Raw genomic sequence first — 57,671 nt, 5'->3', positions numbered from 1 at the left:
AGAAGCCGGGCAGAAGATTAACCCCCTCTTCCAGCGCCAGGAAGTAACGCTGTACCGCCCCGCCCCACACTTCGCCAGGCACAACGCACAGCACGCCCGGTGGATAAGGCAACGCCCCTTCAGCAGCGATATGCCCTTCCGCTTCGCTAATACGCACCAGCTCCACGTCGCCGCGGATAAACGCCTGGTTAGCATCCTGCGGGTTCATCGCCACCTGCGGCAGGCTCTCCTGTCGGAACATCGCTTTTTGCAAATCTTTCACATCAAAGCTGACGTACAGATCGTGCATCTCCTGGCATAGCTGACGCAGGGTGTAGTCGCGGTAGCGCACCGGATACTTCTGCCAGATGGTGGGCAGCACGTCCGCCAGCGGCGTATCGTCTTCAATGTGCTGTTCGAACTGGCCGAGCATCGCCACCAGCTGCGCCATCTTGTCTGCGCTCTCCGCCGGGGTGAGCAGGAAGAGGATTGAGTTGAGGTCGCATTTCTCCGGCACAATCCCGTTTTCACGCAGATAGTGCGCCAGAATAGTCGCCGGAATACCGAAGTCGGTGTACTCCCCGGTTTGCGCGTCGATGCCGGGGGTGGTCAGCAGTAGCTTGCAGGGATCGACAAAATATTGCTCACTGGCGTAGCCCTCAAAGCCATGCCATTTTGCTCCCGGCTCAAAGCTAAAGAAGCGCAGTTCACTGGCAATCGCGTGGGTGGGATGGTCCTGCCAGGGTCGCCCGCCTACCTCCGGCGGAATAAACGGACGTATCATTTTGCAGTTAGCGATAATCGCTTTACGCGCTTCAATACCCAGCGCGACGCACTCCGCCCAGAGACGGCGTCCGCTCTCCCCTTCGTGCATCTTGGCGTTCACATCCAGCGCGGCAAACAGCGGATAGAACGGGCTGGTAGAGGCATGCAGCATAAAGGCATTATTCAGGCGCTTATGCGGGCAGAAGCGTGCCTGGCCGCGAATGTGGTTATCTTTTTTATGGATTTGCGAGGTTTGCGAGAACCCGGCCTGCTGTTTGTGCACCGACTGGGTGACAAAAATACCTGGATCGTTCTCGTTCAGTTCCAGTAACAGCGGTGAGCTGTCGGCCATCATCGGGATAAACTGCTCATAACCGACCCATGCCGAGTCAAACAGGATGTAGTCGCAGAGGTGACCAATTTTGTCGATGACCTGACGAGCATTGTAGATGGTGCCATCGTAGGTGCCGAGCTGGATCACCGCCAGGCGGAACGGACGTGCATCGTTCGCCTTCGCGGGTGCCACCTCGCGAATCAATTTACGCAGATAGTCATCGTTAAAGCAGTGTTCATCAATCCCGCCGATAAAGCCAAACGGGTTTCGCGCCGCCTCCAGATAGACCGGCGTCGCACCGGCCTGAATCAGCGCTCCATGATGGTTTGATTTATGGTTGTTGCGGTCAAACAGCACCAGGTCGCCACGGGTGAGCAGCGCATTGGTCACCACTTTGTTAGCGGCAGAGGTGCCGTTCAGCACGAAGTAGGTTTTGTCGGCGTTAAAGACCTTTGCCGCGAATTTCTGCGCATGCTTGGCCGAGCCTTCGTGGATCAGCAGATCGCCCAGTTTGACGTCGGCGTTGCACATATCGGCGCGAAAGAGATTCTCGCCAAAAAAGTCGAAGAACTGACGCCCGGCCGGGTGCTTTTTAAAGAAGGCACCGTGCTGATGGCCAGGGCAGGCAAAGGTGCTGTTCTCCATGGCAACGTACTGGGTCAGGGTATCGAAAAATGGCGGCAGCAGCGTCTCTTCGTAGTGGCAGGCGGCGTTTTCGAGCTCCAGCCACTCCTGCGCTTTACCCGCGATGACGGCGGCAACCCCGGCAGGCGCATCCAGCGGCTCTTGCGAGAACATAAAGACAGGTAGCTGGAACCCCGTGCGTTTCAGTAAGGCCAGGATACCGCTGTGACTATCAGCGAGGGTAATGACGACTGCCGCCACATCCGTAAAATCGGTGTTATCCAGCGTCACCACTTCCCGGTGCGTGGACAAGGCGGAAACCAGCTCGCGGCTGACGGCAATTTTCATTGTTTTCATAAGCGCAAATACCCGTTAAAGGCGAGAAAAAGCCCCGGACAGGGTGACAACCCTGCCCAACGAATGTGTCTGACCGGAGTTCAGCTCCGACCGCCAGACATCAGTAAAAGCAGAACATGTCTGATTTTACTGCTGTCCTGCAGCGAGCGTGCGATACCCTCACCGCATGGTGAGGATAGAGGAGAAAGCGGAGATACGGCCAGCCATTCGCAAAGCGACATACAGCATATTCATAGGCGGCCCCGTATCCTGAAGGAGAAAATTCGCGCAATAATGTCACCTTTCGCCAGGGGGCGCAAGGAAGAATCCTTATGCAGAAAAGCGGCTAAGAATTGGCGATTACTCTCTGAAAAGAGTAATAATAATGCAATATCAATGAGTAATTAACAGGAGTCCATTTTGGTTATCGGCCCCTTTATCAATGCAAGTGCCGTGCTGCTGGGCGGCGTGCTTGGCGCGGTTTTAAGCCAGCGTTTACCTGAGCGTATTCGCTCCTCCATGCCGTCGATTTTTGGTCTGGCCTCGCTGGGTATCGGCATTCTGCTGGTCATCAAGTGCGCCAACCTGCCGGTGATGGTGCTGGCGACCCTGCTCGGTGCGTTGATCGGCGAATTTTGCTATCTGGAAAAAGGTATTAACGGTGCCGTCGGCAAAGCCAAAAATCTGATCTCGCGCGGCAAGAACGCCGCCGGCGCGCACGATTCATTTATTCAGAGCTATGTGGCAATCATTATTCTCTTCTGCGCCAGCGGCACCGGTATTTTTGGCTCGATGCAGGAGGGGATGACCGGCGACCCGAGCATTCTTATCGCTAAGGCGTTTCTCGATTTCTTCACCGCCACCATCTTTGCCACCACGCTGGGTATCGCCGTGGCGGCGATTAGCGTGCCGATGTTGCTGATTCAGCTTGCTCTGGCGACCTGTGCCACGCTCATATTGCCGCTCACCACCCCGGCGATGATGGCCGATTTTACTGCCGTGGGCGGCCTGCTGCTGCTGGCAACCGGGTTGCGGATTTGCGGCATTAAGATGTTCGCCGTGGTGAATATGCTTCCCGCGTTGATCATCGCCATGCCGCTCTCGGCCCTGTGGACGGCCTTTTTTGCCTGAGTTCGCAGCAATCTGGCGAGAGAGTGTGCAGTCTGTAGCGAAAACAACAAATTTCGTTGACGCGAATGGGCGGATCGGGTTTAATGCGGCCCGTTGCCCGGATAGCTCAGTCGGTAGAGCAGGGGATTGAAAATCCCCGTGTCCTTGGTTCGATTCCGAGTCCGGGCACCACTATTCAGAAGAACCCGCCTATGGCGGGTTTTTTGCTTTCTGAAGCCGGACTCTCCATCGAACTTCGTTCGATTATTCGCCGCAGCACTTAAATCATTCAGCCTGCAAATCTAAAAAATAAACAATAACCTTTTATAATATTATTTATAGAAATGGCTCAGATTAATTATGAAACATATTAATCAGGACTACAAAAAAAATAAATATATTGCCGAGATGAATCTCAGCCGAATAAATTCCTAATCCACCCCTTTAAGGGAATAATAGCTTTCCGTTTATGAAAATCACTTCAGGTCAGGCTCAGGGCAAGGTAATATTATTTTTGCGAAAAAGCAGAACAGCAAATTCAGTTTGTATCACCAGGAAATTTCAGCGTGATCATTTCTATTTGCCTCAGGAATTTTCATTAAATTAAATATGGATTTTGTAAATGAATAAAAATATTCAAGCCGCTATTATTGCCGTAGCGACGGTGATGAGCGTCCCGGCTATGGCCGCAGGGAATACGGCTCAGGTTGTGATTGACGGCATTGTCATCGATGACACTGAATCCTGTAATATTACTCCGGGCGGCGCCATAACCAGCAATACCGTCAGGCTCGACGATATTAGAGCGAATGAACTTGAAAAACTGGCAGTCAACGCCCCTTCAATGACATTTGCGAAGGACGTGTTCTATACCATTCAGGACTGCAAAACCGGAGGACGTAATTTTACGGGGAATCTGACGGTAAGTATGTCAGGTAACTTCAATGCTGCGATGGATAATGTCCTGGTCAACGAAATTACCACTAACCCAGCCCGCAATGCGGCAATCACCCTCGTCAATTATGACAATAGCCGCATCAAACTTGACGGCTCAAGCACTAAAACGGTCGCGTTTACGCCGGGCGCTCCTACCCTGGTACGCTACAAAGCAACTTACGTGAAAACGGCAAACGGCGTCACTGCAGGTGATATTAAAGGCACCTCCGTCTTCACGATCTCCTACTAAAAGCCAACAAAGCCTGCCGCTGGCAGGCTTTGCTAAATACCCATCGGGTTTTATCGGTAAAGCATTCAGCCCAATGCGCGCTATTTCTCTGCCGCCTGCTCTCTTCCCACCAGCACCGTCGTGATGACAAACGACAGCACCAGCGCAATAGCCACACCCGATAGCGCAAACATAAAGTACGGGCCAATATAGGCGGGTAAACTAAAGATGCTCGACAGAATGTAGCCATACAGGCGCACTCCGAAGAAGGCGATAAACGCCGATGCCAGCGAGCTGGCTACCGTAGCCGCGATAAAGGCTTTTTTGTAGCGGGTCAGTACGCCAAATAGCGCCGGCTCGGTGATCCCCAACAGGGCCGAAATCGCGGCTGACAGCGTGACCGTTTTCTCCTGACGATCGCGGCTCAGGCGCCAGATTGCAAAGGTCGCACCGGCAATCGCCATGTTAGCCATAAACATCATTGGCATCAGCATGTCGTAGCCGCGGTCGCTGAAGTTTTGTAACGCGATGGGCGTCATGGCGTGGTGCATGCCGGTAAGAATGGCCACCGGACGTATCGCACCGACGATTAACCCGGCAAAGCTCGCCGACACGCCGAACAGCCCTTCAATAAAGTAGGCCAGCCCTTTACCCAGCCAGATCCCGATGGGGCCAATCACCACCAGCGCGGCCAGCGCGCCAATAAACAGCGTCAGCGTGGGCGTAAATACGGTTTTCAGCACATCCGGCATGATGCTATCCACCCAGCGATGGATATAGCTCAGCGCCAGCACCGAGAAGATGACCGGAATAACGCTTGAGGCGTAGTTAAACACCGATACCGGAATAGCATTAAGCAGCCAGAGCGCGCTTACCGCCCCTTCCTGATGCGCCGCCAGCGCTTTAGCCGCCTCAATCAGCGAAGGATACATCAGGCAGGCCGCAACGGCTGCCGCCAGGTATTCATTCGTTTTAAAGATCCTGGCCGCCGACACCGCCAGGAAGAAGGGCAGGAAGTAAAAGACGCCGCTGGCGATCAGATCGATAACCATCACGGTATCGCTCTTCGCAGAAACCACCTTCAGCGCAATGAGACCCGCCAGCAGCCCTTTGATCATCCCTGCGCCGGCAATGGCAGGTACGATGGGGCCAAATACGCCGGAAACGGTATCCATAAACATCGAGACCAGGCTCTTGCGCCCTTTTGTCTCCGCTGGTGCGCTGTCGGTGCTCTGTCCCAGCACCTTCAGCATTTGTTCATACCAGCTATTCACCTTTGGCCCGATAATGACCTGAAACTGGTCGCTCTGGAGCTGAGCCCCCAGCACGCCCGGGAGATTTTTAATGGCGGCCTGATCCACTTTATTGTCGTCGATTAAATCGAAGCGTAATCGCGTCATGCAGTGCCAGACTTTATTTATATTCCCCTGGCCACCGACCAGACGAATAATATTGTTGATGGCTTCTTGCGTCCCCATAAAGACTCCTGCCGGTGTTGTTGTTTTAATGTTGTCCAGAAGCATAATTAAACCCACCTTACAAAACAAACCAATAAAAGTTGACTAGCCTCACAGTTACTTACAAACAGAGGCCAAAAAACCACGCTTTAGCAAAATTGGTACGGTTTTTAATTCATTTATTCGCAAATAACTGACCAAAATAAATAATAAAAAAAACGGTTTACCTGCCAACATTTTTAGGGCGATGATAAACCTATCACCTATTCCCAAAGTCGCCGCAAAGGAGTTCTTCGTGACGCCTGTGATTATTAAAGATATTGCCTGCTTTATTACCCGTCCGGACAGACATAACCTGGTGACCGTGCGCGTTACCACTGAACAGGGGGTAATCGGGCACGGCTGCGCCACTTTCCAGCAGCGTCCGCTGGCGGTCAAAACGCTGGTCGATGAATATCTAAAGCCGCTGCTGATAGGCCGCGATGCCAGTAACATCGAAGACCTGTGGCAGATGATGAACGTGAACGCCTACTGGCGTAACGGCCCGGCAATGAACAACGCCATTTCTGGCGTGGACATGGCCCTGTGGGATATCAAAGGCCAGCTGGCGGGTATGCCGCTTTACCAGCTGCTGGGCGGCAAATCTCGCGATGCGATCCCCGCTTACAGTCATGCCAGCGGCGAGACGCTGGGTGCGCTGTTCGCCTCTGTGGATACGCTACTGGCGCAGGGCTATCGTCATATTCGCTGCCAGTTAGGGTTTTATGGCGGCACGCCGTCAGCCCTGCACGCGCCTGATAACCCTACCCCCGGGGCCTGGTTCGATCAACACGAGTACATGGCTAACACCGTGGAGATGTTCCGCGCCCTGCGGGAAAAATATGGCTGGAAGATCCAGTTCTTGCACGATGTACATGAGCGCCTCTTCCCTCAGCAGGCCGTTCAACTGGCGAAACAGCTGGAGCCTTATCAGCCTTACTTTATCGAAGATATTCTCCCGCCGCAGCAGAGCGGATGGCTGGAGCAGGTTCGCCAACAAAGCTGCGTCCCGCTGGCGATGGGCGAGCTCTTTAATAACCCGGCGGAATGGCATGACCTGATTGTGAATCGCCGTATCGACTTCATCCGCTGCCATGTTTCGCAAATTGGCGGCATCACCCCGGCTATCAAACTGGCGCATCTCTGTCAGGCCTTCGGGGTACGCCTGGCGTGGCATGGCCCCGGCGACATGACGCCCATCGGCGTGGCGGTGAATACCCATCTGAACATTCACCTGCACAATGCCGCTATTCAGGAGTTCATCCCGCGTTCGGACACCACCGATCGGGTGTTCCCGGGGGCGCCAGAGGCGAAAGAGGGCTTTATCTATCCCCCTGTCGCGCCAGGCATTGGCGTAGGGTTCAATGAGGAGCTGGCGCGGGCGCATCCGGTGGTCTATCGCCCACACGAATGGACGCAAAGTCGTTTGCCCGATGGCGCGATTCACACGCCCTGATTTTGCCGCCAGGCTAAGTTATCGCGGTTCCACGGGGTGACGTAGGTACAGGTATAGTTGATATCAATGATATCGCTGACTTCAAAGACGCGCCCTCCCTCCAGTATCCCACGGTTATTGATATGCATTGCCGGGCTGCCTTTTTTGCAGCCCAGCATGACGGCCTGTTCACGGCTGACGCTCACGGCGCGATAGGTCGTGAGCATGTGCGAGATAGTTAAACCTTTACTCACCACATACTGCTGGATAGAACGCTCGATCGCCTGTTGATTGAGGTCGGGAAAGTCCGCGACAGGCATACTGGAAACCTCCAGCTGTACCGGCTGATCGTCGACATAACGCAGACGGCAAAAGTGCCAGATGAAGCTCTCTTCCGCGATGCCAAAGATCTGTTGCGCCGCCCGGTCAGGCCGCCGCTTATGCAGGCTGAGCATCCGGTAGCGCATCTGATCAAAGCGCTTTTCGGTGATCGAGTTGTAGATCAGTGGGTTGTTACGCGCATGCTCGTTGATCCAGATCCCCGAGCCCTGCACAATGCGCACCACGCCAATGCTCACCAGTTTTTCCAGCGCCTGACGAATCGTAAAGCGCGACACGCCATACTCTTCGGCCAGTTGCCGCTCAGGGGGCAGTTTACGCGGCCCAGGCGTGCTCTCCTGATAAATCTTGCTCAGAAGATCCTGGGTAACAAACTCACTTTTTTTCATGGCTCGGCCCTGCCTATTTTCAACCGTTGCGGCGAGCGATGAGTTTATCATTTTGCGCCTGGTTATTTTATAACGCTTCACTTAACACGCAGGAACCCCCTTCGCCAGCAGCGCTGGCCAGACGGATGCCCAGTCAGATCCATGCGCCATACCTGCTACGCGCACAACCCGAACACAATCGCCGCCCACCGCCTGCTGAAAACGCGCGGCGACGGCAGGTGGAACGGTCGTATCCTCTTCACCGCTGAAGTGGGTTTGCGGCACGTGGCGCAGGGTCGCGGCTGCATCCATCGCGCTAAGCGCGTGCGGCATGGGGCTGACCTTGTGCTGCCTATTCACAAAGGCCACATCCAGGTTGCCTGCTACGGTGCGCAGAGTCCGCACATCGCGACGTCGCTCAGCCAGCAGCGCGGCAATATTTCCGCCGCCGGAGTAGCCAATCACATCGAGTTGCACGCCCGGGTAGCGCTGCACGACCTGGTCGAGCGCCTCGTTCATGGCATCAATCACCGCGGGAGAAAAACGATCGTTTGTCCACATGTTTACCTGGCACTGGCGCGGCAGAGGCGAAGATAAAAACTGACAGGGCCGGGCGAGATAGAGCACATTGGCCGCTGTATCGCTGGCGGCCAGTTTCAGGCCAACCGGATTATGCGGGGTGGGGTTATTTGATGGCTGGGTACGACTTCTCCAGGCAAAGCCGTCCCCTTCAATGTACACCCGCAATAAATTAACCGGAGGGGTAATTCGGCTCCAGCTAACCAGGGTAAATTGATTAGCCTGCAAATCAGTGCTGATCAGACCAGAACGGGCAGCCATTTTATTTGCCGCCTGATTAAGATCCCCTGAAACACACCCTGTTAATAAAAAAGATAAATGAATCAATAGCACCAGAAAGAATATATTTTGTTTTTGCTGCATTTAATTCCAATCCCTAAGTTAAATTAAAAGGCACATAAAAAAGAGGCCTTTGTTTCAATAACAAATAATTAAGCAGCGCTTATTGTTTTTGGCAACAAAATGTATATTCTCCACACCAATGATATCGGATTAATCCGAAGATTAGACCAGCTGCATCTTACAATGTTTGCAACTTTATGATGGTACACCATGGAAAAAAAACGCCTTAGCCAGCTGATCTCTCTGCTGCTGGCCTCCGCGGCTGCGCAGGGTTTGATGACTACGCACGCCTTTGCTGTTGCCTCAAGCGATCTCGTTATCACGACCTCTGCTGATAGCGTCATTATTGATGACCCACTGACCGGTAACCCCACCACGGCGTTAGCGGTGAACTCGGGTATTACTGTTGGAACCCTTATTAATAACAGCCATATTCAGGATATGGCTGACAATAATTCTTATAGCAATCTTAATATTGCCCAAATTGATGGTAATGTCGGTACACTGATTAACAATGGCACCCTTGCCAGCGTCAATCGCTATCACTATGGCAGTATTCTTGAAGTCAGTTCTGCCGGTGTAGTTTCAAACTTCATCAACCATGGCAAAATTGAATTTTCATCCGACAGCTATAGCCTTAATTATTACGATACTGGCGCGATTGATAATGCCGGCAATATCGGCACGCTGACTAACGCAGTTGATGGCACAATTAACGGGCCACGCGGTATCAGTAACCTGGGGCGAATTGATAATTTAAATAACGCCGGGGTCATCGCAACCGAATCGGGAAATATGCCAGGATTTGGCAACAATGGCGCTATTTACAACAGCGGCTCCATCGGTACGCTGCATAACACCGGAAGTCTGATCGCCACTGAGGATATGATGGGTGACAGCTCAGGGGTTTATAACCATGGCACCATCACCACGCTGATTAACGATAATACCATTGAGGCCAGTAACAGCGGCATTCACAACTACGGTATCATCAATACCCTCGAGAATAATGGCACGATCCACGGCAGCATTGGTATCTTTGACAGTACCTCCGGCACTACCTCAATCAAGAGTATCGTTAATAACGGCGAGATCGTTGGTAGTTACTCAGGTATTTACCTGATTAATTTCAATACCACGCCGGATGCCATGACCATTGTGAATAACGGCGTGATAAGCGGCCAGACCTACGCGCTCTATATTTACAGCGACATCAATAATGGCAATGCCAGCGCTGACGTGACGCTGACTAACACCAATATGGTGAAGGGCATTATTGAATCCCGTAGCCCTGTCGCGCTGAAAATTAACGGCGGCGATCACTCCGTGGGCGTGCTGACCGGCCTTGATGGGCTCAACACTGTCGGCACCATTACCACCACCAAATCCGATCTCATCTTTGGTACCGGTTCCCTGTTGCTGAATGACAACGTGTTGACCAACAACAGCACCGTGGTGAACGACGCGGCCTCGCTGCAGGTGAATAACGCCATCAGCATCACCGGCGATTACCATCAAAAAGCCGCTGCGACGCTGATTTCCGGGATCTCCGATCTGGCGACCCAGGACCTCGACCTGCTGAGCGACAGTGGCTACGGCCGCCTGAACGTTAGCGGCAACGCCGTCATCGACGCGGGTTCCAGCGTTAACCTACTGCGTACCGGCAGCACCTACAAATTCGCTGAAGGTCAGCGCTATGTGGTGATTAACGCGCAGGGCGCGGACACGCAATACAACGCCAGCGCGTTGAAATATAAAGCCGTCGGTTATAACGGCAAGGTTTACGGTTCAGTGTATGAGGTTGATGCCAATAAAGCCCTGGTGCTGACCGTGGGCCCACAGAACAGTGAACCGGATGTGGTGACGAACCCAACCAAACCTGAGCCGACAACGCCGACGCAGCCGACGCCAACTCAACCGACTACGCCGACAAAGCCGACCCCAACTCTGCCGACAACGCCGACGAAGCCGACTCCGACTCAGCCGACGCCGACGCAGCCCACTCAGCCAACTCAGCCGGCGCAACCTGAGCCGACTCTGCCGACGCAACCGACTCAGCCATCACAACCTGAGCCGACAGAACCTGCACAGCCAGGTAAACACAGCTGGGCTACCACGCCAACCGCAACCGCGGCGCTGGGCGGTCTGAGCAACTACTCTGGCATCGCTTCCCCGCAGCTGCTTGAACTGTATAACGCCTCTTTAGCGATCGATGGCACTGCAGAAGCCAACCGCGTGGGCGAGAAGCTTTCTCCGGGTCAGAATATCAACACCAGCACCGCAGCAGGGGTAGCAACCTCTACCGCGCAGGCCGTGGTTGGCGCACACATTGATGCCGTACGCAATCCACAGGCCTCCGGCACCACGGGCGTGGCGACCGGCGACGACTATAGCGCGAACTGGATCGTCTGGGGTCAGCCGTTTGGCGGTTATGCCCGTCAGGACAGCACCCGCGATATCAGCGGTTACTCCGCCAAATTCGGCGGTCTGATCCTCGGCGCCGACCGCGCGCTGGGCGACGACTGGCGTCTGGGTGCGGCGGTGAACTACAGCAACACCTCTGTTCACGGTAAAGACAACCTGAGTGGTAACACCTCTACCGCCGATAACTACGGTGTGATTGCTTACGCAGGTTATACCGGCGAACCCTGGTACCTGAACCTCTCCGCAGGGCTGAACCGTCAGAACTACAGCTCCGTTCGTCGCGCTGAGTTCACCGGTTTCTCCGGCTCCGCTCAGGGTAAATTTAACGGCTCTTCCGTCACCCTGCAGACCGAGTTCGGTTACCCGATCACCCTGCCGGCAGACGTGGTCGTCACGCCGCTCGCCAGCCTGACTTACGGTTATCAGCATGTTGATGGCTATACCGAGACAGGCGGAAACGGCATGGCGCTGGACGTGGGCAGCACCCACTCTGAATCGGTGGTGAGTGATATCGGTGCCCGCATCGAAAAAACCTTCGACACCGGTCTGGGTAAGCTGACGCCATTCGCACAGGTTTCCTGGATCCACCAGTATGACAACCGTCAAATGAGCAGCCGTGCAACCTACGCCGCAGATACCATTGGTGAAACCAGCTTCATCACCAAAAGCGCGGCCCCGGTCGAAGATATGGCCGGTCTGGCGGTTGGTAGCACGCTGTATGACGCAAACGAGCTGAGCATTGATGCCCGTTACGATCTGCAGGCCGGTGACCGTTACCAGGCGCATACCTTCAGTCTGCGTTTACGTAAGATGTTCTGATAACCACAGCTGAAAAACGGGGCCACTACGGGCCCCGTTTTTTTATCCCTTTGCCAGCCATTGAATTTTTACCCCTGCAGGTCGATAGTAGTCATTTTTCAATAAGTAGAATGCTATGACTGCAACCACGCTCTCCCCGGCATTAAAAGGCGGCGCGTTGATCCTGCTGCTTGTCCTGATCTACACCGGTGTCTATACCGGCGACCGTATCACCTGGCTGATGGAAGTCACGCCGGTGGTGATCGTTGTGCCTCTACTGCTGGCAACCCATCAGCGCTATCCCTTAACCCCGCTGCTCTACATTCTGATTTTCTTCCACGCCCTCATTTTGATGGTCGGCGGGATGTACACCTATGCCAAAGTGCCCATCGGTTTTGAGGTGCAGGCGCTGTTTGACCTCAGCCGCAACCCCTACGACAAACTGGGTCACTTCTTCCAGGGGCTGGTGCCGGCCCTGGCCGCGCGGGAGATCTTGCTGCGCGGTCATTACGTTCAGGGGCGCAAAATGACCGCGTTTCTGGTCTGCTGCATTGCGCTGGCCATTAGCGCCACCTATGAGCTGATCGAGTGGTGGGCGGCGCTGGCGATGGGACAAGGCGCGGATGATTTCCTCGGGACCCAGGGCGATCCCTGGGATACCCAGTCGGATATGTTCTGCGCCCTGCTCGGCGCGCTCACCACCGTCCTGCTGCTCGGGCGCACTCATCAGCGACAGCTAATGAGGACGGTTAAGCCTTAAGGTCAATGCCGCTGTGCGCCAGCACGCCCATCTGGCTATACATGGCGCAGGCGGCGCTGACGATCGACATGCCCAGCGCGGCGCCGCTCCCCTCGCCAAGCCGGAGGTCGAGCCAGAGATAGGGCTGTAAACCAAGATGTTCCAGCGCACGCTGCGATCCCTTCTCTGCCGAGAAATGGGAAGGGATGCAGTAGTGTTTCACCGCCGGCGCGATCTGGCAGGCCGCGATTGCCGAAGCGTAAGAGAGAAATCCGTCGAGCACCACCGGCAGTCCGCAGGCCCCGGCCCCCAGGATAACCCCGGTCATCCCCACAAGATCATACCCCCCTACCTTCGCCAGCACGTCCAGCGCATCGGTGGCATCCGGCTGATTAACGCGGATGGCCTGCCTGACAATCGCCTCCTTGTGCTGCAGCCGCTCGGGGGGCAGGTTTGCACCATGCCCCACCACCTCATGCGGATCGCAGCCGCACAGGACGCTGATCATCGCCGAGGCGGGGGTGGTGTTCGCCATCCCCAGCTCACCGGTACCCAACACCGCGATCCCCGCTGCGGCCCGCTGTTTTACCAGCTCAGCGCTCGCCAGCAGGATCTGTTCCGCCTGCTCGCGACGCATTGCCGGGCCGACGGCGATGTTATCGCTGCCCCGCGCCACTTTCAGGCTGAGCATCCCGTCAATGGGGTCGCCGTTAATGCCCACATCCACCGGCAGCACTGTCGTCTGGTTGCTTTTCGCCAGCACGCAGACGCCAGAGGAGCCATTGAGCATATTCTGCGCCTGAAGACGGGTGACCGCTTGCGGAGCCAGCGCCACCCCCTCCTGATAGACACCGTGGTCGGCGCACATCACGATAATCTCTTTGGCCAGATCGCCCAGCGGCGGCAGCCCCCGCATACCCGCCAGTTGAATAGCCAGCGCCTCCAGCCTGCCAAGGCTATTCAGCGGCTTCACCAGACCATCAATGTGCTGCGCGGCCTGCGCCATTTTCTCTGCGTCCAGCGGGGCGATCGCCGCCACCAGCGCTTCTATGCTCTGCATGGGTGTTATTCTCACTGTTCTGAACGGAAGGGACTTTGATGATTAAAGTGGCGTAAGATCATAAACCCACCGCGATTTTCCACCATCGTCCAGCTGCCCTGCTGAAACGGAAAGTGCCACATCGCCTCTGCCGGCATACGTAGCCAGTGGGCCAGCATCAGGCTTAATACTCCCTGATGAGCGACGACCAGGCTGTCGCCGTCTTCCTGTTGTTGCGCCAGCTCGTCGGCAACGCTTTTTACCCGCCCGGCAAATTCGGCAAAGGGCTCACCGCCGCCGGGGGTGACGTTCTGCCAGTCATCCACCCAGCGCTGCCACGCCTGGGGTTCCTCTTCGGCAATGCTGCTGTGGTGGCGCATCTCCCAGCTACCGAAGTGCATCTCGTTGAGCCGGGGATCGCTGTTAGTGATAATGCCGTTGGGCACCACCAGCCGGGCGGTTTGCTGCGCGCGCTGAAGCTGGCTGCAGTGAATTTGCCCGAAGGTGAGCGTCGCCAGACACTCCCCCACTCGCCGCCCCTGCTCAATGCCTTTATCGGTTAATGGCAGGTCGGTGCTGCCGTAAAAGAGGCCGCTCTCATTGGCTGCGGTTTGCCCGTGACGTACCAGAACCAGGCGCATGGTTTAGCTCCACATCAGGGCCAGCAGAAACAGCGTCTCGCCGGTTTCTGCCAGCGCGCCAAGAGTATCGCCGGTCTGGCCGCCTAAACGGGTACGCAAATAGCGCACCAGGCACGCCATCAGCCCCCAGGTGACCAGCATCGCCACCACGCCGTGGAGTCCGGTCAGTGCCACCACGATAAGCGCGCCGATGAGCAGCGTTATCGCCGCTTCGTGAAACAGAATGCCGCCAATATACAGCGTACCCAGCCCCTCGCCTTCCCGGGCATAGCGCTGACCATACATCCCCAGCACCAGCCCTGCCCGTGAGACAACCGGCGTGCAGACCAGCAGCGCGAAGAGCTCCGCAGGGGGGCGAGAGGATAAGCCCGTCACCGCCATCACCTTGAGCAGAATGCAGAAGATCAGCGCCAGCCCGCCAAAGGTGCCGAGGCGGCTGTCCTTCATGATCGCCAGCATCCGCTCCCGGCTACGGGCAGAGAAGATCCCGTCGCAGGTATCGGCCAGCCCGTCGAGATGGAAGCCGCCCGTCAGCAGGGCCATCGCCAGCGCCCAGACGGCGGCCCCCAGGTAAATGCCGCCGCCCGTCTGGCTCACCAGCAACGCGGCCAGCGCGGCCACCACGCCGACAAACAGCCCCACCAGCGGGAAATAGGGCACGCCGCGCCCGAGCTGGCGAAACTCGACGCCATCGGCCCACTTATCCGGCACCGGGAAACGGGTCATTAGCCGCAGCGTGGCCCAGAGTAAATTCAGCTTCATTTAATTTTGACTCCAATCCCTGAGACCATCAGCCATACGTCGTCTGCGGCCCGGGCCAGCTTCTGGTTGGCCCGCCCGGCGATATCGACAAAGTGACGCGCGAGGCGATTTTCCGGGGTGATGCTCATCCCCAGCTCATTGGTAACAATAAATACCGGTGCCGCAGTGTGCTGGCAGGCGGCAATCAGCGCGTCCACCTGCTCCTGCAGCCAGATCTCCAGCGGCGCGAAATCGAGCGTATCCGGGTCGGCACCGCCGGAGGCCTCGTACAACAAGTTAGCGAGCCAGGTGGTGATGCACTCCAGCACCACCCCTTCTCCCGGCTGCACCTGTTCGCGTAGCACCCGATCGAGCGCACGGTATCCCTCCCAGGTGCGCCAGTGCGCGGGGCGCTGCGCCTGATGCTGCGCAATGCGGCGAGCCATCTCCTCGTCCGTCACGACGGAGGTCGCGATATAGAGCACCTGCTGACACTGTCCGGCAACCAGCTTTTCAACCTGCGCGCTTTTGCCGCTGCGCGCCCCGCCCGTAACTAAAATCATGCCATCGGCTCCTGATGCTCGCGCATAATCCGGTAAATGCTCTGTAGATCGAGATGCTGGCGCATGCTCGCCGCCAGCTTGTCAAACTGCTGCGCTTTATAGGCCGCGTAGTCTGGCAAGGTTTCCAGGGGGGCGAGTCCTTTTCGCACCCGCAGGCTGTCCACCAGGGTACGGGTAAAGATGTCGTTGTCGAACAGACCGTGCAGATAGGTACCCCAGACCAGACCATCGTCGCTCACCGCGCCGTCGGCGACGGGCTGACCATTTTTTTGCAGGTACAGGGCCGGCTGCGCGCCGGTAGCCAGGGTGGTTTGTCCCATATGGATTTCGTAGCCGCGCAGCGTCAAGCCTGAAGCGCTGGCCAGCCAGCCGGGAAGTTCAGCCAGTCTGGCATCGACCAGGGTAGTGGTTTTAAGTGGGGCGAAACGGGTGACGGTCTCCAGCAACCCCAGCCCTGGCAGCGTACCGAGGCCGGACTCCACCTCATCTATCAGGGTGTTGCCTAGCATCTGATATCCGCCGCAGATCCCCAGTAGCGGCACGCCGTTCCGGTGTTGCACCCGCAGCGCCTGCGCCATCGCGCTCTCCCGCAGCCAGGTGAGATCCTGCAATGTACTTTTGCTACCCGGCAGGATAATCAGATCTGCGCCTGCAAGCTGGTGCGGATCGCGGACATAGCGCACCCGCACGTCCGGCTGCGCGGAAAGGGCATTAAAGTCGGTGAAATTGGACATGTAGGGCAGTTGCACCACGGCGATATCGACGCTGCGCTGCCCCTGCTGCATGGCGCGGCGTTGTAACACCACGCTATCTTCCTCTTCCAGATCAAGCTCCAGCCAGGGCAGCACGCCCAGAACCGGCACGCCGGTGAGCGCCTCAATCTGACGCAGCCCAGGAGTCAGCAGCGACACATCGCCGCGAAATTTATTGATGATGACCCCTTTCACCCGCCAGCGCTCATGCTCCTGCAACAGGGCCAGGGTGCCGTAGATCGCCGCAAAGACGCCGCCGCGATCGATATCGGCCACGAGGATCACCGGACAGCGGGCAATCTCGGCCATGCCCATATTGACGATATCCCGGTCGCGCAGGTTGATCTCTGCCGGGCTGCCCGCCCCTTCCAGCACCAGCCGGTCGTACTCCTGCGCCAGGCTCTGGTACACCGCGGCAATCTGCTCGCGAAGCCGGGGTTTGAAATCGTGGTAGCGAACGGCATCCATATCGCGCAGCACCTCGCCCATCAGCACTACCTGCGCCTGGCAGTCAGAGGTGGGTTTCAGCAAAATGGGGTTCATACGCACATCCGGGGGGATCCCCGCCGCTTCAGCCTGCATGATCTGCGCCCGCCCCATCTCTTTACCGTCAGGGGTGATGCCGGAGTTGAGCGCCATGTTTTGTGATTTAAAGGGGGCGGTGCGCCAGCCATCCTGATGGAGGATCCGGCACAGCCCGGCCACCAGCACGCTTTTTCCCACGTCCGAGGCGGTGCCCTGCAGCATGATTGCCTGCGTCATTACTTCTCCTGAATACCTTCACTGAGAGGTATTCAGCTTATCACTACATGCCTCCAGCCCAACACTATCGTTGCGCTGACAATGGTGAGGATGGCGGCAATATGCAGCAGAAAATCCATCGGGTGTATCTCAACGGGGTGGCATAAGGTGAGCAGCGTCAGCGCCATGCTGGCGACCCCGGCCCCGGCGGTCGCCAGGGTGCGCAGAGGATAGAGCGACCGGGTGCGGCGCAGATACGCAATGACAATCACCACCATCGGGGCGCTGACCGTGAGCATAAAGGCATAGCAGTTCACTTCACCGCTGTGATGCCCGGCAGGAGGCGATGAATTGAGGCTGAACAGCGCCCCTATGGCCCATAGCAGCAGGGGCAGCGCAAACCAGCGCCAGCTCAGCGGCTTGCGCCCGGCAATACTCAGGGTGAAAGCATTCGCAATCGCCATCCCCCCTACCAGGAAAGCGAGAGAGAGTTGCACCACCGCCAGCCAGGCTCCCGCTGCAGACCAGTCGGTGGCGGCACGGTTGACCAGTAGGCTGCTTAATCCTGCGCAGGGGAGCGCCAGCAGCATCCAGGTGAGCACCCGCAGATTGCGGGCCTGCGGGCGCGTCACGGGCGTCGCCTCGCGGCTCAATTGTTTAATTAAGAGATCATGATCGGCCATGGTTCGCTCCCATCCGGCGAAGATTGGTTAAGGCTCTGTGCAGGAGAGATTTGACCGCCGAAATAGTCAGGTTATGCCGTGCGGCGGCCTCGGCGAGGCTCATCTCCTGCAGGTGGATATGCTCCACAATCTGGCGCTGTCGCGCCGGAAGCTGGTCTAAAATCAACGCCAGCTCCTCTTCGGTTTCTTGTTGCCCGATATTCCCGGTCCAGGCCCCTTCCGCCAGCGGCTCATCGTCGCTTTCCCGCCGCTGTCGTCGTCCGCGCTGGCGTAACGCATCCACGGCACGCGCCTGCGCGATCGCCATCAACCAGGGTAAAAAGGGGCAAGCCGGATCGTAGGTATGACGCACCCGATGCACGGTGAGCAGCACCTCCTGAATCACATCATCGATCAGCACAGGATCGGCAATCTGCTTACGGACCAGCGCCCGAATCACCGGCACCAGGGCCCGGAGCAGCAGGGAATAGGCGTGGCGATCCCCGGCCTGCGCACGCGCCATCAGCCCGGGCCAGGTCTCGCGCGGAGCCAGATTGCTATCCATCATTCGCCATGCGAATTACCTCACGCTTTTTTACCGGCCGCCCGATCGAGGGCGTTCACCACAATCGACGGGGTTAGCACCTGCGGCAGCACCTTAGGTTCGCTACCGTCGGCCGGATAGACCACGTACAGCGGCAGCCCGCCCTGCCCGAAGGCCGTCATGGCATCGTCGATATCGGCGTTAAATTTGGTGGAGTCCGCCACCATATAAATAGTGCCAGTGCGCGACAGCGCCTGCTTCACCGCCGCGGTAGAGAGCGAGGTGCGATCGTTCACCTGACAGGTGATGCACCACGAGGCGGTAAAGTTCACAAAGATAGCTTTGCCGTGGCCGCGCATCTCTGCCACCGTTTGCGGCGACCACTTCACCGGCGCGACCTGGCTCGCAACGGCCGGTTCTGCCGTAACGGACTGCGTCTGCATGATGCCCGGCAGGGGCGTAATCGCCGCCACGAAGAGCACCACCGTCACCGCCAGCAGCACTTTATACGAACGGCCGGCGAAACGTCTGTGCTGGGCCATACCATACAGCCACGCGGTGAAGCTCACCACCACGGCACAAGCCAGCATTGCCGCCAGTGCGGTGGTTCCCGCCTGTTGCGCTAATACCCACACCAGCCAGGCAAAGGCGCCAAACATCGGAAACGCCAGCCCGCGCTTGAGGATATCCATCCAGGCGCCCGGTCTGGGCAGGCGAGCGGCGATCGCCGGGAAGAGCGAAATCAGGGTAAAGGGGGCGGCGAACCCCAGCGCCAGCGAAAGGAAGATAACCAGCGAAACCGCCGGCGGCTGCACCAGCGCATACCCTACTGCACCCGCCATAAAGGGGGCTGAGCATGGCGTAGCGACCACAATCGCCAACGCGCCGGTTAACGCCGAACGGGTAAATGCCCCGCGCCCGCCTGAGATTTCCCCCGCCCGCTGCAGGAATAATCCCACCTCAAACACCCCCAGCAGGTTCAGCGCCGCGCCGAGGATAATCAGCGCCAGCGCGGTAATGACCAGTGGAGATTGCAGCTGAAAGCCCCAACCCACGGCGGTACCGCCAGCGCGCAACGCCAGCAACACGGCGGCCAGCGCCAGCATGGTAAAAATCACGCCCAGTAAAAAACCGAGCCCTTCGGTGCGGGCGCTGGCCCGGTCTCCCTGATGTCGCAACAGCCCCAGCGCCTTCAGCGAAATCACCGGAAAAACGCACGGCATAAAATTGAGGATAATGCCGCCGGCGAAGGCGGCCAGAATGGCGGTTAACATAGCGGGCCCCGAAACTGAATTATGAATGTGTGTTCGCGTATTGCTTCACGGCATCCATGGACTTCTGGATATGCTGGTCAGGGTTACGGTCGGTATAGCTCATCAGAATTTTACCGTCGGGGGCGATGACGTAGGAGGTGCGGTCAGAGACCGTTTTACCGTTCATCTGCATCAGCGTTTTGTACTCGCCCGCCACTTTCGCGCCGGGATCGGCGGCCACGGCAAATTTATCACGGCACTCCAGCTTCGAGAACTCATCCACCTGATCGACATTCCCGGCGGTGACCCCAACCACGGTCGCCCCCAGCTTTTTAAAATCATCGCTCGCTTCGGCGAAAGCATGTGCCTCCAGGGTGCAGCCTTTGGTAAAGGCTGCCGGGAAGAAGTAGAGCACCACCGGGCCTTTCTGTAATGCCTGCTGAAGCGAGAAGGTGAGCGGCTTGCCCCCCAGCGCCCCTTTCAGGCTGAAATTGGGCGCGTTATCCCCCACCTCGAGCGCCGCGTTGGCATTCAGGGTGAAGAGGGAAAAGGTCAGTACCGCAGCAGCAGAGAGGGTGTTAAACAGTTTCATGGTCAGCTCCATCAGGAAAAAACGTACTTTATGAATCATAGTTCGCACGTTAAGGCCCGAAGGTTTCGCTCGCCGATAAAAAAAATCCGCAAGGGTCGCTTGCGGAGGGGAAGGCAGCATCAGGATGGGTGGAGGCTACCGATCTTTTTCCACCATTAACGGTTCGATATCGCTCTCTTTCTTAATCACCAGCGAAGTATCACCGCGCAGGCAGGTACCGCCGTAATTGCCGCCGACGGTAAAGGTACAGACCTGGATATACTTCTCGTCCACCTTCGGCAAACACCACAGCTGCTGGTAAATATTTTTGCGATCGACAAACTTGCCGCTCGATTTATCCAGTAGCTCCTCCTGCGGGCTGATGAGATCGATATTGCTGCCGCAGCGCCCGGCGATAGGCTTCACGGCATACCCGGTCTGGCTAAGTAGTGCGTTGACCTCAAAATCGGTATCCAGCAGGTAGCGATGGTGAGGGAAGAGCTGCCACAGCACCGGCAAAATGGCTTTGTTGCCGGGGATCACCGTCCATAAGGGTTCAAAGACCAACACTTCCGGGCGCAGCAACACATCGATTAAGCGCACCTCGTTTTGCGGGTGGCCGGTACGGATAGGAACCGCCGCGTACTCGGTTTCACTGACTTCGCGGATCTGCTCGATGGCCGTCTCCCACGCCCAGGTTTTCCAGACGCAGTTAACCAGCCGCCCTTCATCATCAATTAATTGGCCCGCCGCATCCCAGCTTAACGCCCCCAGCCCATGCAGGATTTTGGTTTCAAACCCGGCCTGAAGCAGCGAACGCTGAATAAAGAGCGCGTGGTAATCCTCCTCCACATCGTTGTCCTGCATGATGTGCACAAAGGGGCGCGCCTGGCTGTGCTTCCAGGCGCCGGACAGCTCTTCCAGTAACCCTTCCGCCGGGTTATGTCCGCCGCCGCGATAGCCGTTTTTCACCCACTCTTCCAGGATCAGGCCACCTTCGGTGTGGCACGAGGCGGAGTCGGCGTTGTACTCATAGACCTTGATGCCGCGCTCATCCATGCAGAAATCCATGCGGCCGGTAATCATATGGTGACGACGCCACTGCCAGGAGAGACGCAGGCGCGGCCAGAGAATTTTCGGAATGTCGAAAAGCGCCAGTAAGTTGTCATCTTTCAGCACCTTGTCGGTGGCATGCAGATACATCAGGTGCAGCTCGTTGGTCGCTTTGATCAACTCCTGCTCGGCGCTTTCGGTGATGGTGAAATAGTGGCAGGGATCGTGATTGATAAAATGGCCGTTGGCACGCACGTAGGCCTGCTGCAGCGCATCGTTCTCATTGAGCCATTTGCCATCAAACTGGCGGTTGTTTTTCAGCCGCGCGCCGCGAATATTTAGCAGTTCGCCGTTGACTTCAGGCTGCGGAAGGCTGTGTTCGGTGTCGCTGGTCTGGATCATCCAGCCCAGAATTTCGGTGTCGCTGAAGGTGTCATGGAGCCGGTAGCAGCCGTTCTCCACGCTCATTCTGAGTTCGCGCGTCCACTGCTGTCCCAGCGGCAGCGGAGAGTGAATGACATTCTGCTCCGCAATGCGCACCTTATCACCCAGCCGTTGCGTGATGACGGCCACGTGGCCGGTTTCGTGGAACTCACCGCCCTTTTGCCAGATAAGCAAAGCCCCCGCCTCCGGCGCGCGCTGCGATCCGTTAGCAAAGGCCTGCAGAGGCAGGATATCGTCATTCACCACCTGACGAACAAAGCGTAAAGAAAAGATCTCCCACGCCATGCGCACGTCGGTAAAGACAAAGCCGTAATTCAGGAACAGGAAGCGGCGGGCAAACTCAACGCACTGCCACTTGTGCCCCATATATTCATTGCCGGTATAGCTGCGAAAATCGGCATCTTCCGGATAATTTCGCGGATCGAGAGAGCTGTAATTCGAGGAGTAGATCGCCACGCCTCCCGGCGCATAGCCTAATAATGTCCCGAATGGCGCATCACTGCTTAACGTTCCTTTACGCATGTTTCCAACCTAATAAAGGCAGGCGGCAATTTTTTAGGGGGTTGTCGTCGTCTGCACGTTGTAATTAACCTGACAGAGGTGGATTTATCATACACCCGCGTGGCAAATTATTCGCCGCAGCAATAACGAAAAACAGACAACACAGGAGTCAATATGAGCGTACAGGCGCAGCCGCTGGAGTGGGGTCACGGCCCACGCATCTTTGAAGTGTTCCTGGAACCGACCTGCCCGTTTTCGGTCAAGGCCTTTAATAAATTAAACGCCCTGCTGGAACAGGCTGGCGAGGATAAGATCACCGTCAAAATCCGTTTACAGTCGCAGCCCTGGCATCTCTTTTCCGGCGTGATTGTGCGCTGCATTCTGGCGGCGTCGACGCTGCCCGAGGGGAAAGCGGCGGCACACAAGGTGATGCAGGCGGTGGCCGATCGCCGGGAAGAGTTTGAATTTACCGACCACTGTAGCGGACCGAATATGCAGGCTACACCTGAGGAGATTATCGCACGCATCGAGCGTTACAGCGGAGTGCAGCTTGCCGACGCCTTTGCGCGCCCGGAACTGCAAACGGAAATTAAGTGGCACTGTAAATATGCACGTCAGAATGGGACCCATGTCTCCCCAACCTTTATGGTCGATGGTCTCGTGCAGCCCGATTTGGGCAGCGGCGACGAGGTTGCGGTATGGGTGAAGCGACTGCTGGGATAAACGCCACCCGCTCTCGCCCGAGCGAGAGAGAGTGGCTCCTGTTACGTTTTAAATAACCAACAGGCGGTAAAGTGCCCCGGCGCGATCTCCTGCATCGCCGGTTCCTGCGCCTGACACACCGGCATCGCATGGGGGCAACGGCTGCAAAAACGACAGCCTGGCAGCGCCGAGGTCGGCCCTGGGATCTCGCCCCGCAACGTGGCGTTATCAAGATTGCGGATGCGCGGATCGGGCTGAGGCACCGCCGCCAGCAAAGCACGCGTGTAGGGATGGGCCGGATGTTGATAGAGCGCATTCGCGGGTGCGACCTCCACCAGCTTGCCGAGATACATCACCCCAATGCGGCTGGAGATGTGGCGCACCATCGACAGATCGTGGGCGATAAACAGATAGGTGAGCCCCAGCTCCTGCTGTAAATCCTGCAGGATATTCACCACCTGCGCCTGCACCGAGACATCCAGCGCCGACAGCGGCTCATCGCACAGTACAAACTCCGGGCGCACGGACAAGGCGCGGGCAATGCTGATGCGCTGACGCTGGCCACCGCTGAACTCATAGGGGAAACGTTGCAGATGTTCCTGTTTGAGCCCCACTTTATAGAGCAGCGTTTCGGTACGTTCACGCTGCTCCTCCCGACTGTAGCCGTGGATCTGCATCGGCTCGGCAACCAACTGCTGCACGGTCATGCCGGGGTTGAGCGAGGAGTAGGGATCCTGAAAAATCGCCTGCATCCTTCTGCGCAGCGGTTTCAGCTGTTTCTCGCTGGCCTGGGCAATGTTCTGCCCGGCAAAGTGGATCTCGCCGGAAGTGATAGCAAACAGGCGTAAAATGGCGCGTCCGAGGGTCGATTTGCCGCAGCCTGACTCCCCCACCAGGCCAAAGGTTTCACCGGGCATGATGTCAAAACTGACGCCATCCACCGCTTTCACCGCCGCCCCCTTTCGCAGTAGCCCGCCGTTTAGAGGATAGTGTTTGCGTAGCTCACGCACGCTGACTAACGGAGTACGTTGTTCGCTCATGCCTGAACCTCCTTATCGGCCCATAGCCAGCACGCGGCGCGGTGGCCTTCGTCCATCCGGTAAAACGCCGGCTGCCGATCACACTGCGGCATCCGCTTCGGACAGCGCTCAGCAAAGGGGCAGCCGGGAGGCGGATTGAGCAAGCCAGGTGGCGTGCCTTCGATTGGCGATAATCGCTGATTCACCTCCCCCGGACGGGGCAATGAGGCCAACAGCCCCTGGGTATAGGGGTGCGCCGGACGGTAAAAAATATCCTCAACGCTCCCCTCCTCCATCACCAGCCCGCCATACATCACCACGACGCGGCTACACACTTGCGCCACCACGCCCAGATCGTGGGTAATGAGCAGGATGGCGGTCTGGGTTTGTTGTTGCAGGCTTTTCAGCAGACGCAATATCTGCGCCTGAATCGTCACGTCCAGAGCGGTGGTCGGTTCGTCGGCAATCAGCAGCTTTGGGTTACAGGAGAGCGCAATGGCTATCATCACCCGCTGGCGCATGCCGCCGCTGAACTCATGAGGATACTGATTGTAGCGCCGTTCCGCCTCGGCAATGCCGACCTGCTCCAGCATCGACAGCGCCGCCGCTTTGGCCGCTTTTTTGGCCAGCCCTTTATTACGCATCAGGATCTCAGACATCTGCTTGCCGATGGTGAGCACCGGGTTAAGGGCAGTCATCGGATCCTGGAAAATCATGGCGATCTCATTGCCGCGAATGGCGCGCATCTGCTGCGGCGTTTTTTGCGCCAGATCGGCATTCTGAAACCGAATACTGCCACCGGTGATGCGGCCGTTACTTCCCAGAAGCTGGATAATGGATTTACAGGTCACGCTCTTGCCGCAGCCGGATTCGCCAACAATGCCGATAAGTTCCCCCGGCTGCACCTGAAAGCTCACGCCGCGAACTGCATGGACATCTCCCTGTCGGGTATGGAAGGTGGTTTGCAGATTATCAAGTTCGAGTAAGTTACTCATCGCGGTTCGCTCCCGGCTCAAAGGCGGTACGAAATACGTCGCCTAATACGTTAAAGCTGAACACCGTCAGCAGGATCAGAATGCCGGGGAACATCGCCAGCCACGACGCTTCGCCAATGTACGACTGGGCGTTGTTGAGCATACTTCCCCAGGAGGCGGCCGGTGCCTGTACGCCAAGCCCAAGGAAGCTCAGCGTCGACTCCATCAGGATCGCCGAAGCGATATTGAGCGTGGCGGCCACGATAATGGTCGGCAGCACGCCGGGAATGATATGGCGCACGATGATCCGTAGCGGCTGTTCGCCGGAAGCACGGGCATAAAGCACATATTCGCGCTCTTTAACCGAAAGCGTTTCGGCACGTACCAGCCGGGACATGTTCATCCACGTCAGCAGGCTAATGATAAAAATGATGTTATCCACGCCTGGCTTGAGGTAAGCGTTCACCACCAGCAGCAGGAAGAAGGCCGGGATCGCCATCAGAATGTCGACGATGCGCATCATCAGGTTATCGAGCCAGCCGCCAAAATAGCCGCTGATCGTGCCGACAAGGGTGCCAATCAGCGTGGAGAAAACCATCGCCAGAAAACCGACCATCAGCGAGATCTGCCCGCCGTAGAGGGCGCGGGTAAAGTAGTCGCGCCCGTACTCATCGGTACCAAACCAGTGGGTACTGTCCGGCGGCAGGGTACGGGCGTTCAGCGCCATCTGATCCGGGTCGAACGGGCTCAGCCCCGCACAGAGCGCGGCGACAACAAAGATAAAAAGGACAAATAACGAGAACTGCGCCGGACGGTTGCGGCGCAGCTGGTGACGAACTTGCTGCCAGCGTCTGCTCATCCGGGTTACCTCAGAGTACGAATGCGGGGATCGGCGAAGCGATACAGCAGATCGGCGATCAGGTTGCCTACGATCAACATCATGGAAGAGAGCATGATGATCGCCATGATCAACGGGTAATCCAGCGAGGTGATCGACTGGATCCCCAACAACCCCATGCCCGGCCAGGAGAAGACGCTTTCCGTCACGTAGGCCCCGACCACCAGCTCCCCAAACGACAGGCCGAACAGGGTAATCACCGGCAGCAGCACGTTTTTGAGCACATGGCGGAACAGAATGCCGGAACGGGTCGCGCCGTACGCGAGCTGGGTCTGCACGTAGTCGGCAGAGAGCTGCGTGATGGTATTGGAGCGAATGTAGCGCATATAGCTTGAGAGGTTGTAAAAGGTGAGCGCAATGCACGGCAGCACACCGTGGCGAACCACATCCAGCCAGTTATCTTCCATACCGATAGTGCGCATCCCCATGCTGGGAAACCAGTTGAGTTGTACGGCAAACACGGTGATCAGTAGTATGCCGAACCAGAAGATCGGCACCGAGATGCCAATATAGGCAAACAGATTCAGCAGATGATCCAGCCAGCGATGTTTAAACGCCCCGGCAAGCAGCCCGAGAGGAATGGCCAGCACGATGGCCAGCAGCAGCGACGCCCCCATCAATCCCAGGGTGGCCGGAATGCGCTCGGCGATCATCTCCAGCACCGGGCGGTGATAGATAAGCGAGTAACCCAGGTCGCCCTGCGCGACGTTTTTCAGCCACAGCAGGTACTGGGTGACCAGCGGCTTATCCAGCCCCAGGCTTTGACGGATGCGCTCGATATCTTCCGGCGCCATCCGCGGCGTGATATAGGCGGCAACCGGGTCGCCAGGAGCGAGTTTGACCAGCAAAAACGCCACCAGCGAAATAAAGAACAGCATCGGCAGCAGTTGCAGCAACCGACGCGTGAGTAATGTGTTCACGACATGCCCTTAAACGACTTACCTTGACGTAATGCCCCGGCGAAATGGCCGGGGCAACCGCTTATTTCTGATAGATTTTTGATAAGTCCTGGAACAGATAAACCGGCTTCGGCTCCGCCTCTTTTGTGCCGCCGAAGCGTTTATCCACGGCAACGATCGCATTGGTATAGGCGATCGGGTAATAGGTCATGTCGCTCGCCACGGTCTGCTGGATTTGCTTGTAGATCTCCGCACGTTTTTTGGCATCGGTTTCCACAGCACCTTTATCCCACAGAGCATCGAACTGCGGGTTTTTATAGTGCGCGTAGTTGTAGGCCTCGTTACTCATAAACAGGGATTTGTAGCCGTCCGGCTCTGCGCCCATGATGTAGCCACCCAGATTCAGATCCCACGCGGTGTTGTTCATGTCCAGACTGCGCTGCGACATGGCGTTGGAATCCAGCGGCATCAGCTCAACGATCACCCCAATTCCCTTCAGGGCCTGCTGGATGTACAGCGCCTGGCTCTCCTGGGTTTTATTGGTATTCACGTAGGCCAGACGCAGCTTCAGGTTTTCTGGCGCGCCTGAGTCCTTCAGCAACGCTTTGGCTTTTTGCTGATCGAACTTGTACTGCTCTACGTCGGCGGTCTGGTAGAGGGTATCCGGCGTCAGGAACGAGGCGGCGGGTTTCGCATAATCCAGCGAGGTGAAGGCGGTCTGGGTCAGCTCGTCTTTGTTGATGGCGTAGGCGATAGCCTGCCGCAGCGCTTTGCTCTTCATGACCGGTACGTTCTGGTTGAACGTCATATAGGCCAGACGCCCTTCCGGATAGACCACAAAGTCGAATTTGCCGGTGTTTTTCAGGCGTGACACATCCTGCGGATCCACCATCTTCATGTTGATCTCGCCATTTTGCAGCGCAAGGTTGGCAGAGTTGCTGTCTTTGGCAAAACGGTAGGTGACGGAATCGAGCTTCGCTTTGCCGTTCCAGTAATCGTCGAAACGCGTCAGGGCATAGTACTGCCCGGCGCGATACTCTTTAAATTTGAACGGCCCGGAACCGACCGGCGTATCGTTTTTGGCGCTCTTTTCAAAATCGCTTTCACCGGCGAATACGTGCTGCGGGATGGGATAAATTTGTACCAGCGTGCCGGTAAATGCCGCACTCACCTGCGGTAGGGTGAACTTAACGGTGCGATCGTCAACCTTGCTCACCACCACGGGTTTGCCGCCGTAAGTAAACATGCTGCGGAAGAAGCTGTGCTGGCTGGGATCAAGCAGTTTATTGAAGGTGAAGACCACGTCGTCGGCGGTCAGCGGCTGGCCATCCTGCCACTTCAGATTGGGTTTTAAGGTCAGGGTATAGCTCAGGTTATCGGCGGCGGGCGTCAGGCTTTCGGCCAGCCCCCATTCGATTTTCCCCTCGTTGAAGCTATATAGCGGTGCATACAGCGCCTGCATGATAGTTAACGTAGTACGGTCGCTGGCATAGAGCGGATTCACGGCCAGTGGGTCGCCGGAGGTGATGCCGATAATTAACGAACCGCCCGCTTTAGGCGCGTCATTGTTGGCGGCAGGCGCGTTGGCCGCCTCTTTATTTTTTGCCTCATCACAACCCGCCAGACCTAACGCGAGCGAAACCACAACTGCCGAAAACAGAAGCTTACGCATCTCACTAACTCCTTGCCTGATAAAGTGTTTATTACTGCACGTTTTTATATATGTGCAAGCATCATAGGCAGCTTTACGCCCTTTCGCATTAACAATGAAAATGCGATTTTCGATTAAGCTTATACCGAATTTGATATATATAAGCGCAATGTGGAATAGCGCATAACCTTATGCGCTCGCAACGTTAAAGGGTTCACGAATCTCCTGCTAAACTGCCTCAACACATCATGCAAAAGGCAGGTCAACATGTCAGACAACAACTATCAGCCACCGAAAGTGTGGGAGTGGAAGCAGAACACCGGCGGCGCGTTTGCCAATATCAACCGCCCTATTTCCGGCGCAACGCATGAAAAAGCGCTGCCCGTCGGCGCGCATCCGTTGCAGCTCTATTCGCTGGGTACGCCGAACGGACAGAAGGTGACCATTCTGCTCGAAGAGCTGCTGGCTCTGGGCGTAACCGACGCCGAGTACGATGCCTGGCTGATTCGCATTGGTGAGGGCGATCAGTTCTCTAGCGGGTTTGTTGAGGTGAATCCTAACTCTAAGATCCCGGCGCTGCGCGACCACTCCACCACCCCGCCGACCCGGGTGTTTGAATCTGGCAATATCCTGCTCTATCTGGCCGAGAAGTATGGTCATTTTCTGCCGAAAGACCCGGCAGGCCGTACCGAAACGCTGAACTGGCTTTTCTGGCTGCAGGGGGCTGCCCCCTTCCTCGGCGGCGGTTTCGGCCATTTCTATAACTACGCCCCCGTGAAGATCGAATACGCGATCGATCGCTTTACCATGGAAGCGAAACGTCTGTTCGACGTGCTGGATAAACAGCTGGCGCGCGGCCGCTACGTGGCAGGCGATGAGTATACGATTGCCGATATCGCCGTCTGGCCATGGTTTGGCTGCGTGGCGCTGGGCAGCGTTTACAACGCCGCCGAGTTCCTGGATGCAGAGAAGTACACAAACGTGCAGCACTGGGCGAAAGAGGTTGCGAATCGCCCAGCCGTCAAACGGGGCCGTATTGTGAACCGTACCTACGGCGAGCTGAACGAACAGCTGCATGAACGCCACGCCGCCAGCGATTTTGACACCAACACAGAAGATAAGCGCCAGGCATAAGCGCAGGCCGGGTGGTTCGCCGCCCGGCTATGCCTCAAATCCCGCTTCGCGTAAGATCCCCTTCGCAACCTCTGACTGTAAAAACATGCCCAGCCGCTGCCCTGCAGGGGTTATCACCGCACAGCCATACTCCGCGCAGGGGTTGTAAGGCGCCGGGAGAGGAATCACGGTTAAGCCGGGGATCGTGCGCAGCCTGGAGGCATAGCTGGCGTAGCCGATAAACAGCTCAGCCTGGCCGCTGTGGATAATCCACTCCGCCGCCAGCTTGCCCGCAGGAATCGGCGCAGAGTGTCGCCCACCGACCAGCCCCCTCGCCCGGGCTCTTACCCCCTCGCCGCTATCGCCCATGCGATCAAATAACGTCTGCGCATAATCTCCGCAAGGATCTTCCCCCGCCGTCGAGGTGGCGAGGCGCAAATCGGCGCGGGTCAGCAGCGATAGCCAGTTATCCCCCTGCTGCAGCACATCACTGCGCACGGTCAGGCAGAGTGAATTGCGGGCGAAGGGGATGACGGCGAGCGGATTAAGCGCCCGGGGATGGGCAAGGTTTGCCGAGGCGAAAAGGTCGCACGCTTCACCCGCCGCAATACGCGCCCGCAGCAGCCCCGCCGGGCCAAACGCGGTCTCTACCGGCTCCGGGAAGTGGCGCAGTAACGATGGCCAGACCCCGCGCAAACTGCCTGCCGCCAGAACGCGCATTAATCGATGCCCTGGTAGTCAGTGCGGTAAAAACGGTGATACCAGGCGTTAGCCTCTTTGCGCATATCCACGTCTTTAAACTTCCCGGGATAGAGTTTTTTGGCCATCCATAACTCGCCCAGCCCCATCGCTTCCGGCATCGGGTAACCCCAGGCTTTCGCATAATCGGGCATCAGGTAGACACGCTGATTTTTCACCGCATCAATGGTTTGCCATTGCGCAGAAGTTTTAATCTCATTGACCACGGAGGGGTAGCGATCCTGCACGAAAATTACCTGCGGGTTCCAGGCGATAACCTGTTCCATCGCCACGGTTTTAAAGCCCTTGATGGTGGCGGCGGCCACATTCAGCGCCCCCGCATGCGCCATCATTAAACCGGTATATTTTCCGGAGCCGTAGGTGGTTAACGCCGGGTTCGCCATATAGGCACGCACGCGCCCTGCGGCCGGGATCGCCTGCAGGCGATCGCGCACCTTTTTGCGCCCCGCGTCCGTTGCCGCAATCAGCGCCTTCGCTTCTGCCGGCTTATTCACGATCTCGCCAATCAGGGTGATCCCTTCCCGCAGCCCCAAATCATAAGCTTTCTCTTCATCGGCCTGGGTGGGGTTTAGTTTGTCTTGTTCACCGGGAGCATCGTGGCGTAGCGAAATCGCCACCACCGGGATCCCCAGGCTGGCGATCTTGTCGATCATCTCCCGCGGCGCATAGTTTGTGACAAACACCACCTGCGGTTTCAGCGCAACCAGCTTTTCCGGATCCACATGGGTGAGATCGCCGAGCATGGGTTTCTGGTTCAGCTCGGGCGCAAGGCGGGCATAGCCATCGCCGAGTTGTTGCTTCCAGTTCGCCATCACCCCAACGATTTTATCGCTGGCGTTCATTTGCACCAGCAAGTTCAGCGTCTGGTGCTGCAGTACCACCACGCGATTCACCTCATCCGGGATCGTCACCTGACGACCAATCTGGTCAGTAATCTGGCGCGACGCCTGAGAAGAGAACGGAGAAATGGTCAGAAAAAGAAAAGGTAATACCTGCCAAAAGCGCTGTTTCATCGTAGCCTCATATTCGTTATATAATTTATTATATAACGATTGCGCGCCGCGTGTCCCGGCCCCTTTAGAGGTAGAGCGGGCAGGCGTGCCTTAACGCAAATCCCTCTCTTTTTTCAACGGCATGTTTACAACCATCCGGGAATCGCGCAAGAATCATTCTTATTTACCGATGAGCCTTTTCATGTCAGAGCAGGCGTTAAGACAACAGATTCAGAATCTCAAAAAGCACAATGCCCGGCTCGTCAGGCTAGCACGTGACGCCCGCAGTAAGCTGAGCGCTGCGCTGGATGGGACGGGTCTCTGTCTCTGGCAGCTGGATATTCCCAGCGGCAAGCTGATTATCTATAACCGCCGATGGGGGTCGATGCTGGGCTATCAGCCGAAAGCGCTTAGCGCCCAGTTTGAGGTCTGGCGGGAACACCTCCATCCCGATGACAAGCAAGACGTGCTGGACGCGTTTTACGATCATCTGAACGGTAAGACCCCCTTCTATGAAGCGCTGCACCGTATGCAGCACAGAAACGGTACCATCACCTGGGTGCTTGATCGGGGCCGCGTGACCGAATGGGATGAAAACGGCGCGCCGCTGAAGGTGACCGGCACCCATATTGATATGACCAAAGAGAAGCAGTACGAAGAGCAGCTGGCGCAGCTGGCAAACCACGACCCGCTCACCGGGCTGGCTAACCGTCATGCCCTGCTGCAACACTTTGCACAGCTTAAAGCCCGCGGTCCGCTGTGCGTGGCCTTTATTGATCTTGATGATTTCAAAGCCGTTAACGACGCCTTCGGACACCGCAGCGGTGACGAACTGCTGATCCAGCTTAGCCAGCGTTTACGGGAAAGCTGCCCACCAGACAGCATCGTCGGGCGTCTCGGTGGCGACGAATTTGTGCTTTTACTTCCCCTTGCACTCTCCAGCCTGCAGGTGACGCGCATTGCTCAGCAGTGTCTGCACGCCGCCCTCACCCCCTTTGAGCTGGACAATGGCCAGGCGCGGGTGGGCGCCTCGGTAGGCATTGATGAAGTGCAGGAGGAGGATGACTTTGTGAATGCCCTCAAGCGCGCCGATCGGTCGATGTATCAGATCAAACATACCGGTAAAAACGGTGTCGCCCTCGGGCAGACACCCCTCTCTCTCCCCCGTCTGGAAACCGGAACATGAAAAACAGCCGTCAGCAGGCCATTATTCAGCGGCTGGCGACGTGCGACTGGCTGACGACGGACGCGCTGGCCGACGCGCTGGCGGTGAGTAAAGAGACGATACGCCGGGATCTGAAAGCGCTGCAGGAGCAGGGGAAGATTGTGCGCCATCACGGGCGGGCGCGGGCGATCCACCCGGACAGGCAAGACGGCGGTGAGCCCTTTGGCGCGCGGCTGAAAAGCCATTACGCCGACAAAGCCGATATTGCTCGCCTCGCGCTGGACTGGGTGAGCGAAGGGATGACACTGGCGCTGGATGCCAGTTCGACCTGCTTTCATCTGGCAAAACAGCTCCCCGATATCGCCCTGACGGTGTTTACCAACAGCCTGCCGATTTGCCAGGAGATGGCCAGACGCGAACGCGTTACGCTAATTTGCTCCGGCGGTACGCTTGAGCGTAAATACCGCTGCTATGTGAACCCCATGCTGGTCACCCAGTTGAAATCGCTGGAGATCGATCTGTTTATCTTTTCCTGCGAGGGGGTGGATGAGCAGGGCATTATGTGGGATCCCTCGCCCGATAACGCCCGTTTTAAAACCCAGCTACTCAGCCGCGCCAGCCAGTCCTTGCTGCTGATCGACAAGAGTAAGTTCCGACGTTCCAGCGAAGTGAAAATTGGCCACCTTTCACAGGTCACCCAGCTTATCTCCGACGCGGAACTCGTCAGGCGATAGCGCCGCGTCAGGCCGAACGCTGGCCGCGCGAGGCGGCCATTTTCAGATCCTTAGAAATTGGTCCAGTCGTCTGCGGCTGACGCCGCGGCGGGTTTCAGGCGAACCGGGGCGCTCGGCGGCGCGGCGACGGGCTCCTGAGCTGAGAGGCGGAACTTCTGCACCGACCGCTGTAGCTCTTCGGTCTGGCGCTCAAGCGCAGAGGCGGCGGCGGAAACTTGCTCCACCAGCGACGCATTCTGCTGGGTCACGCCATCCATCTGGGTGATGGCGACGCCCACCTGCGAAATGCCCTTGCTCTGCTCTTCCGAGGCGGCGGCAATCTGCTTCATGATGGTGGTCACTTCGGTTACCGCCCGCAGCACCGCTTCCATGGTGGTGCCCGTGTCGTTAACCAGCTGCGAACCCTGCTCCACCCGGGAGACAGAATCAGCGATCAGCCCTTCGATCTCTTTCGCCGCATTGGCGCTACGGCTGGCCAGATTACGTACCTCGCCCGCCACCACTGCAAAACCACGTCCCTGCTCGCCCGCACGCGCCGCTTCCACCGCAGCGTTCAGCGCCAGAATGTTGGTCTGGAAGGCGATACTGTTGATCACATTGGTGATCTCAGCGATTTTCTTCGAGCTGTCCGAGATGCCGGTCATGGTGCTGATCACATCTTCAACCAGCGCACCGCCCCGGCTGGCGGTAGTCGAGGCCACATCCGCAAGCTGGCTGGCCTGACGGGCATTATCTGCGTTCAATTTCACCGTGGCCGTGAGCTGCTCCATGCTGGCGGCGGTCTCTTCCAGCGCGGCCGCCTGCTCTTCGGTGCGTGAAGAGAGGTCGTTATTGCCGCTGGAGATCTCCGTCGCCCCGCGCCAGATGTTATCGCTGCCCGAGCGGATAGTGCTGACCGCTTCGCGCAGGCTATCCTGCATGGCGCTCAGCAGCGGCACCAGTTGGCCGACGCAGTTACGGCCAAACGGGGTGATAGGCTGGCTGAGGTCGCCCTGCGCAATCTGGCGGAAATGTTCGCGAATACGATCCAGCGGTTTCACCAGCATGGCGACCAGATAGCGATCGGTAAACAGCAGGATCAACAGGCCAATGATGGTCGCCACGATAATCACCGTGCGGGTGATGCTGGTGAAGTTGTCTACCATCACGCGGGTCGTATCCAGCAGGCGATCGGCGGCTTTATTGAAGTTTTCAGCGCTGGCGCCAAACGCACGACTGAGCGGCGGCGTGACGTTATTGGCCTGCTGACGGTAACCGTCCACGTTGCCCTGCTGTGCGAACTGCATCTGAGGGATGACGCCGTTTTCCAGTAACGCCTGCCAGCTGGCAATGACCTGGGCTGAGACCTGCGCATCCATCGGCCCCGGAGACATGGCTTTCATCTCCGCCAGTTTTTTGCTCATGTTATCCAGCGCCTGCTGTACAGGCGCGAGATCTGGCGAGCCTCCTGCCGCTTTAACATCCATAGCGCGGGTCAGGCGGGTCACGAAACGAAAATACTGATCGTTGCCCTGGCTCAGGACCGTCATCTGTTTGACCAGCTGGCGGTCGATTTCATTACCGTCCGACATTTTAGAAAGGGACCAGGTGCTATACAGCCCGACGCCTGCCCACATTAAACAAAAGATCCCAAGAATCGTCAGCAGAACGAAACGGATCGTGAAATTACGAAGCATTTGCATTTTTTTTCCTTACCGTGAGGAAGATATCGCCCGAAAGCGACTCCTGATCCCGTTATCGGCAGAAAAAAGGGAAGTTATACCTTTTCGCGAGTAATTTTATAAAACTTTTCATTCACCTTTAATTAGCGGAGAAACGATAATCATGCTGGGGAAATATCCCTGGAAATAACGTGTTTTTACATTTCATAGAATTAACAAATGTAAGTCATCCTCGCCATTCATTACCCGCATAATCCGAAAGGATTAGGGCGTTGAGAAGCGTTGCCAATGAATCGCCCGCCTTCAGCCTAAAAGCCCCGCTTTTTGTACGTTAATAAATCCATCACATTCACCTTAAGAATATATTTATATTGATCAATCAGGTTTAATTAGGTTAATTGCCATATTTTTAACACGGTCAATTTTTAAATTTCATTACATCCTTTACCCGTCAGACGTTTCTGAATTACGCAATTTTAAATTAAAAAGAGTCCACTTTTTTCTGGACTCAAAGAGGATTTGAAATGCGTCATTCCGTAAAACGGACAGTATTGTCACAATGTGTATTACTGGCTTTAACATCTTTCGCCGCGCAGGCCCAGGCGGGCACCGCCATCCCTTGTCAAAATGGTGATACGACCCAAACCTGCGGCCTCTCCCATTACGATGACGGCAATTATTATCAGGATAAGGGCGCGACTAACGCCGTTATGGCCGATAAAACCGCAACCGATATCTATATGGATGGTCACCGCTCGCCAACCGATAGCCAAACCTTAACCGTCTCTGGCACGGATATGACAGGCTATTATATTCAGGGCAGTACCGGCGGTACCGCCGATATTAATGTCACCAATAACGCTAAGGTGGATATGGTCGAAGTCGGATCGGCTAAGGATACTACCAATACTACGGTCAATATCGATCATGCCACCCTGAACGGTGAAAACAGCGCGATCGAATACGGCGGGAAAAATAAAAGCTATATGATGGGCGCCGCCATCTATGTTGACCCTCTTGATGAGGGGGCCCACAACGTAAATGTCAGCAATGGCAGTGTCCTGCACGGCAGTATTATCAGCGCGGGGGCGGGCACGCAAAATATTGCTATCAATAATAGCACCATGGACAACGCCGGCATTTATACCGGCAGTGCCACTTCGGATGTCACCGTCTCGCTGACCAACGCCACTCTCGACGCCAGCAACAGCCAGGTGGCGAAGAAGATGAAAACACTCGTGGACACACTGAGTAAGACCGAACCGTTCAGCGATATCAACCTGGATGCCTTTAGCGATGTGGCGATTGCGATGTATGGCACTACCCACGAAAGTTTAACCCTGAATAACAGTACCGTGACCGGGGATGTGGGCATCATCAATGATAAAGGTCAGGTCGATCTCTCCGTCACGAATAACAGCGTGGTGAATGGCAATGTGACCCTCAACGGCAATGCCACCGACACCATCCTGGTGGATAACAGCACCATTAATGGTGATGTGAATACCAGCCAGAATAGCGGCAATACCACGGTTACCCTGCAAAATAACGCCAACGTCAATGGCGATATCACCACCGGCACCGGCAACGATACCGTCGTGCTGGTCAATAACTCCCACGTCAGCGGCAACGTGTCAGGCGGCGACGGCACCGATACCCTATCCATGGATGCGGGCAGCTCTATATCGGGGCAGATTAACCAGTTCGAAACCATCAACACCACCAGCGCGAACAGCATTACTATCGATACCATTAACGATGCCACGAGCTGGAATCTACAAAATGGCTCACGTCTTGTCTCCGCTACCACGGGCAGTAATGCAGTTGTGAATATGAGTACCGATAGCTTTGTCGATTTCGGCCAGATTACCGGCAGCGACAACGCGGTCGTGGTGAATAACATCACCCCCTCGGCGCTGAATCAGCAAAACCTGGTGATCGGCACCTTTACGACAAACACAGAGGGTGCGCCACAAGATTACGCAGCCGCCCGTTTTACCAATGGTGAGCAGCAGGTTGAGAACCGGAGTGGAGCCTATAACTACGATAACAGCCTGGACATTGTCGCCGCCAACGGGGATATCACCCCGCAAACGTTACTCGCCGCAGACAACAGCCAGAGCTGGAATATCGTCTTTAACAGCGAGCGAGGCTCTCTGGCGAGCGATGTTCAGGGGCTGATCGCCGGGCTGGATGCCGCCGAACAGGCGGGCCACCAGGTCACCGACGACATCACCAGTCACCTGGATCGTCTGCATCTTGCTGCCCTGACCGGGACGCAGCAGGAGGGGGCGCAGGTATGGGGAGATTTCCTCTATCAGAACGGCACCTTCAGCAACGATGTGGATTACACCAGCATCACCCAGGGGGCGCAGGGCGGCGTTGACTGGACGCACGCGCTCGCCAACGGTGACAGCGTGACCGGCGGTATCGCCCTGGCCTGGACCCGCAGCCGCGTGGACGATACCCAGAGCGGCCCGGATAGCTTCAAAGATACCGTCTACGGTAACTATTACAGCCTCTATGGCGGCTGGCAGCAGGCATTGAATGGCCGTGACTGGGGCCTGTTCGCGGACGGTAGTTTCAGCTATGGCGATATGCGCTACACCCTCTCCGCCAACAACGTGACCGGCAACACCAGCGGCATGACCGAAGCCCTGCACGGTTCCACCGACGGCAACCTGTATATGGCGCAGGCGCGTGCTGGGGTGAACGTGCTCCTGCCAGGGGAGACGTTGCTACAGCCGTACGCCATTCTTGGCTGGGATCAGACCAAAGCCAACGGCTTCTCTGACAAGGAGGTGACCTTCGCCGACAGCCAGGTCTCCTCCTGGAACGGCGGCGCAGGGCTGCGTCTCTCCACCACCCTCACCGATCTCAATAAGAATGTGCAGATCACCCCCTGGGTGGATGCCCGCTTCCAGAAAGAGTTCAGCGATGATACGGATATCCAGGCGGCGGATTATCACAACACTCAGGGTCATAACAATACGATGGGCATGTTCGGTGCGGGGATCAACGCCACTGTTGCCCATAACTTCTCGGTCAATACGGGCATTTACTATGGCACCGGCGATGTGGATAACGACGCCAGCGTGCAGGCCGGTTTAAGCTATAGCTTCTGATAACGTTATGCCCGGTGGCCTTGCGCGCACCGGGCGCTTTGCGCTTAGCTCAGATACTTTTCAAACCATCCTAACGTGCGCTTCCACGCCAGCTCCGCTGCCGCTTCGTCGTAACGTGGCGTCGAGTCGTTATGGAAGCCATGATTCACGCCGGGGTAGATATAGGCCTCGTAAACCTTATTATTCGCTTTCAGCGCCGCCTCCCAGGCGGGCCAGCCTTCATTAATGTTTTTATCCAGTTCGGCAAAGTGCAGAAGCAACGGTGCCTTGACCTTCGCGGCATCTGCCGCCGGGGGCTGACGACCATAGAACGGGACGGCGCAGGCGAGCTCAGGCCAGGCGACCGCCGCCGCGTTAGAGACCCCGCCACCATAGCAAAATCCAGTTACTCCCACCTTGCCGGTGGCCTCCGGATGCTGCTGCATAAACGCAATAGCGGCAAAGAAATCGTTCATCAGTTTGGTGGGATCGACCTTCTGCTGTAATACCTTCCCCTCTTCGTCGTTACCCGGATAGCCGCCGACTGAACTCAGGCCATCAGGCGCCAGGGCGATATACCCCGCCTTTGCGACCCGACGCGCAACGTCTTCGATATAGGGATTCAGGCCACGGTTCTCATGCACCACCACCACCGCCGGGACCTTGCCGGCGGCTTTGGCCGGTTTGACCAGATAGCCCCGCACTTCACCGTGACCCTCGGGCGAAGGATAGGTGATGTACTCCGGCACAATATCGGGATCGGTAAACTTCACCTGCTCCGCCAGGGCATAGTTGGGCTTGAGCATGTTAAACAGCGCCAGCGCCGTCACGCCGCCAACAGCATACTTTGCCGCCAGGTTGAGGAATTCACGTTTGCTGATTTTGCCGTGGGCGTAATAGTCATAGCTGTCGAGCAACTCTTGCGGAAAATCTTTGGCGGTGAGACGTGTCATAGCATATCTCCATGAATTGTGGGCTCTGTAAGGATAGAATGAAAACGCTGTTTCGAAAATTTATCGATAATAAAGGAGACATCATGCCCTGGAACGCCTCCCCCGAACGTTACGAAACCATGCAGTACCGCCGCTGTGGTAACAGCGGCCTGCGTCTGCCCGCGCTGTCGCTGGGCTTATGGCACAGCTTCGGTCACGTTCATCCCCTCGAATCTCAGCGCGCCCTGCTGCGTAAAGCCTTCGACTGTGGGATCACCCACTTCGATCTCGCCAATAACTACGGCCCACCGCCGGGCAGCGCCGAGGAGAACTTTGGCCGTCTGCTGCGTCAGGATTTCGCCGCCTACCGCGACGAGCTGATTATCTCCACCAAAGCGGGATATGACATGTGGCCCGGCCCCTATGGCTCAGGCGGCTCGCGCAAGTATCTGCTCGCCAGTCTCGACCAGAGCCTGAGCCGGATGGGTCTGGATTACGTGGATATTTTTTACTCCCACCGGGTAGATGAGGCGACGCCCATGGAGGAGACCGCCTCTGCGCTGGCCCAGGCGGTGCAGAGCGGAAAAGCGCTCTATGTGGGTATCTCGTCCTACTCGCCCGAGCGGACGCAGAAGATGGCTGACTTACTGCGCGAGTGGAGAATTCCGCTCCTGATTCATCAGCCCTCTTACAACTTGCTGAACCGCTGGGTCGATAAAAGCGGATTACTGGATACGCTCAGGGCCAACGGCACGGGTTGTATCGCCTTTACCCCGCTAGCGCAGGGTCTGCTGACCGGCAAATACCTGAATGGCATTCCTGAAGGGTCGCGCATGCAGCGTGAAGGCAAAAAAGTGCGCGGACTGACGGAGAATATGCTGACCGAAGCGAACCTCGCCAGCCTGCGGTTATTGAATGAGATGGCGGAACAGCGCGGCCAGACCATGGCGCAGATGGCGCTGAGCTGGCTGTTAAAAGATGAGCGCGTTACATCAGTGCTTATCGGCGCCAGCCGACCAGAACAGCTGGAAGAGAATGTGAAGTCGCTGGATAACCTGCAATTTACCGCAGACGAGCTGGCGAGGATTGATCGTCATGTGGCGGATGGGGAGTTGAACTTGTGGCAGGCATCGTCAGATAAATAGAGGTAAACGGACAGCCCCGCGCTACAGCAGGGCTGTCCGGGTTTGGCTTACTTGCTGCGATTCAGCTTATCCAGATACCCCATCACAAACGCCGATAACACGAACGTCAGGTGGATAATCACATACCACATCAGTTTGTTATCCGGGATATTTTTGGCGTCCATAAACACCCGCAGCAGATGAATCGATGAGATTGCAACAATCGACGCCGCCACTTTGTTCTTCAGCGAAGACGCATCCATCTTGCCCAGCCAGTTGAGCTTCTCTTTATCGGCAGAGATATCCAGCTGAGAGACGAAGTTCTCGTAGCCAGAGAACATCACCATCACCAGCAGACCGCCCACCAGGGTCATGTCTACCAGCGATAACAGAACGAGGATCAGATCGGATTCGGCGACGCTGAAAATATGGGGCAGGACGTGAAAGATTTCCTGAAAGAATTTAATACCGAGGGCAATTAACGCCAGCGAAAGGCCAAAATAGACCGGGGCTAATAACCAGCGGGAAGCATACATTGCGTTTTCGAAAAAGCGTTCCATAGGATCCTGTCCGCGAAAAAAAACCAGCGTGCAGTATATCGCAAGGAGGCAATTCGTATGCAACAACTAAACGATAAAGACCTTACACATGCTCAGGCTTAACCATCGGGCGCTGGTATTCCGGCCACACCAGCACTACCAGCGCCGGATAAGCCTCCATGCTAAATTCGCGGAAACACTGGCGCAGGTTCAGCACATCAAGATCGGAATGGGAGACCTTTTCTCCGTTCAGGCAGCGCTTTTTGATATTATCGTAATATTTGTAGACCGCCGAGTTGAGATCGCTACAACGGCGTTGAGCGTCAAACAAGCCGGGAATACTATTTAATTCCGCCATGTTCATTCGTTTAATTGTGGCATGGAGAAAATCAATATATTCATGATTAACCCGCCAATACCACACCGGGGTAATGGCATTCATTAACAGCGAAAAATGGTCCTCCCCCTCCTCTTTGGACAGAGGCGGTGGCGGCGGCGAGGCCTGCCCGACTGCATCATTGCTGCTTTTATTGAAATCGCGCATCAATACAAGAACAACCGCAGTAAGCAATAACAATGTAATGACAGTATAAAAAATGCTGTTCATGAGAGGCTCCATTTTTTTTGATTTTAAATTTGCCTCATGTTATTGTCAACGAATCTCACGCTTCGAACAACCTCACCCCGTTGAATTTAAAGGACATATAAATGCTGCCTGAGAATCTGGTTCCGTCCAGGTTTCACATTTCTTCAGTGGAGCCGAAACAGGCGGAAGCAGAAACTGACGCTAATTTAACTAAGGGGAAAAGAACGCTCGCTGATTATGCGCCAGATATATTAATTGGCGTAACCCGCAATGGTCAGTCACGCAATATGTTGCTGGAAGAGCATGACCGTCATATTAAAGACCGTTTATTTCGCGTTTTTAAAATCGAGACCTTTGCCCGCCTGCTAAACGACCTGCAAACTGAAGGGGAAATTGACGCGCAGGAACTAAGTCAAATATTGGCGGAAAAGACCGAAGAAATAAATGAAGCGGGTAATGAAATTTGGCTTAATTTAATTACCTGCGAAAAGGAAACGCCCCTTTTTTATCAACTTGAGGACGAATAAAATGAAAGAAGTTGATAATAACAATGTGTATTTGACTTTAGATGATAAAAATAGCGACGAGTTTATCTTAAAGCAGAATCTCGACACGCTTAAAATGATCAAAAATGAAGAGATGGCGCGCATCGCCAAAGAACTGGTATCGATTCCGGCCGCGCTGGTTCGTCTGAAGTGGCATAATCGCCGGGAAATTTATCCCCTGCAGGTCAAAGAAGAGATCTACGGCGCCACTCTCAGCGCCATAATTGAACGCCAGCCCGCGCTGAAAGATAAAATTATGGCCCGACTGGAGAGCAACTATCAGTATCTGCTGGCCCGCGAAACGGCCACCCTGCGCATTACGCGTAAACTTGCTGATGAGGGCTATCGCACCTCTTGCGTCACTACCGTCGCGCTCGACGAGGAGTATCTGGCAAAGCATCAGCAAAACGACCCTGTCTGACCACCTTTTCTGCGTCACCCACTCGCCCGACTAACGTCTACCGCTTCGCTTCCCGTTGTAAAAAAACTTAAGGATTATCCTGAATATTTCTCAGAGTGCAGTTGATTCTCCTAAGCTTAGATTCTCTCTACGCAAACAAGGAGCGCAGTTATGGCTAAGAATCAAACCGAACTTCAGGACCCAACCACCCAGTACTACACCGGCGAGTATCCGCAGCAGAAGCAGCCTGCGCCGGGCGTTCAGTCGAAAATGGATCCGGTACCCGATTGCGGTGAGCAGAGCTATAAAGGCAGCGGCCGACTTCAGAATCGTAAGGCACTGGTGACAGGGGGCGACTCCGGTATCGGGCGTGCTGCCGCCATTGCTTACGCGCGTGAAGGGGCGGATGTGGCGATTAACTATCTGCCTGCCGAAGAAGAGGATGCGCAGCAAGTTAAGCAGCTGATTGAAGAGGCTGGCCGCAAAGCGGTGCTGTTACCCGGCGATTTGAGCGATGAGAGCTTTGCCCGCTCGCTGGTGCATAAAGCGCATGAGGCGCTGGGCGGACTGGACGTGCTGGCGCTGGTCGCGGGGAAACAGACGGCGGTCGAGGACATTGCCGACCTGACTACCCAACAATTTAAAGAGACCTACGCGGTGAACGTGCTGGCCCTCTTTTACATCACGCAGGAGGCGCTGCCGCTGTTGCCAGCCGGTGCGAGCATCATTACTACCTCCTCTATCCAGGCTTATCAGCCAAGTCCACACCTGTTGGATTACGCCTCTACCAAGGCAGCGATCCTTAACTACAGCCGCGGGCTGGCGAAGCAGGTGGCGGAGAAAGGGATTCGCGTGAACGTGGTGGCACCGGGTCCAATCTGGACAGCGCTGCAGATTTGTGGCGGCCAGCCGCAGGAGAAAATCCCGCAGTTTGGTCAGCAAACGCCGATGAAACGCGCCGGTCAGCCCGCAGAACTGGCGCCGGTATATGTTTATCTGGCAAGTCAGGAATCTAGCTATGTTACCGCAGAAGTGCATGGGGTATGCGGCGGGGAACATCTGGCATAATCCCTCTGCGGGCTGATGCCCTCACCCCGGCCCTCTCCCACAGGGAGAGGGAGTTAATACGCAAAAAGGCAACTGACGTTGCCTTTTTGTTTTGGCTTCTGTGCGGACTGATGTCCTCACCCGCGGGGAGAGGGAGCTGATAAGTAAAAAGGCAACTGACGTTGCCTTTTTACTTTTATTTCGCTGCCGTTTTCTCTTCGCCGACCAGACCAATCTTCAGATAACCTGCCTGGTGCAGCGTGTCCATTACCTTCATCATGGTTTCATAGTCGACGGTTTTATCGGCGCGGAAGAAGACCGTCGTGTCTTTCTTGCCCTGCGTCAGCGCGTCGAGCGCCGGGATCACAGACGCATCGGTCACCGGGTCATTGCCCAGGAACATCGATTTATCTGCCTTAACGGACAGGTAGATCGGTTTTTCCGGACGCGGCTGTGGCTGGCTGGAGGAGGCCGGCAGATTTACCTTCACATCTACCGTCGCCAGCGGCGCAGCAACCATGAAGATAATCAGCAGAACCAGCATAACGTCGATGAACGGCGTTACGTTGATTTCATGCATTTCACCGTTATCGTCCAGATTTTCATTAAGACGCATCGCCATACAATCAACCTACACGCAGTTTCGACGAGGAATGCACCGGCTTAACATTGCTGGCGTTGAGGTCCAGGTCACGGCTTTGCAGCAGCAGAACCTGTGCGGCGACATCGCCCAGCGTGGCTTTGTAGCTGCCAATCATGCGGGCAAAGACGTTATAGATAACCACGGCCGGGATTGCCGCCACCAGACCAATAGCCGTAGCCAGCAGCGCTTCTGCGATACCCGGTGCTACCACCGCCAGGTTAGTGGTCTGGGTCTGAGCGATACCGATAAAGCTGTTCATGATGCCCCAGACGGTACCGAACAGACCTACGAACGGCGAAATCGCCCCGATGGTCGCCAGATAGCCGTTACCGCGTCCCATATGACGGCCCACGGCAGCAACGCGACGTTCCAGGCGGAAACCTGTACGCTCTTTAATACCTTCGTTATCTTCACTGCCTGCAGAGAGTTCCAGCTCGTTCTGAGCTTCATTAACCAGAAGGCTGGTCAGGCTTTTCGCGTGGAAGGCGGAGGTCATGTCGCTGGCCTGATCCAGAGAGCGGGCTTCAGCCAGCTGCTGCTGTTCGCGCTTAAGGCGACGCTTCTGGCTGATGAGCTCCACGCTCTTGCTGAAGAAGATGGCCCAGGTGACAACGGACGCCAGAATCAGGCCGATCATCACAATCTTAACCACGATGTCAGCATGATGGTACATGCCCCAGACGGAGAGGTCCGTCTGCATCAAATTATTACCCACTCTGTATCTCCAGGACGCAAATCACAAATTCTGAGCATAATAATATCAAAATATCTCCGAATTGATAGTAGTTCTCATTAGTATTTGCATACTGCATGAATTTGCCCGTTTTTTCCTTGCGCTTACGCAGGGAAAACTTTCATCGTCCTATTTTAAAAAATTATCTGTTTATTCTTCCAGCAAGAAGGCACACACTTTTACTTTCATGATAGTCTGGACGTCCAGACGTATAAAACAGGTTGCGCGAACATGACAGAGAAGCATCTTGATACCGCCCTCGTTCAGGCGGGACGCAGTAAAAAATATACCCTCGGCTCCGTTAACAGCGTCATTCAGCGCGCCTCCTCTTTAGTCTTCGATACCGTCGAGGCCAAAAAACAGGCCACCCGTAACCGTGCCAACGGTGAGTTGTTTTATGGACGCCGCGGTACCCTGACCCACTTCTCATTGCAGGAAGCCATGTGTGAACTGGAAGGCGGCGCAGGGTGTGCTCTCTTCCCCTGCGGCGCGGCGGCCGTGGCCAACACGATACTGGCGTTTGTCGAACAGGGTGATCACATCCTGATGACCAATACCGCCTACGAGCCGAGCCAGGACTTCTGTACCAAAATTCTGAGCAAGCTGGGAGTGACTACCGACTGGTTTGATCCCTCCATTGGGGCGGGGATTGCGGAACGTATTCAACCGAATACGCGCATCGTATTCCTGGAATCACCGGGCTCCATCACCATGGAAGTACATGATGTTCCCGCCATCGTGAAGGCGGTACGCAGTAAAGCGCCTGATGCCATTATCATGATTGATAACACATGGGCGGCGGGAGTGCTGTTTAAGGCCCTGGACTTCGGTATCGATATCTCTATTCAGGCCGCCACGAAATACCTGATTGGCCACTCCGACGGCATGATTGGCACGGCGGTCGCCAATGAACGCTGCTGGGCACAGTTGCGCGAAAATGCCTATCTGATGGGGCAGATGGTCGATGCCGATACCGCCTATATGACCAGCCGTGGCCTGCGTACGCTTGCGGTGCGCCTGCGTCAGCACCATGAAAGTAGCCTGTTGGTGGCTCAGTGGCTGGCGCGACATCCGCAGGTTGAGCGGGTCAACCATCCGGCGCTGCCGGGCAGCGTGGGCCATGAGTTTTGGCAACGTGACTTTACGGGCAGTAGCGGCCTCTTCTCCTTTATATTGAAAAAACGGCTGACTGACGACGAACTGGCTAACTACCTGGATAACTTTACGCTGTTCAGCATGGCCTACTCCTGGGGCGGCTTTGAATCATTGATCCTGCCAAATCAGCCAGAGCAGATCCAGGCACTGCGGCCCGGCGGCGAGGTCGACTTTACCGGCACCCTGATCCGTCTGCACATTGGGCTGGAAAGCGTGGACGATTTAATTGCCGATTTAGCAGCAGGATTCGAGCGCATCGTGTAGAGTGCGGGCTGTAAACGACTCCTGGACCTCTTTTTGCACACCACCAGCAGAAATGTCTGTATTTGTTGCGCCCGGGATCAACCCCCGCGCGCGAAAATGGGAGTACAATAGACCGATACATGCTGTTCCACAGGAAAGTCCATGGCTGTCATCCAGGAAATTATTGCCGCGCTCTGGCAACACGATTTTGCAGCGCTGGCAGACCCGCATATCGTCGGGATTGTCTATTTTGTTATGTTCGCAACGCTGTTTCTCGAAAATGGATTGCTGCCAGCCTCGTTTTTACCCGGTGACAGCCTGCTGCTTCTGGCAGGCGCGCTAATTGGCAAAGGCGTTATGGACTTCGCCCCCACGATGGTGATTTTGACCTCCGCCGCCAGCCTCGGCTGTTGGTTGAGCTATCTGCAAGGTCGCTGGCTGGGCAATACACGGATTGTGAAGAGTTGGCTGGCGCAGTTGCCACATAAATATCACCAGCGCGCCACCTGCATGTTTGATCGACATGGCCTGCTGGCCTTGCTGGCCGGGCGTTTTCTGGCCTTTGTCCGCACCCTGTTGCCGACGATGGCGGGGATCTCAGGCCTGTCGAATCGCCGTTTTCAGTTCTTTAACTGGTTAAGTGCCCTGCTGTGGGTTGGGGTCGTCACCACCTTTGGTTATGCCCTGAGCATGATTCCGTTCGTGAAACGACACGAAGACCAGGTGATGACCTTCCTGATGATTCTGCCTCTGTTTCTTCTGGTAGCAGGCTTAATCGGCACCCTGGTCGTGGTGATCCGCAAAAAATACTGCCGCGCCTGATTTCGCCCTCTCCAACAGGAGAGGGTGTTACATCCCCTGCATCATACGAATTCTGGCCGCATCTTCCCCCGGCGTCACACCAAAATAGCGCTTAAACTCGCGGCTGAATTGCGACGCACTCTCATACCCTACGCGCATCGCCGCCGCGCTGGCTTTCATGCCATCGTGGATCATCATCATCCGCGCCTTATGCAAACGATAGGTTTTTAAATATTGCAGCGGCGAGGTGCTGGTCACCGATTTAAAGTTATGGTGAAACGCCGAAACGCTCATGTTTGCCTCGGCGGCCAGTTGGTCAACGCTCAGGTTTTCGGTGTACTGACTCTCGATCCGTTTTAGCACCCGGCTGATCAGACTAAAGTGCGTCTGACGGCTGACCAGCGCCAGTAACGCGCCGCCGCCCGGCCCCAGCAGCACGTGATACAGAATTTCACGAATGATCTGCTTGCCCAGGATGCGGGCATCCAGCGGGCGCTCCATCACATCCAGCAGACGTTCAATGGCACAGAGGATCTCATCGGTGAGGGTCGCGGAATTGATGCCGCTCGCCGCCATCATCGGACGGAAAAGCGCATCTTCGCCGATATCCATCAGCAGCTCCTGCAGCTGCAAAATATCCACGTTCAGGCGGATCCCTGCCAACGGTACCGCCTCTGTCGCGAAGGTTTCACATTCGAAGGGTAAAGGTACGGTGAGCAGCAGGTACTCGTTGGTGTCGTAACGAAACACGCGCTCGTTGATATAGCCAATTTTATGCCCGGAAAAGAGAAAAACGATGCCTGGCTGATACATCACCGGCGTACGCGTACCGGGTTGCGTCCCGTAAAGCAGACGAACATCGGGCAACAGATGGTTAAGATTATTTTCATTAACTTTCAGTCTGTTAATCTGCGCCGTTAATAGCTGACAGGTCTCCTGACGGTTCATTTTCGCGGGCTCCAGAGGGCGATTTTGATGCTGGCATTGTGCGCATATTTTCGCATTTTCTCCAGTGCGATGTAGAAATGGGCAAGACATCGGCAGGAATGTGCATTGAGAGACGCGCCCCCCCTCTTCACAATGGACACCATCAGGCAGCACTCTGCGCCGCCACGTTTTCCACCCACTTAAGGGCACGAGCAATGAACAATTTTAATCTCCATACCCCAACCCGCATCCTGTTTGGTAAAGGTGCCATCGCTGATCTGCGTGACCAAATCCCGGCCGACGCCCGCGTTCTGATTACCTACGGCGGCGGCAGCGTGAAAAAAACCGGCGTTCTGGATCAGGTTTACAGCGCGCTGCAAGGGCTGGATGTGCGTGAATTTGGCGGTATTGAACCGAACCCGTCCTACGAAACCCTGATGAATGCGGTCAAGATCGCCCGCGATGAACAAATTACCTTCCTGCTGGCGGTAGGCGGGGGCTCCGTACTGGATGGCACCAAATTTATCGCCGCCGCGGCCCACTATGCTGACGGCATCGACCCGTGGGAGATCCTACAAACCGGTGGGAGCAACATTACCAGCGCCATCCCGATGGGCTCCGTGCTGACGCTGCCGGCAACCGGCTCAGAATCTAACAAAGGGGCGGTTATCTCCCGTAAAAGCACCGGTGACAAACAGGCCTTTATGAACGAACACGTTCAGCCGGTCTTCGCGGTGCTGGATCCGGTTTATACCTACACGCTGCCGCCGCGCCAGGTCGCCAACGGCGTTGTGGACGCCTTTGTCCACACCGTAGAGCAGTACGTGACGTATCCGGTAAATGGCAAAATTCAGGATCGTTTCGCGGAAGGCATTCTGCTGACGCTGATTGAAGAAGGCCCGAAAGCGCTGGCAGAACCCGAAAACTACGATGTGCGTGCCAACGTCATGTGGGCCGCGACCCAGGCGCTGAACGGCCTGATTGGCGCGGGCGTCCCTCAGGACTGGGCAACCCATATGCTGGGGCATGAACTGACCGCAATGCACGGGCTGGATCACGCCCAGACCCTGGCAGTCGTGCTGCCTGCCCTGTGGAATGAGAAGCGCGAGACCAAACGCGCCAAACTGCTGCAATACGCAGAACGCGTCTGGAACATCACCCGCGGCACCGAAGATGAGCGCATTGATGCAGCCATCCTCGCCACCCGTAACTTCTTCGAGCAGATGGGCGCTCCGACCCGCCTGTCCAATTATGGCCTCGACGGCAGCTCTATCCCTGCCCTGCTGGCAAAACTTGAAGAGCACGGCATGACGCAACTGGGTGAGCAGAAAGATATCACCCTGGAGGTGAGCCGCCGTATCTACGAGGCCGCACGCTAAGCGTTTTTACGTGCCTGCCTTTCGTTTTTCGGCATTTCGACCAGACTTAATGCACACCACGCCGCCGGGGGCACGCTCCCGGTAGCTGAGCAAATGGAGGAGGAAAGATGGCAAACCCAACCTTAATCAAGCTTCAGGACGGGAACGTAATGCCCCAGCTGGGGCTCGGCGTATGGAAAGCCGGTAACGATGAAGTCGTGTCCGCCATTCATAAAGCACTGGAAGTGGGCTACCGATCAATTGATACCGCTGCTGCCTACAAAAACGAAGAGGGTGTCGGCACCGCGCTCGCCAGCGCTGGCTTGCCGCGCGAAGAGCTTTTTATCACCACCAAGCTCTGGAACGATGACCAGAAACGCCCGCGCGAAGCGTTAGAGGAGAGCCTGGAGAAGCTGCAACTCGATTTCGTCGACCTCTATCTGATGCACTGGCCGGTCCCGGCGATTGACCACTACGTAGAGGCCTGGAAAGGGCTTATCGAACTGCAAAAATCGGGTCTGGCAAAGAGCATTGGCGTTTGCAATTTCCAGGTCCATCACCTGCAACGTCTGATTGATGAAACGGGCGTCGCCCCGGTGATTAACCAGATTGAGCTCCACCCGCTGATGCAGCAGCGTCAGCTTCATGCCTGGAATGCAACTCACAAAATCCAGACCGAATCCTGGAGCCCACTGGCGCAGGGCGGCGAAGGGGTGTTTGATCAGAAGATTATTCGCGATCTGGCCGAGAAGTATGGCAAAACCCCGGCGCAGATTGTCATTCGCTGGCACCTCGACTGCGGTCTGGTGGTGATCCCGAAATCGGTCACCCCTTCGCGTATTGTCGAGAACTTCAACGTCTGGGACTTCCGCCTCGATAAAGATGAGCTGGGCGAGATAGCGAAGCTAGAACAGGGCAAGCGGCTAGGCCCGGATCCCGATCAGTTTGGTGGTTAAATTCCGAAAAGCCCCCGGTTATACCGGGGGTTGTTATTTTCGGCCTGACTGAAGATCAGGAGTGCATTTAATATCGGGACGTTTTCCCTACACTGAAAAAGGATTTTTCAATGAAAAAACGTCTCGCGATCTCTCTCGCTCTGCTGCCTTTTTTTACCTGGGCGCAGCCTGCTCAATCCCCACAGGATTTTATTACCCTGCTGTATAACGACGATGGGGTGAATCTGGAGCAGCTCTACTCTCCGGCCATGAGAAATATCCTGCATGAAAACATCCGTGTCACGCCGCACGATAAGGTGCCCTACCTGAACTTCAATCCGCTGTGCGGCTGTCAGGACGGGGAAGTGAAGCTGCAGAAGGTTTCCGGCGTTAGCCCTGACAAGCGCGGGAGACATGAGACTGTCCTGCAGGTGTTTTATACGCTATCCGAGGAGAGGGAACGGACGCTGATCCTGAAGCTTGTCCCGGACGGGATGTCATGGAAGATCGATGATTTCGTCTACCCGGAGATGGGCAGCCTGAAAATGAAACTGCAGGAAGTGTCGGCCAGCCTGGTGAAACAGGCCAGCCGAAAATCGTCCTGAGAGTCGATTAAGATGAGGCTTTACGCTTCGCCGGCTGCTTAACCCCTGCGCTGCCATGAGAACGCTGATGCGCAATCGGCGTGTGTTTGGTCAGCGCCGGACGCGTATGGCGATTCTGACGACGTGCTTCGCGCATCTCGTCGAGCGTTGGCGCGGGTACCAGGCAGTCGCGGCGAGAACCGATCAAGTGCTTTTTACCCATCTCTTCCAGCGCCTGACGGATCAGCGGCCAGTTAGCCGGATCGTGATAACGCAACAGCGCTTTATGCAGACGGCGCTGTTTGTCCCCTCTCGGCACCACCACCTCTTCACTTTTATAACCAATCTTACTCAGCGGGTTCTTGCCGGTGTAATACATGGTGGTCGAATTCGCGAGCGGCGACGGGTAGAAGTTCTGCACCTGATCCAGACGGAAGCGACGCTGTTTCAGCCACAGGGCCAGATTCACCATGTCTTCATCTCGCGTGCCGGGGTGCGCGGAAATGAAGTACGGGATCAGATACTGCTCTTTGCCCGCCTGCTTTGAGTAGGTGTCAAACAGCTCTTTGAAGCGATCGTAGCTGCCCATCCCCGGCTTCATCATCTTCGACAGCGGGCCTTCTTCCGTGTGCTCCGGGGCAATCTTCAGATAACCACCGACGTGGTGCGTCGCCAGCTCTTTGATATAACGCGGATCTTCCACGGCGATGTCGTAACGCACGCCGGAGGCGATCAGGATCTTCTTGATGCCTTTCAGATCGCGGGCTCGGCGATAGAGGTTGATCGTCGGCTCGTGGTTGGTGTCCATGTGCTCGCAAATGCTCGGATAGACACAGGATAAACGACGACAGGTCTGCTCCGCGCGCGGCGACTTACAGCGCAGCATGTACATGTTGGCGGTCGGGCCGCCGAGATCGGAGATCACGCCGGTAAAGCCCGGCACGGTGTCGCGAATGGCTTCGATTTCGTTAACGATCGACTCTTCGGAACGGCTCTGAATAATGCGCCCTTCGTGCTCGGTAATGGAGCAGAAGGAGCAGCCACCAAAACAGCCACGCATAATATTGACCGAAAAACGGATCATCTCATAGGCCGGTATGCGGGCGTTACCGTATGAGGGGTGCGGCACACGCTTGTACGGCAGCGCAAAGACGCTGTCCATCTCTTCGGTAGAGAGCGGGATCGCCGGCGGGTTAACCCAGATATAACGTTCCCCGTGCTTTTGCATCAGTGCACGCGCGCACCCCGGGTTGGTTTCGTGGTGCAGTATACGGGAGGCATGGGCGTACAGCACTTTGTCGCTTTTGACCTTCTCGAAGGACGGGAGCAGAACGTAGGTCTTTTCCCAGGGCTTCGGACGCGGCGGCTGAACCACAACGGCTTTCGCTTCGGCTTTTTTGGGTTCAACCGGTTTGTTATCTGCACAGGGCAGATCGTCGCCGTATGGGTGTGGGATCGGATCGATTTTGCCCGGCATATCGATGATACGGGAATCGACTCCGCTCCAGCCCGGCAGCGCCTCTTTGACCATGATCGCCGTGTTACGTACATCGCGGATGTTCCCTACCGGCTCGCCCTGGGCGAGACGGTGGGCGACTTCCACCAGCGGACGCTCACCGTTACCGAAGATCAGCATGTCGGCTTTTGAATCCACCAGCACCGAGCGGCGCACGGTATCAGACCAGTAATCGTAATGCGCGGTACGGCGCAGGCTCGCTTCAATTCCGCCGAGGATGACCGGCACCTCTTTCCAGGCTTCTTTGCATCGTTGGGTATAGACGAGCGTGGCGCGATCGGGACGTTTACCTGCCACGTTGTCGGCGGTATAGGCGTCGTCATGACGCAGTTTACGATCAGCGGTGTAGCGGTTAATCATGGAGTCCATGTTGCCCGCAGTCACGCCGAAAAAGAGGTTGGGTTTGCCCAGACGCATAAAGTCGTCTTTGCTGTTCCAGTCCGGCTGGGAGATGATTCCCACGCGGAAGCCCTGCGCTTCCAGCATACGGCCGCAGATGGCCATTCCGAAGCTCGGGTGATCGACGTAGGCGTCACCGGTCACCAGTATAATGTCGCAACTGTCCCAGCCCAGTTGATCCATCTCTTCACGAGACATTGGCAGAAAGGGTGCCGGTCCAAAACAGGCTGCCCAGTATTGCGGCCAGGAGAAGAGGTCTCGATCCGGCTGGATCAAGGAGATTGCGCTCATAGTGCTTCCGAAGAAAAAATAGACAAAAGGGCCGGGATTATACGCTGGAACAGTGGGGGAATTGAAGGGGGAATATGCGGGCTTTTTCCCCTCACCCTAACCCTCTCCCCAGGGGAGAGGGGACGGTCATATGCGGTTTTAGGCCCTTTTTCTCCCTCTCCCTCCGGGAGAGGGCCGGGGTGAGGGTAAAACTTACGGCGCCGGGTTCACCAGCATCTGCCCCACCGAGCCGCGATCCGCCATCTCCAGCGTCTGGCTATGGAACAGGAACGGGAAGTGCGGCCAGGAAGGTTGACCATAATAGACCAGCAGCTCAACCTGCCCGTCGATCCAGACCGTATCTTTCCAGCCCCTGTCTTCCGGGAAAGGCATCGCGCCATTCACATTGCGGATCAGGAAGCTTACCCCTTCGATATGGAACGACTGCGGCATGTCCGCGCGCACCGTCCAGCGCTCCCAGGTGCCCTGCTGAGCGGTGATATCGATGCGGTTAATGTCCCACAGCGTCCCGTTAATACCCGGGTCGTCGCCCAGGCTGATATCCCGGCTGCGCACCGGCGACCCGGAGAGGATCTCTTCCGACAGCAGACGCATCGGCAGGCTGTCGGTCACCAGCGGTAACAGGCCAGTCGGGCGCAGGGTTAAAACCAGCGTCGACACCAGAATACTGGAGGGCTCAAAGAAGCCGCGAATACGATCGACAATACCCGCCGCTTCACCGCAGGTAATCGACACTTCGTCGCCGTTGGTCATATCCACGAGAATTTCGCGACGTTCACCCGGCGCCAGGGCCAGCTGTTTAACGGATACCGGTGCCGGTAAAAAGCCCTGATCGCTCGCGATAACGTGTAAGGCCCGACCATCGCTCATTTGCAGTTGATAGCGTCGGGAGTTTGAGGCGTTCAGCAAGCGCAGACGCACCCAGCCGCGGGATACCTCAACGTATGGGCTCTGGGCACCGTTAACCAGCAGGGTGTCACCCACAAAGCCTCCGCTGCCCGGCTCGCTGTATTCAGGCGTGCCGAAATTATCCAGCCGTTTATCCTGGATAATAATCGGGAAATCATCCACGCCGTAGTGGTTCGGAATAGGCAGCGATTTGCTGACCTCGTCCTCAATCAACCACATTCCCGCCAGGCCGTTGTAAACCTGCTGGGCCGTGCGGTTCGGGGTATTCGCATGATACCAGAGCGTCGCCGCACGCTGGCGCACTGGCAGCACCGGCGCCCAGTCGGCGCTCGGGGACATCATGCGCGGCGCGCCACCCAGCAGCGGGCCTGGCACCTGCAAACCGCTGATGGTCATGGCGACGTTTTCGGCCAGACGGTTGCTGTAGATCAGCTTCACGTCATCGCCGCTCCAGACACGCACCGTCGGCCCGAGATAGCGGCCATTAATACCCCAGACGGGCGCACGTGTGCCCTGGCTAAAGGACCAGTGGCTCCGTTGCAGCGTCAGAAAAAGGGGCTGACCACGACGGGATTCGAGTAACGGCGGGATGGGCAGCGGCTGTTGCTGCCCGGCGGCGTTTGCCCTCAGTGGAACCGCACCTGCACACAAGGCGATTCCGGATGCCTGAATAAACTGACGGCGACTGAGTGACATATTGGCTCCATGTAATACAAACGAACAAGGCGGGAAGTCGTTTCCCTTTCATCCGGCTTAAACCTTGCCGGCAGCTTCTCTTTCAGCAACTTCTTTATTGAGTGCCTCATACTTATTCAGCATGAGCTCACGGCAGTGGGTTGCCAGTTCACGCACCTGATCTTTGCCATACTTGCTAACGTCGACAGGCGGCAGCATTTCGACAATCACCAGCCCATTATTCAGGCGGTTAAGATTAATCTTATTCGAAGTATTGGAAACGCACACAGGAATAATTGGAACACCTGCCGCAATAGCGGCGTGAAATGCGCCCGTTTTAAACGGCAGCAGGCCGCGACCACGGCTGCGAGTACCTTCCGGGAACATCCAGATTGAAATCTTGCGTTTTTTGAAGTGATTGACCACTTCAGCAATGGTGCTGTGCGCTTTGGCGCGGTTATTACGGTCGATCAGCAGATTGCCGGTCAGCCAGTAAAGCTGGCCGAAGAACGGGATCCACAGCAGGCTTTTTTTCCCGACGGTCACCGTCGGCGGCTGCACAATCTTGGCGGCGGTGACCATATCGTAATTGTTCTGATGGTTGGCGATATAGATAGCGTTGCCATACTGCTCTGCCCCCTCGGGTTTGCGCAGCTCCACTTTCAGGCCGAACAGCGGCGATAAACGGCCAAACATATGGCCAAACGTCGCGACATGTTTTGGATTACGCGGGCTGAACAAACACCAGATAGAGCCAAAAATACAGACCAGAATGCAGTAGATGACGGTAAGAATGATTCGAATAATTAATAGCATAGCGACCTCAAAAGCCCTGACAGCGGATAATGGTATGTCAATTTCAGTCAGGACCTGGATTACGAACGGATCCGCAAACCCGTATTGTTAATCGCAACGCACGAATTAACAACGGCTTTACAGGAAATTTTAGCGAGATCCCCCTCCAGAACGGAGGGGGAAAATGGCGTTATTCTTCGCTATCGCCTGCGCGCGACGCCTTAGGCGCGTCAACCTCAATGCGGTCGATACGCTGCAGGCCGCGCATCAGCGAACCGCGACGTCCGCGCTCGCCCACCACCTTCTGCAGCTCTTCCGGACGCAGCTTGATTTTACGCTTGCCGACGTGAATGGTCAGCGTGCTCTGCGGCGGCAAAATCATCAGGTGCGCCAGGCCATCTTCGCCTTTGGCAGCTTCAGCGGAAGGGATGTTGATGATCTTGTTGCCCTTGCCTTTCGACAGCTCTGGCAGGTCGCTGACCGGGAACATCAGCATACGGCCGGCCTGGCTGATCGCCAGCAGCATGTCGCTTTCGTTCTCAACGATCAGCGGCGGCATCACATGGGCGTTGTCCGGCAGGCTGATCAGCGCTTTACCGGCACGGTTGCGCGAAATCAGGTCATTGAAGGTACAGATAAAGCCGTAGCCCGCGTCAGAAGCCATCAGCAATTTCTGCTCTTCGGCCTCCATCAGCATATGCTCAACGGTTGCCCCCGGCGGCAGCGTCAGCTTGCCGGTGAGCGGCTCACCCTGTCCGCGTGCCGATGGCAACGTAATCGGGTCAATGGCATAGCTGCGTCCGGTGGTGTCGATAAAGGCGACCGGCTGGTTGCTCTTCCCTTTCACCGCCGCTTTGTAGCTATCGCCCGCTTTGTAGCTCAGGCCCGGCGCGTCGATATCGTGACCTTTGGCGCTACGTACCCAGCCGCTCTGGGAAAGCACAATGGTCACCGGCTCGGACGGCAGCATGTCGTGCTCGTTCATCGCCTTCGCCTCTTCGCGCTCATGGAGCGGAGAGCGACGATCGTCGCCAAAGGCATCGGCATCGGCCTGCAGCTCTTTCTTCAGTAGGGTGTTCATCTTGCGCTCGGAGGCCAGAATCGCCTGCAGCTGATCGCGCTCTTTTTCCAGTTCGTTCTGCTCACCGCGGATCTTCATCTCTTCCAGTTTGGCGAGATGGCGCAGTTTCAGTTCAAGGATCGCTTCGGCCTGGGTTTCACTGATGCCAAAGCGCGACATCAGCGCCGGCTTCGGCTCATCCTCGGTACGGATGATCTCAATGACTTCATCGATATTGAGGAACGCCACCAGCAAACCTTCGAGGATATGCAGGCGTCGAAGGACTTTTTCCAGACGGTGATTCAGACGGCGACGCACCGTATCGCGGCGGAACGCCAGCCATTCGGTGAGGATCTCCAGCAGATTTTTCACCGCCGGGCGCCCGTCCAGGCCGATCATGTTCAGGTTAATGCGGTAGCTTTTTTCCAGATCGGTGGTGGCGAAGAGGTGGTTCATCACCTGTTCCATGTCCACGCGGTTAGAGCGCGGCACAATCACCAGACGAGTTGGGTTCTCGTGGTCCGACTCATCGCGCAGGTCGTCGACCATCGGCAGCTTTTTATTGCGCATCTGGGCGGCGATCTGCTCCAACACTTTCGCGCCAGAGACCTGATGCGGCAGCGCGGTGATCACCACGGCGCCGTCCTCTTTACTCCATACCGCACGCATACGGACAGAGCCGCGGCCGCTCTGGTAGATTTTGCGGATCTCCGCGCGGGAGGTAATGATCTCGGCTTCGGTCGGGTAGTCTGGCCCCTGCACGATATCCAGCAGCTCGTCCAGCGAGGTTTTAGGCTGTTCAATCAGGGTAATGGCGGCTTTCGCCACTTCGCGCAGGTTGTGCGGCGGAATGTCCGTCGCCATGCCCACGGCGATACCGGTGGTGCCGTTCAGCAGGATATTTGGCAGACGCGCAGGCAGCATTTTGGGCTCCTGCATCGTACCGTCGAAGTTAGGTACCCAGTCAACGGTACCCTGGCCGAGCTCGCCCAGCAGCACTTCCGCATATTTTGACAGGCGCGATTCGGTATAACGCATCGCCGCAAAGGATTTCGGGTCGTCCGGCGCACCCCAGTTCCCCTGGCCATCGACCAGCGGATAGCGGTAAGAGAACGGCTGGGCCATCAGTACCATCGCCTCATAGCAGGCGCTGTCGCCGTGCGGATGGTATTTACCCAGCACGTCACCAACGGTACGGGCGGATTTTTTGAACTTGGCGCTGGCGCTCAGCCCCAGCTCGGACATCGCATAAACGATGCGACGCTGAACCGGCTTCAGGCCATCGCCAATAAAGGGTAACGCCCTGTCCATGATGACGTACATGGAGTAGTTCAGGTAGGCGTTTTCGGTAAATTCATGTAGCGCGAGGCGCTCTGCCATATCGCTCATTAATTGTGATTCCTCAACTCAGAAACCTGTTGGCTTCAGGCAATATTGCCGCAGATACTACCCTATCTGGCGTGTT

The 57,671-nt window shown here is 56.4% G+C and carries 51 protein-coding genes and 1 tRNA gene (1 of these 52 running past the window's edge); 20 read left to right on the top strand and 32 right to left on the bottom strand.

The window, feature by feature from the left end:
- Positions 1 to 2,059, bottom strand: partial view of an ornithine decarboxylase gene (locus B2Q93_RS05855; protein ID WP_286932209.1) — the 5' portion only. It extends 77 nt beyond the left edge of the window; the window shows 2,059 of its 2,136 coding nt (coding positions 1-2,059); it begins with the start codon at positions 2,057 to 2,059; its stop codon lies off the left edge, out of view.
- 399 nt (positions 2,060 to 2,458) lie between these two features.
- Here B2Q93_RS05855 and B2Q93_RS05850 point away from each other — a divergent pair, with 399 nt between their 5' ends.
- The 3 genes from B2Q93_RS05850 (at position 2,459) to B2Q93_RS05840 (ending at position 4,334) form a co-directional block, all read left to right on the top strand.
- Positions 2,459 to 3,169 carry a DUF554 domain-containing protein gene (locus B2Q93_RS05850; protein ID WP_040074057.1) on the top strand — a complete coding sequence of 237 codons (711 nt, stop codon included), beginning with the start codon at positions 2,459 to 2,461 and terminating at the stop codon, positions 3,167 to 3,169.
- Positions 3,170 to 3,264: 95 nt separating this feature from the next.
- Positions 3,265 to 3,340, top strand: a tRNA-Phe gene (locus B2Q93_RS05845).
- Between the two features lie 430 nt (positions 3,341 to 3,770).
- Complete coding sequence (locus B2Q93_RS05840) at positions 3,771 to 4,334, top strand: fimbrial protein (RefSeq protein WP_046886034.1); 564 nt, start codon at positions 3,771 to 3,773, stop codon at positions 4,332 to 4,334.
- A gap of 80 nt (positions 4,335 to 4,414) precedes the next feature.
- On the opposite strand, the gene B2Q93_RS05835 is transcribed toward B2Q93_RS05840, so the two are convergent.
- Positions 4,415 to 5,791 (bottom strand): PTS transporter subunit EIIC, encoded by a 1,377-nt coding sequence (locus tag B2Q93_RS05835; protein WP_040074055.1) that lies wholly within the window; start codon positions 5,789 to 5,791, stop codon positions 4,415 to 4,417.
- A gap of 274 nt (positions 5,792 to 6,065) precedes the next feature.
- On the opposite strand from B2Q93_RS05835, the gene B2Q93_RS05830 reads away from it, so the two are divergent.
- Positions 6,066 to 7,265: an enolase C-terminal domain-like protein gene (locus B2Q93_RS05830; protein ID WP_046886032.1), complete on the top strand. Its 1,200-nt coding sequence runs from the start codon at positions 6,066 to 6,068 to the stop codon at positions 7,263 to 7,265.
- On the opposite strand, the gene B2Q93_RS05825 is transcribed toward B2Q93_RS05830, so the two are convergent.
- Both B2Q93_RS05825 and B2Q93_RS05820 read right to left on the bottom strand, forming a co-directional pair.
- The gene (locus B2Q93_RS05825; protein WP_040074053.1) at positions 7,253 to 7,972 is read right to left on the bottom strand and encodes a GntR family transcriptional regulator; all 720 of its coding nucleotides are present in this window, start codon (positions 7,970 to 7,972) and stop codon (positions 7,253 to 7,255) included. The genes B2Q93_RS05830 and B2Q93_RS05825 overlap by 13 nt on opposite strands.
- A gap of 81 nt (positions 7,973 to 8,053) precedes the next feature.
- Positions 8,054 to 8,791: an alpha/beta hydrolase gene (locus B2Q93_RS05820; RefSeq protein ID WP_349679651.1), complete on the bottom strand. Its 738-nt coding sequence runs from the start codon at positions 8,789 to 8,791 to the stop codon at positions 8,054 to 8,056.
- A gap of 291 nt (positions 8,792 to 9,082) precedes the next feature.
- On the opposite strand from B2Q93_RS05820, the gene B2Q93_RS05815 reads away from it, so the two are divergent.
- Together B2Q93_RS05815 and B2Q93_RS05810 are read left to right on the top strand one after the other, a co-directional pair.
- On the top strand, positions 9,083 to 12,115 hold the full coding sequence (locus B2Q93_RS05815) for an autotransporter outer membrane beta-barrel domain-containing protein (RefSeq protein WP_286932203.1): 3,033 nt from the start codon (positions 9,083 to 9,085) through the stop codon (positions 12,113 to 12,115).
- Positions 12,116 to 12,230: 115 nt separating this feature from the next.
- Entirely contained in the window at positions 12,231 to 12,854 is a 624-nt protein-coding gene (locus B2Q93_RS05810) for a DUF2238 domain-containing protein (protein WP_040074049.1), read from the top strand.
- Here B2Q93_RS05810 and cobT read toward each other — a convergent pair.
- From cobT to gss, 10 genes are all read right to left on the bottom strand, one after another.
- Positions 12,844 to 13,893: a nicotinate-nucleotide--dimethylbenzimidazole phosphoribosyltransferase gene (cobT, locus tag B2Q93_RS05805; protein WP_286932201.1), complete on the bottom strand. Its 1,050-nt coding sequence runs from the start codon at positions 13,891 to 13,893 to the stop codon at positions 12,844 to 12,846. The genes B2Q93_RS05810 and cobT overlap by 11 nt on opposite strands.
- Before the next feature lie 11 nt (positions 13,894 to 13,904).
- Positions 13,905 to 14,513, bottom strand: coding sequence for an adenosylcobalamin/alpha-ribazole phosphatase (locus B2Q93_RS05800; protein WP_286791400.1), 609 nt, complete (start codon positions 14,511 to 14,513; stop codon positions 13,905 to 13,907).
- A 3-nt stretch (positions 14,514 to 14,516) separates the two neighbouring features.
- Positions 14,517 to 15,275, bottom strand: coding sequence for an adenosylcobinamide-GDP ribazoletransferase (gene cobS / locus B2Q93_RS05795; protein WP_286932198.1), 759 nt, complete (start codon positions 15,273 to 15,275; stop codon positions 14,517 to 14,519).
- Positions 15,272 to 15,817, bottom strand: coding sequence for a bifunctional adenosylcobinamide kinase/adenosylcobinamide-phosphate guanylyltransferase (cobU, locus tag B2Q93_RS05790; RefSeq protein ID WP_040074044.1), 546 nt, complete (start codon positions 15,815 to 15,817; stop codon positions 15,272 to 15,274). The genes cobS and cobU overlap by 4 nt, the downstream gene beginning before the upstream one ends.
- Entirely contained in the window at positions 15,814 to 17,331 is a 1,518-nt protein-coding gene (locus tag B2Q93_RS05785) for a cobyric acid synthase (RefSeq protein WP_286932195.1), read from the bottom strand. The genes cobU and B2Q93_RS05785 overlap by 4 nt, the downstream gene beginning before the upstream one ends.
- Before the next feature lie 32 nt (positions 17,332 to 17,363).
- Complete coding sequence (locus tag B2Q93_RS05780; protein WP_286932194.1) at positions 17,364 to 17,993, bottom strand: NrsF family protein; 630 nt, start codon at positions 17,991 to 17,993, stop codon at positions 17,364 to 17,366.
- Entirely contained in the window at positions 17,980 to 18,537 is a 558-nt protein-coding gene (locus B2Q93_RS05775; RefSeq protein ID WP_286932371.1) for a sigma-70 family RNA polymerase sigma factor, read from the bottom strand. The genes B2Q93_RS05780 and B2Q93_RS05775 overlap by 14 nt, the downstream gene beginning before the upstream one ends.
- A gap of 20 nt (positions 18,538 to 18,557) precedes the next feature.
- The gene (locus B2Q93_RS05770; protein WP_286932191.1) at positions 18,558 to 19,790 is read right to left on the bottom strand and encodes a protein-disulfide reductase DsbD family protein; all 1,233 of its coding nucleotides are present in this window, start codon (positions 19,788 to 19,790) and stop codon (positions 18,558 to 18,560) included.
- 19 nt (positions 19,791 to 19,809) lie between these two features.
- Positions 19,810 to 20,400 (bottom strand): peroxiredoxin, encoded by a 591-nt coding sequence (locus B2Q93_RS05765; RefSeq protein WP_414672030.1) that lies wholly within the window; start codon positions 20,398 to 20,400, stop codon positions 19,810 to 19,812.
- A 96-nt stretch (positions 20,401 to 20,496) separates the two neighbouring features.
- Positions 20,497 to 22,359, bottom strand: coding sequence for a bifunctional glutathionylspermidine amidase/synthase (gene gss, locus B2Q93_RS05760; protein WP_040074037.1), 1,863 nt, complete (start codon positions 22,357 to 22,359; stop codon positions 20,497 to 20,499).
- Between the two features lie 153 nt (positions 22,360 to 22,512).
- Here gss and B2Q93_RS05755 point away from each other — a divergent pair, with 153 nt between their 5' ends.
- Positions 22,513 to 23,061 carry a DsbA family protein gene (locus B2Q93_RS05755; RefSeq protein ID WP_286932189.1) on the top strand — a complete coding sequence of 183 codons (549 nt, stop codon included), beginning with the start codon at positions 22,513 to 22,515 and terminating at the stop codon, positions 23,059 to 23,061.
- 41 nt (positions 23,062 to 23,102) lie between these two features.
- Here B2Q93_RS05755 and B2Q93_RS05750 read toward each other — a convergent pair whose 3' ends face one another.
- From B2Q93_RS05750 to B2Q93_RS05730, 5 genes are all read right to left on the bottom strand, one after another.
- Positions 23,103 to 24,080, bottom strand: coding sequence for an ABC transporter ATP-binding protein (locus tag B2Q93_RS05750; protein WP_207292398.1), 978 nt, complete (start codon positions 24,078 to 24,080; stop codon positions 23,103 to 23,105).
- Complete coding sequence (locus B2Q93_RS05745) at positions 24,077 to 25,054, bottom strand: ABC transporter ATP-binding protein (RefSeq protein WP_286808818.1); 978 nt, start codon at positions 25,052 to 25,054, stop codon at positions 24,077 to 24,079. The genes B2Q93_RS05750 and B2Q93_RS05745 overlap by 4 nt, the downstream gene beginning before the upstream one ends.
- The gene (locus tag B2Q93_RS05740; RefSeq protein WP_040074033.1) at positions 25,047 to 25,892 is read right to left on the bottom strand and encodes an ABC transporter permease; all 846 of its coding nucleotides are present in this window, start codon (positions 25,890 to 25,892) and stop codon (positions 25,047 to 25,049) included. The genes B2Q93_RS05745 and B2Q93_RS05740 overlap by 8 nt, the downstream gene beginning before the upstream one ends.
- A gap of 5 nt (positions 25,893 to 25,897) precedes the next feature.
- Entirely contained in the window at positions 25,898 to 26,851 is a 954-nt protein-coding gene (locus B2Q93_RS05735; protein WP_286932186.1) for an ABC transporter permease, read from the bottom strand.
- 61 nt (positions 26,852 to 26,912) lie between these two features.
- A complete protein-coding gene (locus B2Q93_RS05730) occupies positions 26,913 to 28,502 on the bottom strand; it encodes an ABC transporter substrate-binding protein (RefSeq protein WP_046886017.1) in 1,590 nt (529 codons plus the stop codon).
- Between the two features lie 246 nt (positions 28,503 to 28,748).
- Between B2Q93_RS05730 and yghU the strand changes: the two genes are divergently transcribed.
- Positions 28,749 to 29,615, top strand: a complete 867-nt coding sequence (gene yghU, locus B2Q93_RS05725) for a glutathione-dependent disulfide-bond oxidoreductase (protein WP_286932184.1) — start codon at positions 28,749 to 28,751, stop codon at positions 29,613 to 29,615.
- 27 nt (positions 29,616 to 29,642) lie between these two features.
- Here the strand turns inward: yghU and B2Q93_RS05720 are convergent, their stop codons facing one another.
- Together B2Q93_RS05720 and B2Q93_RS05715 are read right to left on the bottom strand one after the other, a co-directional pair.
- Positions 29,643 to 30,314 (bottom strand): substrate-binding domain-containing protein, encoded by a 672-nt coding sequence (locus B2Q93_RS05720; RefSeq protein WP_286932181.1) that lies wholly within the window; start codon positions 30,312 to 30,314, stop codon positions 29,643 to 29,645.
- Entirely contained in the window at positions 30,314 to 31,366 is a 1,053-nt protein-coding gene (locus tag B2Q93_RS05715; protein WP_286932179.1) for an ABC transporter substrate-binding protein, read from the bottom strand. Before B2Q93_RS05715 ends, B2Q93_RS05720 begins: the two co-directional genes overlap by 1 nt.
- A gap of 181 nt (positions 31,367 to 31,547) precedes the next feature.
- Here B2Q93_RS05715 and B2Q93_RS05710 point away from each other — a divergent pair, with 181 nt between their 5' ends.
- Entirely contained in the window at positions 31,548 to 32,531 is a 984-nt protein-coding gene (locus tag B2Q93_RS05710; protein WP_286791384.1) for a sensor domain-containing diguanylate cyclase, read from the top strand.
- Complete coding sequence (gene fucR / locus B2Q93_RS05705; RefSeq protein ID WP_040074026.1) at positions 32,528 to 33,244, top strand: L-fucose operon activator; 717 nt, start codon at positions 32,528 to 32,530, stop codon at positions 33,242 to 33,244. Before B2Q93_RS05710 ends, fucR begins: the two co-directional genes overlap by 4 nt.
- A 50-nt stretch (positions 33,245 to 33,294) precedes the next feature.
- Here fucR and B2Q93_RS05700 read toward each other — a convergent pair whose 3' ends face one another.
- A complete protein-coding gene (locus B2Q93_RS05700; protein WP_212476595.1) occupies positions 33,295 to 34,926 on the bottom strand; it encodes a methyl-accepting chemotaxis protein in 1,632 nt (543 codons plus the stop codon).
- Positions 34,927 to 35,429: 503 nt separating this feature from the next.
- Here B2Q93_RS05700 and B2Q93_RS05695 point away from each other — a divergent pair.
- A complete protein-coding gene (locus B2Q93_RS05695; RefSeq protein WP_286932176.1) occupies positions 35,430 to 38,030 on the top strand; it encodes an autotransporter outer membrane beta-barrel domain-containing protein in 2,601 nt (866 codons plus the stop codon).
- Between the two features lie 44 nt (positions 38,031 to 38,074).
- On the opposite strand, the gene yghX is transcribed toward B2Q93_RS05695, so the two are convergent.
- Positions 38,075 to 38,962, bottom strand: coding sequence for a YghX family hydrolase (yghX, locus tag B2Q93_RS05690; RefSeq protein ID WP_286932174.1), 888 nt, complete (start codon positions 38,960 to 38,962; stop codon positions 38,075 to 38,077).
- An 83-nt stretch (positions 38,963 to 39,045) separates the two neighbouring features.
- On the opposite strand from yghX, the gene B2Q93_RS05685 reads away from it, so the two are divergent.
- Positions 39,046 to 40,086, top strand: coding sequence for an aldo/keto reductase (locus tag B2Q93_RS05685; protein ID WP_286932171.1), 1,041 nt, complete (start codon positions 39,046 to 39,048; stop codon positions 40,084 to 40,086).
- 47 nt (positions 40,087 to 40,133) lie between these two features.
- On the opposite strand, the gene B2Q93_RS05680 is transcribed toward B2Q93_RS05685, so the two are convergent.
- Positions 40,134 to 40,625: a TIGR00645 family protein gene (locus B2Q93_RS05680; protein ID WP_046886010.1), complete on the bottom strand. Its 492-nt coding sequence runs from the start codon at positions 40,623 to 40,625 to the stop codon at positions 40,134 to 40,136.
- A gap of 82 nt (positions 40,626 to 40,707) precedes the next feature.
- On the bottom strand, positions 40,708 to 41,211 hold the full coding sequence (locus tag B2Q93_RS05675; RefSeq protein WP_046886009.1) for an ESA_00282 family adhesion-associated protein: 504 nt from the start codon (positions 41,209 to 41,211) through the stop codon (positions 40,708 to 40,710).
- 101 nt (positions 41,212 to 41,312) lie between these two features.
- On the opposite strand from B2Q93_RS05675, the gene B2Q93_RS05670 reads away from it, so the two are divergent.
- The 3 genes from B2Q93_RS05670 (at position 41,313) to B2Q93_RS05660 (ending at position 43,203) form a co-directional block, all read left to right on the top strand.
- Entirely contained in the window at positions 41,313 to 41,717 is a 405-nt protein-coding gene (locus B2Q93_RS05670; protein ID WP_286932168.1) for a hypothetical protein, read from the top strand.
- Position 41,718: 1 nt separating this feature from the next.
- Complete coding sequence (locus B2Q93_RS05665; protein ID WP_046886007.1) at positions 41,719 to 42,156, top strand: hypothetical protein; 438 nt, start codon at positions 41,719 to 41,721, stop codon at positions 42,154 to 42,156.
- 150 nt (positions 42,157 to 42,306) lie between these two features.
- Positions 42,307 to 43,203: an SDR family oxidoreductase gene (locus tag B2Q93_RS05660; protein ID WP_040074018.1), complete on the top strand. Its 897-nt coding sequence runs from the start codon at positions 42,307 to 42,309 to the stop codon at positions 43,201 to 43,203.
- A 175-nt stretch (positions 43,204 to 43,378) separates the two neighbouring features.
- Here the strand turns inward: B2Q93_RS05660 and exbD are convergent, their stop codons facing one another.
- On the bottom strand, positions 43,379 to 43,804 hold the full coding sequence (gene exbD, locus B2Q93_RS05655) for a TonB system transport protein ExbD (protein ID WP_040074017.1): 426 nt from the start codon (positions 43,802 to 43,804) through the stop codon (positions 43,379 to 43,381).
- Between the two features lie 4 nt (positions 43,805 to 43,808).
- Entirely contained in the window at positions 43,809 to 44,540 is a 732-nt protein-coding gene (gene exbB, locus B2Q93_RS05650) for a tol-pal system-associated acyl-CoA thioesterase (protein WP_040074016.1), read from the bottom strand.
- 249 nt (positions 44,541 to 44,789) lie between these two features.
- On the opposite strand from exbB, the gene metC reads away from it, so the two are divergent.
- Together metC and yghB are read left to right on the top strand one after the other, a co-directional pair.
- Complete coding sequence (metC, locus tag B2Q93_RS05645; RefSeq protein ID WP_046886005.1) at positions 44,790 to 45,977, top strand: cystathionine beta-lyase; 1,188 nt, start codon at positions 44,790 to 44,792, stop codon at positions 45,975 to 45,977.
- Positions 45,978 to 46,118: 141 nt separating this feature from the next.
- Positions 46,119 to 46,778 (top strand): DedA family general envelope maintenance protein YghB, encoded by a 660-nt coding sequence (yghB, locus tag B2Q93_RS05640; protein ID WP_286808803.1) that lies wholly within the window; start codon positions 46,119 to 46,121, stop codon positions 46,776 to 46,778.
- A gap of 27 nt (positions 46,779 to 46,805) precedes the next feature.
- On the opposite strand, the gene B2Q93_RS05635 is transcribed toward yghB, so the two are convergent.
- Positions 46,806 to 47,705 carry an AraC family transcriptional regulator gene (locus tag B2Q93_RS05635; protein WP_040074013.1) on the bottom strand — a complete coding sequence of 300 codons (900 nt, stop codon included), beginning with the start codon at positions 47,703 to 47,705 and terminating at the stop codon, positions 46,806 to 46,808.
- A gap of 194 nt (positions 47,706 to 47,899) precedes the next feature.
- Between B2Q93_RS05635 and yqhD the strand changes: the two genes are divergently transcribed.
- The 3 genes from yqhD to B2Q93_RS05620 all read left to right on the top strand — a co-directional run bounded on the left by yqhD (position 47,900) and on the right by B2Q93_RS05620 (position 50,582).
- Positions 47,900 to 49,063: an alcohol dehydrogenase gene (yqhD, locus tag B2Q93_RS05630; RefSeq protein WP_286932163.1), complete on the top strand. Its 1,164-nt coding sequence runs from the start codon at positions 47,900 to 47,902 to the stop codon at positions 49,061 to 49,063.
- Positions 49,064 to 49,170: 107 nt separating this feature from the next.
- Complete coding sequence (dkgA, locus tag B2Q93_RS05625) at positions 49,171 to 49,998, top strand: 2,5-didehydrogluconate reductase DkgA (RefSeq protein WP_040074011.1); 828 nt, start codon at positions 49,171 to 49,173, stop codon at positions 49,996 to 49,998.
- A gap of 110 nt (positions 49,999 to 50,108) precedes the next feature.
- Positions 50,109 to 50,582 (top strand): DUF3828 domain-containing protein, encoded by a 474-nt coding sequence (locus tag B2Q93_RS05620; RefSeq protein WP_286932160.1) that lies wholly within the window; start codon positions 50,109 to 50,111, stop codon positions 50,580 to 50,582.
- Positions 50,583 to 50,589: 7 nt separating this feature from the next.
- Here the strand turns inward: B2Q93_RS05620 and B2Q93_RS05615 are convergent, their stop codons facing one another.
- The 4 genes from B2Q93_RS05615 to parC form a co-directional block, all read right to left on the bottom strand.
- Positions 50,590 to 52,767, bottom strand: a complete 2,178-nt coding sequence (locus B2Q93_RS05615) for a YgiQ family radical SAM protein (protein WP_286932158.1) — start codon at positions 52,765 to 52,767, stop codon at positions 50,590 to 50,592.
- A gap of 192 nt (positions 52,768 to 52,959) precedes the next feature.
- Positions 52,960 to 54,372, bottom strand: a complete 1,413-nt coding sequence (ftsP, locus tag B2Q93_RS05610) for a cell division protein FtsP (RefSeq protein WP_046885858.1) — start codon at positions 54,370 to 54,372, stop codon at positions 52,960 to 52,962.
- Positions 54,373 to 54,429: 57 nt separating this feature from the next.
- Positions 54,430 to 55,167 carry a 1-acylglycerol-3-phosphate O-acyltransferase gene (gene plsC / locus B2Q93_RS05605; RefSeq protein WP_040074007.1) on the bottom strand — a complete coding sequence of 246 codons (738 nt, stop codon included), beginning with the start codon at positions 55,165 to 55,167 and terminating at the stop codon, positions 54,430 to 54,432.
- Positions 55,168 to 55,336: 169 nt separating this feature from the next.
- Entirely contained in the window at positions 55,337 to 57,595 is a 2,259-nt protein-coding gene (parC, locus tag B2Q93_RS05600; protein WP_286808796.1) for a DNA topoisomerase IV subunit A, read from the bottom strand.
- Positions 57,596 to 57,671 lie beyond the last annotated feature (76 nt).

Origin of the sequence: Leclercia sp. UBA5958 (genome assembly GCF_002430365.1) — a bacterium.
Classification (GTDB): Bacteria; Pseudomonadota; Gammaproteobacteria; order Enterobacterales; family Enterobacteriaceae; genus Enterobacter; species Enterobacter pneumoniae.
Note: the sequence above shows the minus strand (reverse complement) of the source record. Positions and strands in the feature narration are given on the sequence as shown.

Coding starts and splice junctions, on each gene's coding strand:
- yghX (WP_286932174.1), bottom strand. CDS start 38,962: ATGACACGTCTCACCGCCAAAGATTTTCCGCAAGAGTTGCTCGACAGC.
- B2Q93_RS05680 (WP_046886010.1), bottom strand. CDS start 40,625: ATGGAACGCTTTTTCGAAAACGCAATGTATGCTTCCCGCTGGTTATTA.
- B2Q93_RS05700 (WP_212476595.1), bottom strand. CDS start 34,926: ATGCAAATGCTTCGTAATTTCACGATCCGTTTCGTTCTGCTGACGATT.
- parC (WP_286808796.1), bottom strand. CDS start 57,595: ATGAGCGATATGGCAGAGCGCCTCGCGCTACATGAATTTACCGAAAAC.
- exbD (WP_040074017.1), bottom strand. CDS start 43,804: ATGGCGATGCGTCTTAATGAAAATCTGGACGATAACGGTGAAATGCAT.
- B2Q93_RS05810 (WP_040074049.1), top strand. CDS start 12,231: ATGACTGCAACCACGCTCTCCCCGGCATTAAAAGGCGGCGCGTTGATC.
- gss (WP_040074037.1), bottom strand. CDS start 22,359: ATGCGTAAAGGAACGTTAAGCAGTGATGCGCCATTCGGGACATTATTA.
- ftsP (WP_046885858.1), bottom strand. CDS start 54,372: ATGTCACTCAGTCGCCGTCAGTTTATTCAGGCATCCGGAATCGCCTTG.
- B2Q93_RS05750 (WP_207292398.1), bottom strand. CDS start 24,080: ATGAGCGAACAACGTACTCCGTTAGTCAGCGTGCGTGAGCTACGCAAA.
- B2Q93_RS05715 (WP_286932179.1), bottom strand. CDS start 31,366: ATGAAACAGCGCTTTTGGCAGGTATTACCTTTTCTTTTTCTGACCATT.
- metC (WP_046886005.1), top strand. CDS start 44,790: ATGACAGAGAAGCATCTTGATACCGCCCTCGTTCAGGCGGGACGCAGT.
- B2Q93_RS05785 (WP_286932195.1), bottom strand. CDS start 17,331: ATGACGCAGGCAATCATGCTGCAGGGCACCGCCTCGGACGTGGGAAAA.
- yghU (WP_286932184.1), top strand. CDS start 28,749: ATGTCAGACAACAACTATCAGCCACCGAAAGTGTGGGAGTGGAAGCAG.
- B2Q93_RS05740 (WP_040074033.1), bottom strand. CDS start 25,892: ATGAGCAGACGCTGGCAGCAAGTTCGTCACCAGCTGCGCCGCAACCGT.
- plsC (WP_040074007.1), bottom strand. CDS start 55,167: ATGCTATTAATTATTCGAATCATTCTTACCGTCATCTACTGCATTCTG.
- B2Q93_RS05815 (WP_286932203.1), top strand. CDS start 9,083: ATGGAAAAAAAACGCCTTAGCCAGCTGATCTCTCTGCTGCTGGCCTCC.
- fucR (WP_040074026.1), top strand. CDS start 32,528: ATGAAAAACAGCCGTCAGCAGGCCATTATTCAGCGGCTGGCGACGTGC.
- B2Q93_RS05720 (WP_286932181.1), bottom strand. CDS start 30,314: ATGCGCGTTCTGGCGGCAGGCAGTTTGCGCGGGGTCTGGCCATCGTTA.
- B2Q93_RS05755 (WP_286932189.1), top strand. CDS start 22,513: ATGAGCGTACAGGCGCAGCCGCTGGAGTGGGGTCACGGCCCACGCATC.
- B2Q93_RS05620 (WP_286932160.1), top strand. CDS start 50,109: ATGAAAAAACGTCTCGCGATCTCTCTCGCTCTGCTGCCTTTTTTTACC.
- cobS (WP_286932198.1), bottom strand. CDS start 15,275: ATGAAGCTGAATTTACTCTGGGCCACGCTGCGGCTAATGACCCGTTTC.
- yghB (WP_286808803.1), top strand. CDS start 46,119: ATGGCTGTCATCCAGGAAATTATTGCCGCGCTCTGGCAACACGATTTT.
- B2Q93_RS05765 (WP_414672030.1), bottom strand. CDS start 20,400: ATGATTCATAAAGTACGTTTTTTCCTGATGGAGCTGACCATGAAACTG.
- B2Q93_RS05730 (WP_046886017.1), bottom strand. CDS start 28,502: ATGCGTAAGCTTCTGTTTTCGGCAGTTGTGGTTTCGCTCGCGTTAGGT.
- B2Q93_RS05835 (WP_040074055.1), bottom strand. CDS start 5,791: ATGGGGACGCAAGAAGCCATCAACAATATTATTCGTCTGGTCGGTGGC.
- yqhD (WP_286932163.1), top strand. CDS start 47,900: ATGAACAATTTTAATCTCCATACCCCAACCCGCATCCTGTTTGGTAAA.
- B2Q93_RS05710 (WP_286791384.1), top strand. CDS start 31,548: ATGTCAGAGCAGGCGTTAAGACAACAGATTCAGAATCTCAAAAAGCAC.
- B2Q93_RS05800 (WP_286791400.1), bottom strand. CDS start 14,513: ATGCGCCTGGTTCTGGTACGTCACGGGCAAACCGCAGCCAATGAGAGC.
- B2Q93_RS05675 (WP_046886009.1), bottom strand. CDS start 41,211: ATGAACAGCATTTTTTATACTGTCATTACATTGTTATTGCTTACTGCG.
- cobU (WP_040074044.1), bottom strand. CDS start 15,817: ATGATTTTAGTTACGGGCGGGGCGCGCAGCGGCAAAAGCGCGCAGGTT.
- B2Q93_RS05685 (WP_286932171.1), top strand. CDS start 39,046: ATGCCCTGGAACGCCTCCCCCGAACGTTACGAAACCATGCAGTACCGC.
- B2Q93_RS05660 (WP_040074018.1), top strand. CDS start 42,307: ATGGCTAAGAATCAAACCGAACTTCAGGACCCAACCACCCAGTACTAC.
- B2Q93_RS05820 (WP_349679651.1), bottom strand. CDS start 8,791: ATGGCTGCCCGTTCTGGTCTGATCAGCACTGATTTGCAGGCTAATCAA.
- B2Q93_RS05780 (WP_286932194.1), bottom strand. CDS start 17,993: ATGGCCGATCATGATCTCTTAATTAAACAATTGAGCCGCGAGGCGACG.
- B2Q93_RS05695 (WP_286932176.1), top strand. CDS start 35,430: ATGCGTCATTCCGTAAAACGGACAGTATTGTCACAATGTGTATTACTG.
- B2Q93_RS05670 (WP_286932168.1), top strand. CDS start 41,313: ATGCTGCCTGAGAATCTGGTTCCGTCCAGGTTTCACATTTCTTCAGTG.
- B2Q93_RS05615 (WP_286932158.1), bottom strand. CDS start 52,767: ATGAGCGCAATCTCCTTGATCCAGCCGGATCGAGACCTCTTCTCCTGG.
- B2Q93_RS05825 (WP_040074053.1), bottom strand. CDS start 7,972: ATGAAAAAAAGTGAGTTTGTTACCCAGGATCTTCTGAGCAAGATTTAT.
- B2Q93_RS05775 (WP_286932371.1), bottom strand. CDS start 18,537: ATGGATAGCAATCTGGCTCCGCGCGAGACCTGGCCCGGGCTGATGGCG.
- B2Q93_RS05770 (WP_286932191.1), bottom strand. CDS start 19,790: ATGTTAACCGCCATTCTGGCCGCCTTCGCCGGCGGCATTATCCTCAAT.
- B2Q93_RS05745 (WP_286808818.1), bottom strand. CDS start 25,054: ATGAGTAACTTACTCGAACTTGATAATCTGCAAACCACCTTCCATACC.
- B2Q93_RS05840 (WP_046886034.1), top strand. CDS start 3,771: ATGAATAAAAATATTCAAGCCGCTATTATTGCCGTAGCGACGGTGATG.
- B2Q93_RS05635 (WP_040074013.1), bottom strand. CDS start 47,705: ATGAACCGTCAGGAGACCTGTCAGCTATTAACGGCGCAGATTAACAGA.
- B2Q93_RS05665 (WP_046886007.1), top strand. CDS start 41,719: ATGAAAGAAGTTGATAATAACAATGTGTATTTGACTTTAGATGATAAA.
- cobT (WP_286932201.1), bottom strand. CDS start 13,893: ATGCAGAGCATAGAAGCGCTGGTGGCGGCGATCGCCCCGCTGGACGCA.
- dkgA (WP_040074011.1), top strand. CDS start 49,171: ATGGCAAACCCAACCTTAATCAAGCTTCAGGACGGGAACGTAATGCCC.